Origin of the sequence: Catenulispora sp. MAP12-49, from assembly GCF_041262705.1 — a bacterium.
GTDB lineage: Bacteria > Actinomycetota > Actinomycetes > Streptomycetales > Catenulisporaceae > Catenulispora.
Genome location: NZ_JBGCCP010000046.1, coordinates 1 through 57671, shown reverse-complemented (window position 1 = coordinate 57671; position 57671 = coordinate 1). Strand labels below are relative to the sequence as shown.

Annotated in this window: 48 protein-coding genes and 1 riboswitch (1 of these 49 running past the window's edge); of the genes, 28 read left to right on the top strand and 20 right to left on the bottom strand. The window is 71.4% G+C overall.

Annotation, left to right across the window (positions count from 1 at the left end):
* A protein-coding gene (locus tag ABIA35_RS44150) for a sensor histidine kinase (protein ID WP_370361976.1) crosses the window boundary here: on the bottom strand, positions 1–272 show its start. Its footprint begins 952 nt before the window's first position; the window shows 272 of its 1224 coding nt (coding positions 1–272); it begins with the start codon at positions 270–272; its stop codon lies off the left edge, out of view.
* A 152-nt stretch (positions 273–424) separates the two neighbouring features.
* Here ABIA35_RS44150 and ABIA35_RS44145 point away from each other — a divergent pair, with 152 nt between their 5' ends.
* Entirely contained in the window at positions 425–1489 is a 1065-nt protein-coding gene (locus ABIA35_RS44145; protein WP_370361975.1) for an FtsX-like permease family protein, read from the top strand.
* A complete protein-coding gene (locus ABIA35_RS44140) occupies positions 1486–2268 on the top strand; it encodes an ABC transporter ATP-binding protein (protein WP_370361974.1) in 783 nt (260 codons plus the stop codon). The genes ABIA35_RS44145 and ABIA35_RS44140 overlap by 4 nt, the downstream gene beginning before the upstream one ends.
* Here ABIA35_RS44140 and ABIA35_RS44135 read toward each other — a convergent pair.
* Positions 2198–2749, bottom strand: a complete 552-nt coding sequence (locus ABIA35_RS44135) for a DUF3043 domain-containing protein (RefSeq protein WP_370340759.1) — start codon at positions 2747–2749, stop codon at positions 2198–2200. The genes ABIA35_RS44140 and ABIA35_RS44135 overlap by 71 nt on opposite strands.
* 218 nt (positions 2750–2967) lie before the next feature.
* Here ABIA35_RS44135 and ABIA35_RS44130 point away from each other — a divergent pair, with 218 nt between their 5' ends.
* From ABIA35_RS44130 to ABIA35_RS44110, 5 genes are all read left to right on the top strand, one after another.
* Positions 2968–3774 carry a PspA/IM30 family protein gene (locus ABIA35_RS44130; protein ID WP_370340761.1) on the top strand — a complete coding sequence of 269 codons (807 nt, stop codon included), beginning with the start codon at positions 2968–2970 and terminating at the stop codon, positions 3772–3774.
* A complete protein-coding gene (locus ABIA35_RS44125) occupies positions 3771–4049 on the top strand; it encodes a hypothetical protein (RefSeq protein WP_370340763.1) in 279 nt (92 codons plus the stop codon). The genes ABIA35_RS44130 and ABIA35_RS44125 overlap by 4 nt, the downstream gene beginning before the upstream one ends.
* Positions 4050–4256: 207 nt before the next feature.
* Positions 4257–5189 (top strand): zinc metalloprotease HtpX, encoded by a 933-nt coding sequence (htpX, locus tag ABIA35_RS44120; protein WP_370340764.1) that lies wholly within the window; start codon positions 4257–4259, stop codon positions 5187–5189.
* Between the two features lie 239 nt (positions 5190–5428).
* Positions 5429–5998 carry a hypothetical protein gene (locus tag ABIA35_RS44115; RefSeq protein ID WP_370340766.1) on the top strand — a complete coding sequence of 190 codons (570 nt, stop codon included), beginning with the start codon at positions 5429–5431 and terminating at the stop codon, positions 5996–5998.
* Positions 5999–6162: 164 nt separating this feature from the next.
* Complete coding sequence (locus tag ABIA35_RS44110; protein ID WP_370361973.1) at positions 6163–7992, top strand: endonuclease/exonuclease/phosphatase family protein; 1830 nt, start codon at positions 6163–6165, stop codon at positions 7990–7992.
* Positions 7993–8102: 110 nt separating this feature from the next.
* Here ABIA35_RS44110 and ABIA35_RS44105 read toward each other — a convergent pair whose 3' ends face one another.
* From ABIA35_RS44105 to ABIA35_RS44085, 5 genes are all read right to left on the bottom strand, one after another.
* On the bottom strand, positions 8103–8726 hold the full coding sequence (locus ABIA35_RS44105; RefSeq protein ID WP_370361972.1) for a DUF1707 domain-containing protein: 624 nt from the start codon (positions 8724–8726) through the stop codon (positions 8103–8105).
* 159 nt (positions 8727–8885) lie between these two features.
* Complete coding sequence (gene mihF, locus ABIA35_RS44100; RefSeq protein WP_370340771.1) at positions 8886–9200, bottom strand: integration host factor, actinobacterial type; 315 nt, start codon at positions 9198–9200, stop codon at positions 8886–8888.
* Between the two features lie 615 nt (positions 9201–9815).
* A complete protein-coding gene (locus ABIA35_RS44095) occupies positions 9816–10772 on the bottom strand; it encodes an AEC family transporter (RefSeq protein ID WP_370361971.1) in 957 nt (318 codons plus the stop codon).
* Positions 10773–10844: 72 nt separating this feature from the next.
* A complete protein-coding gene (locus tag ABIA35_RS44090; protein WP_370361970.1) occupies positions 10845–12380 on the bottom strand; it encodes a DUF1116 domain-containing protein in 1536 nt (511 codons plus the stop codon).
* A gap of 107 nt (positions 12381–12487) precedes the next feature.
* The gene (locus ABIA35_RS44085) at positions 12488–14110 is read right to left on the bottom strand and encodes an FdrA family protein (protein WP_370361969.1); all 1623 of its coding nucleotides are present in this window, start codon (positions 14108–14110) and stop codon (positions 12488–12490) included.
* 62 nt (positions 14111–14172) lie between these two features.
* Between ABIA35_RS44085 and ABIA35_RS44080 the strand changes: the two genes are divergently transcribed.
* The 13 genes from ABIA35_RS44080 to ABIA35_RS44020 all read left to right on the top strand — a co-directional run bounded on the left by ABIA35_RS44080 (position 14173) and on the right by ABIA35_RS44020 (position 31371).
* The gene (locus ABIA35_RS44080) at positions 14173–16347 is read left to right on the top strand and encodes a PucR family transcriptional regulator (protein WP_370361968.1); all 2175 of its coding nucleotides are present in this window, start codon (positions 14173–14175) and stop codon (positions 16345–16347) included.
* Between the two features lie 86 nt (positions 16348–16433).
* Positions 16434–17861, top strand: coding sequence for a uracil-xanthine permease family protein (locus ABIA35_RS44075; protein WP_370340780.1), 1428 nt, complete (start codon positions 16434–16436; stop codon positions 17859–17861).
* 148 nt (positions 17862–18009) lie between these two features.
* Positions 18010–18852 (top strand): xanthine dehydrogenase family protein subunit M, encoded by an 843-nt coding sequence (locus tag ABIA35_RS44070; RefSeq protein ID WP_370361967.1) that lies wholly within the window; start codon positions 18010–18012, stop codon positions 18850–18852.
* Complete coding sequence (locus ABIA35_RS44065) at positions 18849–19349, top strand: (2Fe-2S)-binding protein (RefSeq protein ID WP_370340784.1); 501 nt, start codon at positions 18849–18851, stop codon at positions 19347–19349. The genes ABIA35_RS44070 and ABIA35_RS44065 overlap by 4 nt, the downstream gene beginning before the upstream one ends.
* Positions 19342–21738, top strand: a complete 2397-nt coding sequence (gene cutA, locus ABIA35_RS44060; RefSeq protein WP_370361966.1) for an aerobic carbon-monoxide dehydrogenase large subunit — start codon at positions 19342–19344, stop codon at positions 21736–21738. The genes ABIA35_RS44065 and cutA overlap by 8 nt, the downstream gene beginning before the upstream one ends.
* Positions 21735–22439, top strand: a complete 705-nt coding sequence (locus tag ABIA35_RS44055) for a carbon monoxide dehydrogenase subunit G (RefSeq protein WP_370361965.1) — start codon at positions 21735–21737, stop codon at positions 22437–22439. The genes cutA and ABIA35_RS44055 overlap by 4 nt, the downstream gene beginning before the upstream one ends.
* Positions 22440–22539: 100 nt before the next feature.
* A complete protein-coding gene (locus ABIA35_RS44050; RefSeq protein ID WP_370340790.1) occupies positions 22540–23436 on the top strand; it encodes a carbon-nitrogen hydrolase family protein in 897 nt (298 codons plus the stop codon).
* Entirely contained in the window at positions 23433–25553 is a 2121-nt protein-coding gene (locus ABIA35_RS44045; protein ID WP_370361964.1) for a hydantoinase/oxoprolinase family protein, read from the top strand. Before ABIA35_RS44050 ends, ABIA35_RS44045 begins: the two co-directional genes overlap by 4 nt.
* The gene (locus tag ABIA35_RS44040) at positions 25547–27511 is read left to right on the top strand and encodes a hydantoinase B/oxoprolinase family protein (RefSeq protein WP_370361963.1); all 1965 of its coding nucleotides are present in this window, start codon (positions 25547–25549) and stop codon (positions 27509–27511) included. Before ABIA35_RS44045 ends, ABIA35_RS44040 begins: the two co-directional genes overlap by 7 nt.
* 1 nt (position 27512) lies before the next feature.
* A complete protein-coding gene (locus ABIA35_RS44035; protein ID WP_370361962.1) occupies positions 27513–28478 on the top strand; it encodes a carbamate kinase in 966 nt (321 codons plus the stop codon).
* A 3-nt stretch (positions 28479–28481) separates the two neighbouring features.
* On the top strand, positions 28482–29588 hold the full coding sequence (locus ABIA35_RS44030; RefSeq protein ID WP_370361961.1) for a ring-opening amidohydrolase: 1107 nt from the start codon (positions 28482–28484) through the stop codon (positions 29586–29588).
* 2 nt (positions 29589–29590) lie between these two features.
* A complete protein-coding gene (locus ABIA35_RS44025) occupies positions 29591–30709 on the top strand; it encodes an XdhC family protein (protein WP_370361960.1) in 1119 nt (372 codons plus the stop codon).
* 32 nt (positions 30710–30741) lie between these two features.
* A complete protein-coding gene (locus ABIA35_RS44020) occupies positions 30742–31371 on the top strand; it encodes an NTP transferase domain-containing protein (protein WP_370340802.1) in 630 nt (209 codons plus the stop codon).
* On the opposite strand, the gene ABIA35_RS44015 is transcribed toward ABIA35_RS44020, so the two are convergent.
* The 3 genes from ABIA35_RS44015 to ABIA35_RS44005 form a co-directional block, all read right to left on the bottom strand.
* A complete protein-coding gene (locus ABIA35_RS44015; RefSeq protein ID WP_370340804.1) occupies positions 31361–31942 on the bottom strand; it encodes a DUF1707 domain-containing protein in 582 nt (193 codons plus the stop codon). The two genes, ABIA35_RS44020 and ABIA35_RS44015, sit on opposite strands and share 11 nt — an antisense overlap.
* A gap of 59 nt (positions 31943–32001) precedes the next feature.
* Entirely contained in the window at positions 32002–33207 is a 1206-nt protein-coding gene (locus ABIA35_RS44010) for an alpha/beta hydrolase family protein (RefSeq protein ID WP_370340806.1), read from the bottom strand.
* 138 nt (positions 33208–33345) lie between these two features.
* Positions 33346–34272 (bottom strand): ADP-ribosylglycohydrolase family protein, encoded by a 927-nt coding sequence (locus ABIA35_RS44005; protein WP_370361959.1) that lies wholly within the window; start codon positions 34270–34272, stop codon positions 33346–33348.
* 35 nt (positions 34273–34307) lie between these two features.
* On the opposite strand from ABIA35_RS44005, the gene ABIA35_RS44000 reads away from it, so the two are divergent.
* Both ABIA35_RS44000 and ABIA35_RS43995 read left to right on the top strand, forming a co-directional pair.
* Entirely contained in the window at positions 34308–35489 is a 1182-nt protein-coding gene (locus ABIA35_RS44000) for a M48 family metallopeptidase (RefSeq protein WP_370340810.1), read from the top strand.
* A gap of 80 nt (positions 35490–35569) precedes the next feature.
* On the top strand, positions 35570–35986 hold the full coding sequence (locus tag ABIA35_RS43995) for an SHOCT domain-containing protein (RefSeq protein ID WP_370340812.1): 417 nt from the start codon (positions 35570–35572) through the stop codon (positions 35984–35986).
* Positions 35987–36047: 61 nt separating this feature from the next.
* On the opposite strand, the gene ABIA35_RS43990 is transcribed toward ABIA35_RS43995, so the two are convergent.
* The 3 genes from ABIA35_RS43990 to ABIA35_RS43980 all read right to left on the bottom strand — a co-directional run bounded on the left by ABIA35_RS43990 (position 36048) and on the right by ABIA35_RS43980 (position 40468).
* Positions 36048–36692 carry a uridine kinase gene (locus ABIA35_RS43990; RefSeq protein WP_370340814.1) on the bottom strand — a complete coding sequence of 215 codons (645 nt, stop codon included), beginning with the start codon at positions 36690–36692 and terminating at the stop codon, positions 36048–36050.
* Complete coding sequence (locus tag ABIA35_RS43985; protein WP_370340816.1) at positions 36692–39277, bottom strand: ABC transporter permease; 2586 nt, start codon at positions 39275–39277, stop codon at positions 36692–36694. Before ABIA35_RS43985 ends, ABIA35_RS43990 begins: the two co-directional genes overlap by 1 nt.
* 129 nt (positions 39278–39406) lie before the next feature.
* Complete coding sequence (locus tag ABIA35_RS43980) at positions 39407–40468, bottom strand: cation:proton antiporter (protein WP_370361958.1); 1062 nt, start codon at positions 40466–40468, stop codon at positions 39407–39409.
* On the opposite strand from ABIA35_RS43980, the gene ABIA35_RS43975 reads away from it, so the two are divergent.
* On the top strand, positions 40451–40921 hold the full coding sequence (locus tag ABIA35_RS43975; RefSeq protein ID WP_370340820.1) for a type II toxin-antitoxin system PemK/MazF family toxin: 471 nt from the start codon (positions 40451–40453) through the stop codon (positions 40919–40921). The genes ABIA35_RS43980 and ABIA35_RS43975 overlap by 18 nt on opposite strands.
* Positions 40922–41012: 91 nt before the next feature.
* Here the strand turns inward: ABIA35_RS43975 and ABIA35_RS43970 are convergent, their stop codons facing one another.
* Entirely contained in the window at positions 41013–41945 is a 933-nt protein-coding gene (locus tag ABIA35_RS43970; RefSeq protein WP_370340822.1) for a transglycosylase SLT domain-containing protein, read from the bottom strand.
* An 11-nt stretch (positions 41946–41956) separates the two neighbouring features.
* Positions 41957–42108: riboswitch (cyclic di-AMP (ydaO/yuaA leader) on the bottom strand.
* A 262-nt stretch (positions 42109–42370) separates the two neighbouring features.
* Here ABIA35_RS43970 and ABIA35_RS43965 point away from each other — a divergent pair.
* Positions 42371–45391: an AAA family ATPase gene (locus ABIA35_RS43965; protein ID WP_370340824.1), complete on the top strand. Its 3021-nt coding sequence runs from the start codon at positions 42371–42373 to the stop codon at positions 45389–45391.
* 162 nt (positions 45392–45553) lie between these two features.
* On the top strand, positions 45554–46267 hold the full coding sequence (locus tag ABIA35_RS43960) for a DsbA family oxidoreductase (protein WP_370340826.1): 714 nt from the start codon (positions 45554–45556) through the stop codon (positions 46265–46267).
* A gap of 9 nt (positions 46268–46276) precedes the next feature.
* Here ABIA35_RS43960 and ABIA35_RS43955 read toward each other — a convergent pair whose 3' ends face one another.
* The 4 genes from ABIA35_RS43955 to ABIA35_RS43940 form a co-directional block, all read right to left on the bottom strand.
* Entirely contained in the window at positions 46277–47479 is a 1203-nt protein-coding gene (locus ABIA35_RS43955; RefSeq protein ID WP_370361957.1) for a hypothetical protein, read from the bottom strand.
* Between the two features lie 110 nt (positions 47480–47589).
* On the bottom strand, positions 47590–48609 hold the full coding sequence (locus ABIA35_RS43950; protein ID WP_370361956.1) for a hypothetical protein: 1020 nt from the start codon (positions 48607–48609) through the stop codon (positions 47590–47592).
* 2 nt (positions 48610–48611) lie between these two features.
* Positions 48612–49154, bottom strand: coding sequence for a SigE family RNA polymerase sigma factor (locus ABIA35_RS43945; protein WP_370361987.1), 543 nt, complete (start codon positions 49152–49154; stop codon positions 48612–48614).
* Positions 49155–49411: 257 nt separating this feature from the next.
* Positions 49412–50848 carry a S8 family serine peptidase gene (locus ABIA35_RS43940; protein WP_370340834.1) on the bottom strand — a complete coding sequence of 479 codons (1437 nt, stop codon included), beginning with the start codon at positions 50846–50848 and terminating at the stop codon, positions 49412–49414.
* A gap of 395 nt (positions 50849–51243) precedes the next feature.
* Here ABIA35_RS43940 and ABIA35_RS43935 point away from each other — a divergent pair, with 395 nt between their 5' ends.
* Entirely contained in the window at positions 51244–53868 is a 2625-nt protein-coding gene (locus ABIA35_RS43935; RefSeq protein WP_370361986.1) for a M4 family metallopeptidase, read from the top strand.
* 88 nt (positions 53869–53956) lie between these two features.
* Here the strand turns inward: ABIA35_RS43935 and ABIA35_RS43930 are convergent, their stop codons facing one another.
* Both ABIA35_RS43930 and ABIA35_RS43925 read right to left on the bottom strand, forming a co-directional pair.
* Positions 53957–54565: a response regulator gene (locus ABIA35_RS43930; RefSeq protein WP_370340838.1), complete on the bottom strand. Its 609-nt coding sequence runs from the start codon at positions 54563–54565 to the stop codon at positions 53957–53959.
* Positions 54562–55704 carry a sensor histidine kinase gene (locus ABIA35_RS43925; protein ID WP_370340839.1) on the bottom strand — a complete coding sequence of 381 codons (1143 nt, stop codon included), beginning with the start codon at positions 55702–55704 and terminating at the stop codon, positions 54562–54564. Before ABIA35_RS43925 ends, ABIA35_RS43930 begins: the two co-directional genes overlap by 4 nt.
* Positions 55705–55835: 131 nt before the next feature.
* Between ABIA35_RS43925 and ABIA35_RS43920 the strand changes: the two genes are divergently transcribed.
* Both ABIA35_RS43920 and ABIA35_RS43915 read left to right on the top strand, forming a co-directional pair.
* Positions 55836–56765 (top strand): ABC transporter ATP-binding protein, encoded by a 930-nt coding sequence (locus tag ABIA35_RS43920; RefSeq protein WP_370340840.1) that lies wholly within the window; start codon positions 55836–55838, stop codon positions 56763–56765.
* Positions 56762–57466, top strand: a complete 705-nt coding sequence (locus tag ABIA35_RS43915; protein WP_370340841.1) for an ABC transporter permease — start codon at positions 56762–56764, stop codon at positions 57464–57466. Before ABIA35_RS43920 ends, ABIA35_RS43915 begins: the two co-directional genes overlap by 4 nt.
* Positions 57467–57671: the final 205 nt, after the last annotated feature.

Sequence of the window (57671 nt, the reverse complement as noted above, 5' to 3'; positions counted from 1 at the left end):
GCCGCCAGCCACCACAGCGAATTCGCACGCCGCGTGTCGGCGTGCCCCGCGACGCCGAGCGCGTACACCGCCGCCAACGCCGCACCGACCAGCCACGCCACCGGCCGTCCCGAGCCGGCCAGCCCGACCAGCAGCAGGGCGTAGAAGAGCCCGTGCAGCCCCAGCAGCAGAACGTGCAGCGCCGGCATCCGGGACGGGTGCGGCGCGCTGCCGAAAGCGCTGCCCAAAGCACTGCCGGAAGTGCTGTCGGATATGTCTGCTGAACTGCTCATTTGCCGCCAAGTCTACGGTCCGTCACGCCCGGTTCCGGCCGGTCCGGCATCAATCCTTCGGTTGATCCGCGGCCAACCTTCTCCGCGATGGCAGGAGCGCCCGCGCTCGCCAGGCTGGAAGGCATCCTGATCCACCGACGGAAGGCAGCACCGTGTTCGTCGCCGTGCGCGACATCCGCTTCGCCAAGGGCCGGTTCACTCTGATGGGCGCCGTCGTCGCCCTTCTCACCGGCCTGGTCCTGTTCCTGTACGGCCTCACCGGGGGCCTGGCCGCCGACTCCACCTCCGCGCTGAGCGGGCTCCCGGCGCGCGCCGTGGTCTTCGGCGGTCCGGCGGTGTCCTTCAGCGACAGCGCCATCACCCCCGCGCAACAGGCCGGATGGCAGACGGCGGCGGGTGCGCAGCCGTTCGGCGTGTCCGTGACGCGGCTCGCGACGGCCGCCGACGGCGGCGGGGGAGCGGCGACCTCGGTGAGTGTGGTCGGAGTCGCTCCGGCACAGCAGCCGCCCCCGCTGTCCGGTCACGCGCCCGGCCCCGACGAGGTCGCGGTCGGCGCCAAGCTGGCGGCCGAGCAGGGCCTGCACCCCGGATCGCCGGTCTCGGTCGGCCCGGTCCGGCTCACCGTGTCCGGCATCACCCCGGACCGGTCCTGGGGTCACGCCCCGAGCGTCTGGACCGACGAGCCCACCTGGCAGCACATCGCCGGCGCCACCCAGCCGGTCGCCATGACGGTCCCCGGCACCGGAGCCGACACCAAAGCGCTCGACGCGGCACAGCACACGAAGACCGTCGGCCTGGACGCGGCCAAGGCCGGCATCGACGGCTACTCCGCCGAACAGGGCAGCCTGACGATGATCCAGGGCTTCCTGTTCGCGATCAGCGCCCTGGTCGCGGGGGCCTTCTTCACGGTCTGGACGGTCCAGCGCAAAGCCGACATCGCCGTACTGAAGGCGATCGGCGCGAGCAGCGCCGCCCTGGTCCGCGACGCCCTCGGCCAAGCCCTGATCCTGTTGCTCGCCGGGGGCGCGGTCGGCGCCCTGGCCGGCTCCGTCGGCGGCGTGCTGCTGCGCAGTTCCGGAACCCCGTTCGCCCTGGACGCCGCCACCGTCGCCGTCCCGCTGGCCGCGATGGTCGGGCTCGGCCTGGCCGGGGCGGCGCTGGCGGTCCGCCGGATCGTGGCGGTGGACCCGCTCACCGCGCTGGGAGCAGCCCGATGACCCTCGCCCTGACCGACGTCACCCTGACCTACCCCGACGGCGACACCCGCCTCACGGCCCTGGACCGCGTCACGCTCACCGTGGCCCGCTCGGAGTTCGCCGCCGTCGTCGGGCCGTCCGGCTCCGGCAAGTCCACGCTGCTGGCCGTCGCCGCGACCCTGCTCACCCCGGACGGCGGAACGGTCGTCATCGCCGGCCGGGACGCCGCGGAGCTGTCCCGCGCCGAGCGGGCGCGCCTGCGCCTGGACCGGATCGGCATCGTGTTCCAGCAGGCGAACCTGATCCCCGCGCTCACCGCGTCAGAGCAGCTCGAAGCCGTCGGACGGCTGCGCGGCGACCGGCCCGGAGCGGCCCGCGAGCGGGCCCGGGACCTGCTGGCCGCCGTCGGGCTCGACGCGGCCAAGCAGCGGCGCCGCCCGCACCAGCTCTCCGGGGGTGAGCGCCAGCGGGTGAACATCGCCCGGGCGCTCTACGCCGAGCCGGCCGTCCTGCTGGTGGACGAGCCCACCTCGGCCCTGGACCACGAACGCGGCGCGCAGGTCCTGGACCTGCTGGTGGCCGTCACCCGCGAGCACGCCACGGCCACCGTGCTGGTCACGCACGACACCGCGCTGCTCGCCGGGGCCGACCGCGTGCTGCGGATGGACGACGGGAGATTGACGGAACAGTCGGAAGTGCCGGAAGAGTCGGAAGAGCCGGAGGGTCCGGCTAGAACTTCTCGCCGCGCTTCAAGCGGGGCTTGGGCATCCGCCACTTGCGGAACTGCATCGACCGCATGAGCGAGTACCACCCGATGCGACCCAGGTCGGCGTCGGGGAAGCGCTTGCGCGCCTCCTTCTTCACCCCGCGCACCAGCAGCACCGAGTCGAACACGATGGCCACCAGCATCACCAGCCACAGCACCACCGACAGCAGCGCCACCGAGGGCACCGAGGCCACGACGAACAGCAGGACGGCGAAGATGATGAAGAACTCCGCGATCCGGAACCGTGAGTCGACGTAGTCGCGGGCGAACCCCTTGACCGCGCCGCCGTGCTGGCGTTCGGTGGCCGCGGCGAAGTCGGCCTGGCGGGCCTCCCGCTTGGCCACCTTGGGATTGGCGTTGACGCCGGACAGCCGCTGCTTGCGCGCCAGCTCGGCCTCACGCCGGGTCGGCGTCGGGCGGTTCTTCTTGGCCTGGGCCTCGTCCAGCAGGGAGATGTTCTCCTGCTCGGAGGCGGCCTGCTCGGCCTCGTCGGTGGATTTCTTCTTCCGGAACACGTGAAGACTCTAAGGCCACGCCCCCGCGACGACGAAGCCACGTCATCGCCATGACGTTCAGCACCGCGAAGCCATGACCTTCAGTAGGTGCCGTGAAGGGGTGGCGCGCCGTATGGTAAGTCCTGACCAGGACAGCATCGTTGGACGACATTCAGGGCGATTCGCATCGGCGGGTCCCGTCGGACACATGAGGACTTGAAGGGGGCGCGGCAGAGCCCATGAGTGGCGTCATGAAGCGCATGAAGTTGATCTTCCAGGCCAAGGCCAACAAGGCGCTGGACAAGTACGAGGACCCGCGCGAGACGCTCGACCTTTCGTACCAGAAGCAGCTGGAACTGCTGCAGAAGGTGCGCCGGGGCGTCGCCGACGTGGCCACCTCCCGCAAGCGCCTGGAGCTGCAGATGAAGCAGCTGCAGGACCAGTCGGACAAGCACGAGACCCAGGCCCGCCGGGCGCTGGAGGTCGGCCGTGAGGACCTGGCCCGCGAGGCCCTGTCCCGCCGCGGCGGCATCCAGCAGCAGATCACGGACCTGCAGACGCAGTACGCGCAGCTGCAGACCGAGGAGGAGAAGCTCACCCGGGCCTCCCAGTCGCTGCAGGCCAAGGTCGACGCCTTCCGCACCAAGAAGGAGACGATCAAGGCCACCTACACCGCGGCCGAGGCGACGACCCGGATCGGCGAGGCCTTCTCCGGCATCTCCGAGGAGATGTCCGACGTCGGCATGGCGATCCAGCGCGCCGAGGACAAGACCCTGCAGCTGCAGGCCCGCGGTTCGGCCATCGACGAGCTGCTGGCCTCCGGCGCGCTCAACGACCCGACCGGCATGGCCAAGGACGACATCACCACCGAGCTGGAGCGCCTGTCCTCCGGTTCGGACGTCGACAACCAGCTCGAGGCCATGAAGCGCGAGCTGTCCGGCGGTCCGTCGGCCAAGCAGATCGAGGCCGGCAAGAACGTCGGGAACGCGTCCAACGACGCCGTCTCGGACGCCGAGGAGGTCCGCAAGGAGGGAGAGGCGCGATGATCGTCCGCATTCTCACCGAGGGCCAGCTCGAGGTCCCGGACAGCGCCATCGACGAGCTCAACGAGCTGGACACCAAGGTCCTGGACACCTGCCAGGCCAAGGACGAGGCGGCGTTCCGCGAGGCGCTGGACACCCTGCTGGCCCGGGTGCGCGAGATCGGCACCCCGATCCCGCTGGACCGGCTCGTGGAGAGCGACTTCGTGCTCCCGATGGCCGACTCCACGCTGGACGAGGTCGAGGCGATGATGTCCGAAGAGGGCCTCATCCCCGGCTGAGCCACCCGGACGGACGCACCACCCCCGCTGGTCCCGACCGCCGCCGCCCCGGACGCCATCCCGGCTCCGGTGTGGCGGCGGTCTCTTTCGGCTCTCCGGCGGCCGGCGAGGGGAACCTCTCAAGTGCCTTTCGCGTTGCATCGGATAACGGACCGGTCGACCGGTCGGTCCACAGGTTGATTGACGCCCGACAGGGAGAGACCTCCAGTGGCAAGGACCCGTTTCGCGCCGGACCGGCAGCTGACATCGCGGATGGTCATCGTGATGTTCCTGCTGGGCCTGGTCTACGTCGCCGCGATCGGCGTGGCGGTGGCCCTCGCCCCGAAGGGCCTGCTCGCGATCATCATCATCGCCATCGGCGCGTTCTTCTTCGCGCAGTGGTTCCTGTCCGACAAGATCGCGCTGTTCTCGATGAACGCCAAGATCGTCCAGCCGAACGACTCCGCCGAGGCGCACCGGCTGCACGCCGTGCTGGACCGGCTGTGCGCGCTGGCCGACATGCCCAAGCCGCGGGTCGGCCTGGTGGACACCGACGTGCCCAACGCCTTCGCGGCCGGGCGCAGCCAGAAGAACACCGTGGTCTGCGCGACCACCGGCCTGATGCGCAAGCTGCCCGACGACCGCGAGCTGGAGGCCGTGCTGGCGCACGAGCTCTCGCACGTGGCGCACAAGGACGTCGCGGTGATGACCATCGCCTCGTTCCTGGGCATCCTGTCCGGCCTGATCACCCGCATCGCCTTCGAGATGGGGCTGTGGGGCGGCTTCTCCGGCGGCCGCGACCGGGATGACGACGACAGTCCGGCGGCGGTGCTGTTCGCGGTGCTGATCGTCTCCGGGTTGACCTACGCGCTGTCCTTCCTGCTGATCCGCGGCCTGTCCCGGTACCGCGAGCTGGCCGCCGACCGTTCCGGCGCCCTGCTCACCGGCAACCCGTCGGCGATGAGCAACGCGCTGCAGCGGATCACCGGCGACATGGCCATGATCCCGACCCAGGATCTGCGCAAGCAGCAGGCGTTCAACGCCTTCTTCTTCACCCCGGCGATCAAGGGCGCGAGCGTGTCGAACCTGTTCGCCACCCACCCGACCCTGCAGGTCCGCCAGGAGAAGCTGGCGAAGCTGGCCGTCGAGATCGGCCGCTGACCCCCGGCGGTACCCGCGGACGCAGAGCCCTTCGTCGCCGCGCACCCTCGGCAGACCCCGCGCCTGTCGGACCTGAAGCTTCCCAGCATGCGAGCTGAATGCGTCCGACAGGCGTCGCGCATGCCCGCATCGGGAAGAAACCCCATTAGTCACGGGGATCTGCACAAGACGATCACGATAAGCGAACGGACCGCGGGACCTCCCGCGGGGACCGCCGCGGACAAGGCAAGCTGGTAGCCATGGGATTCCTGGACACGCTGCTCGGTCGGACCAAGCCGGTCAAGCCGGACCTCGACCAGCTCTTCGGCCTGCCCTCGGCAGCCCTGACCCTGCAGGCGGCTACCAGCTTCCGTCCCACGGGTCTGGGCTCGGTGTGCTTCAAGCGCGCCGAGGGCCGGGCCTTCGACGACGTCGAGTCGGACATCACCACGCTCCTGGCGGCCGGCAACGGCCCCAAGGTCGAGGCCCGCGACGACTCCTACGGCTACACCTGGCTGGTCTCGCACCACGAGCCCGACGACACCGCGGGTCTGGTGACCGACCTGCACGCGGTGAACAGCTCGCTGCAGGACACCGGCTTCGGCCCGCAGCTGCTGTGCTCCCTGGTCTCCTTCACCGACGACCGGGACCGCCGCCTGGCCCTGGTGTACCTCTACAAGCGCGGCACCTTCTACCCCTTCGCGCCCCAGGCCGGCGAGCAGCGCGACGGCGCGCTGGAACTGCAGATCAAGGCCCTGCTGGGAAACGACCTGCGTCTGGAGCAGGACCTGAGCCGCTGGTTCCCGGTGTGGGGAGCTCCCGGGCTGTAGAAGTAAACAGGTTGGCTGTCTCAGGAAGTTGTGACACGGTTGTTGCTCTAGTCACCGGACCGTGACCGAACGACCCCGCTGTTGGTAGTAGCCTTTGCCCGTGCACGCGGCGGACAGCGGGCACGCGACGGTCGGGTCTGGTCACGGCGAGCGGACGAGAAGACTTGCGTTTCGATCAACTTCAGGCCGGTTCGGCCGGATCCGGCGTCGGCGCCGGTTCGACCGACGGCGACGGGCCGAAGGGCCAGGGGGCGGCTGTGGGGGCTTCGGAGGACGGCGGCGGGCAGGGCCCGGCCGACGGCGCTCCGATATCCGACGCCCCGATATCCGGGGAGACCGCGCCGGCGGTCGCGGAGCCCGCCAACCCGGCTCAGCAGAGCTCTGCGGTCGCCGCGGTGGCTGTCGCGGCGCCGGTGTTCGCGATCAGCGACATCATCCGTTCGGCCGCGGATCAGGCCAGCGCCACGTGGAAGCCGGCAGGGGTGCCGACCCAGCGGCGGGAGAGCCCGGCGACGCCGTTCCGGACGGTCGCCGCGCCTGCCGGTCCCAGCGGTCCTACCGCGCCTACGAAGCCGGATTCCGCCGGGGACACTGCGCCCACTTTGCCCACTGCGTCCACTGCGCCCGCGCCGCTTGCCGTTCCGGAGCAGCCGGCTCCCGCAGGCGCTGGATCCGTCGCACCCGCCGTGTCGGAGCCTGCTGACACGATCGCTTCCGCGTCGGTGCACCGTCCCATGCTCGCCCTGCCTGCTCCGGCCCGTCCGGTCGATGCGGCGATCCCGCCTGCGTCGCCCTCGCCTGCGCCTGCTGACGATGCGCCCACCAGCCTCACCCCGGTCGTCCCCGCCGCCGGGTCCTCGTTCCCTGCGACGACGAGCGTCCAGGCCGAGACCGAGCGGGCCGTCGCCGAGGCCACTGACACGGCCACCAAGAGGGCCGACACCCGCAACGGCGCTCTTATCGACGCCGATGCCGACGCCGAGGACGCGCACTGGCCCGGCGCCCGCCGCCAGATAGCCCTCCTGACCATCATCGTCTGCCTCCTGATCCTCGCGGTGCTCGTCGGCCACCGCTGGCTGCCCGACGTGATGGGCTTCGGCTCGCTCGTCGACACCTTCCTGCCCTGGACCGCCGCGCCGCTGCTGCTGGCGCTGCCCGCGGCCCTGCTGAGCCTGAAGAAGTGGGCCATCGGCATCGCGCTGCTGACCTGCGCCGTCTGGGCCGGCAGCTTCGGCTCGACGCTGCTGCGCTCCGGCGGCACCGCGCCGGGGGACATCAGGGTCCTCAGCCAGAACGTCTCGGCCGTCGACGACGGCACCCCCGACCTGTCGGGCGTGGCCGAACTGGCCGAGCAGCGCGGCGCCGACATCGTCGTGCTGCAGGGCCTGTCGAAGAACGTCCAGCTGGCCGACCAGGCGGTCCCCGCGCGCTACGGCTACCACATCGCGATGTACGAGTTCGTGGTCTGGTCGCGCTTCCCGATCGGCGCCCCGCAGCCGGTGGACCTCGGCGGCCGTCCGGCCGACCAGGGCCAGAGCGGCTTCGCGGCGGTCAACAGCACCTCCGGCGAGTTCGGCGGACTGCTGCGCTTCACCGTCGACCTGGGCCAGAACCGGCAGGCCACGGTCTACGCCGTGCACCTGCCGCAGCCCTCGCTGTCGCACGACGGCTTCGGCACCGCCCGCGGCGACGCGCTGGAGCAGCTGGTGGACGACGTGCAGGCCGAGACCTCGCCGAACCTGATCGTGGTCGGCGACCTGGACGTGGCCCAGACCGACCGGGCCATCCGCCCGCTGCTGGCCTCCGCGACCGGCCTGGTGTCGGCGCAGGCCAAGGCCGGGTCCGGGTTCGGGTTCACGTGGCCGGCGACGTTCCCGGTGGTGCGGCTGGACGACGTGCTGACCCGCGGGCTCAAGCCGGTGGCCAGCGTCGTGCTCCCGGCGGTGGGGTCCAAGCAGGCGCACCGGCCGATCGAGGCGGACCTGAAGTTCTGAGCGGGCCGGACCTGTGGTTCTGAGCGGGTCCGACCTGAAGTTCTGAGCGCGGCGGATGTTAGGGATTGTCCCTTAATCCTTGAGCCACTGAGGTTTCCCAGCCCGGCTGATCAGCGTACTGAGCGCCGTCGCCGGGCCCGCCGCTCGATGAGCTTGCCGTATTTCAGGGTGCCGACGATCTCGATCCGCAGGGGCCGGACATCCGAGGGATCGGCGCCGTAACGCCGCCGGCGGTCGCTGCGGTCCCCGCGGTCCCCGCGCAGCCGGACCTTGGCGAAGGCCAGGGTCAGGTTGTCGATGTCGAGCTCTATGCCGGGCCCGGCGATGATGATCAGCTTGCCGAGGCGCATGTCGGCGTCGATCCGCAGGGTCCGGTGGTTGATGACGGCATCGGTGAAGTCCAGGATGACGTCGCACATCTTCGGCCGCAGCTCGATGCGGCCCGGGACCACCCAGGGCCCGGTGCGGGCGTACTGCCCGCCCTTCTGCTCGATGACGAGCACGTCCTTGGCCGGCGCCGCCCCGATGCCCGGGCTGCTGGCCGCGGCCGGGTCCACAGGCAGGTCGGAGGTGAGCTCCGCCAGCTCCCCGAGGGTGCGCGCGGTCAGCGCGGACTCCAGCCGGGCGTCGAGCTCCTCGGCGGACAGCCGGCCGTCACCGGCGGCGATCCGCAGCCACTCGACGACCTGGTCCCGGTCCGCGTGCGAGGCTCGCAGGTCGGGCTGCTCCGTCATGCTCCCCACGCTAGCCCACAAGCGCCGTCGGGCGCCTCATAGCGGGCGTGCGGGGTTGATCCGGGCGGTGCGCCGTTCCGGCATTGCCGGCCGCCCCGAGGGACGGCCGGCTGCGCCGTGCGGAGATCGCCCGGATGCGGATCCGGAACGGAGTCCGGGTCAGGCGGTGGCGGCGAGCAGCGCCTGGCGCTGCCGGTCGCCCAGCCCGCCGATGCGGCGGTTCTCGTCGATCTCCGCGTCCGCCATCAGCTTGGCCGCCTTGGCCGGGCCGTAGCCGGGCAGCGACTTGATGAGGGCGGTCACCTTCGTCTTCTTGACCATCTCCTCGCCCTTGGCCGCGCGGTCGAGCACCGCCTTCAGGGACAGCTTCCCGGCCTTGACGTCGGCCAGCATCTCCGAACGGGCACGGCGCACTTCCCCGGCCTTGGCCAGAGCGGCCGCGCGCTGCTCGGGGGTCAGTGTCGGAAGAGCCATGGAACTTCTCCTTGCCTAGTACGGTCACGGCCCGCGACGGCGCCGGAGCCGTGGCCCATAATGGCGGATCCCGGCGACAGATCACAGCTCAGGGGTGGGGGAAGCGTCCCATGTCGGCCGAGGTGAGGCCGTTCGAGGCCGGCGGAGGGGGCCCCGAATCGGGCGAAAGCGTCTCATTGGTGACCAACGTGCGGGTGATCCGCGGCACAGGTGTCATTGACCCGAACGAGGCATGAGACCGACACCCGGCGGGTAGCCGGAGTCACGCTGGGCCATTGCGGACCCGCGCGACACGCACTCCGCAAGCACTGCTCGCCAAGCGCGCGAAAGCCTCCGAGCCCTGCGAAAGGTGCAGATCAAGCATTCCGGTCGCCCGCCCGGCGCCCCGCCGGCGCGTCGCGAACCGGCCGCCCGAGCCGGCGCGGCGGGTCGCTGCGCGGCTCCAGAGGGCTCGCTGAGGGGCCTGAGACGCGCCCCGGGTGTGGGAGGCCGCGGATGGGTCCGAAAGGGCCTGCGGGGCGGCCCGCACGGAGAGGGTCCCGGGGGAGGTCATGTGGCGTAAATACGACGATTGGCCGCTCTGGTCGCATTCACCCGAACCGGTGACCCGCGGCCCTACTTCAGAAGCGCGGCGACCGTCCACAGGCCCGCCATGGAGGCGACGGTGGAGAAAATCACGGCATTGCGGGCGAAGACGGTGTCGAGGGCGTATTCGCTCGCATAGATGAACACGTTCTGCGCTGTGGGCAGAGCGGCGCAGAGGGTGACGGCGAGGACGTCGTGCGCGGGGAGGTCGAGGACGTAGTAGGCCAGGAGGTAGGCCAGGACCGGCTGCAGGGCGGTCTTCAGGGCGATGGATATGGTGGTTTCGGCGAGAAGGGACTTCTTGGTCCGTTCTTCGCCGAGAACCGGAGCCGCGGCCTTGTCGACGCGCAGGGACATACCGAGCGTTATCAGCGCGATCGGCACCGCCGCCCCGCCGAGCAGGCTGAGCGCGCTGCTGACGTCCGCCGGCACGTGGAAGTGCGTCCCCGAGACCAGCGCCCCGAGCGCCGAGGCGATGATGATCGGATTGTGTACCGGCAGCAACGCTATGCTCCGCAACCGTTGCCGCATCCCCGGCGAAGCCTCGCCGCGCAACCCCATGAGCGTCAGCACGATCGGCGTGACGAGCACGGTGTTGAACAGGATCACGGTCGACAGGAAGACCGCGTTTCCCAGCACCTGAATCGCCACCGGGATGCCCAGATTCGCGGAGTTGACGTACCCGGACGCCATCCCGACCACGGCACCGTTCGAGACGTCGCGCTTGAAGACGCGCGTACCCAAGGCCAGCCCGAGCCCACAGCACGCGAGCGAACTGACACCGAACGCCACGATCGAGGTGTTGGCCAGCGCGTGCAGATCGGATCTGGCCAGCATCCCGAACAGCGAGGCCGGCATCGCCACCCGGAACACGAACCGCCCCAGCACCGCCTCCACATCCGCCGCCCCGGCGCCGACGAGGTTGAACCGGGCGGTGAGGTAGCCGAGGGCGGTGAGCAACCAGATGGGTATGAAGGCGCTGAGCACGGCGCCACCGTACCGAGTCGGGGGATTGCGGTTGCGGGCGGTGTGGTAGGGATCGCAGTGCGGGTTCGGGGGCTACGCTTCTTCGTCCGCCCGGGCGAGTTCCGCCAGCGCGCCGAGTGCTTGCGTGAAGCACTCCATCGGCGGCGTCACCAACCCGGCGCCGACCTGCCCGGTCCCGGCCACCCGGCCGGCCATCCCGGTGTTGATCTGCGGCAGCACCCCGGTCCGCACGACCCGGCTGACATCGATCCCGGTCGGCGTGCCGCGGAAGTCGAGCGCCGGCACGGTGAACGCGGGGTTCTCGGCCAGCGTGATCTCGTACATCAGCCGCGTGGTCGCCACCGCGCTCGCCGCCGTCCCGCCGACCAGCCGCGCGATCGCCGGCGCGGCCGCCATGGCGAAGCCGCCGACTCCGGCCGTCTCCGTGATGGCCGAGTCGCCGATGTCGGGATTGGCGTCCTCGGGGCCGTAGCCGGCGAGGAAGAGCCCTTCGGGGGTGTTCGCCGGCGCGGTGAACCAGCGGTCCCCGGTCCCCGAGGTCTGAATCCCGAAATCGGTCCCGTTGCGCGCCATCACGGTCACCACCGTGCTCCCGGCGATCCCCGAGGCCGCCTGCCCCGCGAGCTTGCAGGCGGGCATCACGAGGTTGAGGAAGAAGTGGTCGTTCCCGGAGACGAAGCGCACCACATCGGCCAGTTCCCGGCCGTCCTCCCCGCCCTCGATCAAGGACGGCAGCAACTCCCGCAGCAGCATGAGCGTGCCGGCCCGGTTCCGGTTGTGCCCCTCGTCGCCCATGTGCAGCATCTGCGCGACGACGGCCTTCACGTCCACCGGCCCCCGCCGCCGCACGGCCCGCTGCAGCATCGGCCCCAGCACCCCGGCCATCCACCGCAGCCGCTCGACGACCTCCGGCCCGAACGCGCCGTATCGCAGGACCTTGCCGAGACCCTCGTTCAGGCTGCACCACGAGGTCCCGCCGCCGACCGGATCCCGGACTTCGAACAGCCACATACTGGGCGAGACGACGCCGGCCATCGGCCCGACGCCGCCGTGGTGGTGGCAGGGGGCCAGCTCGGGGGCGGTGGTGGTGCTGGAGTGCTTGGCGGAGGTCTTGGCGGCGGTCTTGGCGGTGTTGCTGTCGCGGCCGTCGGCGCGGCTGATGTCGATGCCGATGTCGCCGTCGCCGTCGCCGGCCGCGCCGAACCAGGCTTCAGCTTCTTCCGGCGTCTCGACCAGCCCTTCGAACAGCGCCGCCCCGATCAACGCGCCCCGCATCGGCCCCGACGCCCGCCCCCACCCGATCGGAGGCCCGGCGTGCAGGAACTGCCCCGCCGCCAACCCGAGCACCTCCCGAGCCGGCCGCACGTCCACCAACTCGCACCCGGCCGCCAGCATCCGCCGCACCGCCAGCGCGTTCGCCTCGGCCCGCCGCCGGTCCACCGCGACATCGGCGAGATCACCCTCGGCCCCGACCGGCGGCGGCCGCCAGTCGACCCGCGTCACCGGCACCCCCTGCGCCGCGAGATCGTCGGCGAAGCCCGCGACGCCCGCCGCGACGACGTGCGTGGGCGCGAGGCGGGCGATCGAGGGGTCGGTGGCTTCAGACATCGCGAGACCGGATTCTTCGAGCAGTGACATCGACGTCCTGACAGTCGTAGTGATCGGCGTAGATGATCGGCGGCCCAGGTGATCGGCCCAGGGATCGGCCCCAGGGATCAGGGCCGCTCAGCAGCGCCGTCCGGCAGCCCGCTCAGGGCCAGCCGCGCAGCCGCCCCCGCAGCCTCGGCGTTCGACAGGAAAACCCAAGCGCCCGCCCCGGCCAGAGCCTCGGCCTGGCGAGCCAACCCCTGCGGATCCCCGGCCGTCCCGCACACCGAGACCGCCACGGCCAGCTCCGGCCGCCGCTCCCGCGCGGCAGCGATCGCCGCCGCGATCTCGGCGGCCGGATCCGCGTGCGCGCCCCGGCCCAACACGACATCGAGCAGCAACACGCCGACCCCGGCGTCGTCGGCGGCATCGGCCACGGCGCGCAGGCGCAGGGTGTTGTCGATCATCGGGTGCGGGCGGCCGCGGGTGTAGGTGTCGTCGCCGAAGTCGGTGAGGTCGAAGGTGAAGGGGGCGGTTTGCGGTTCTGTGCTTTCCTGCGGTTCTCTGCTTTCCCCCGCCCCCCACCCACCCGATTTTCCGTTGTCGATCTTTCGCCCGCCGGCACGCGTCAACGCCACCTCAGCCTCGGCACGCGTCAGCACCACCTCTGCCTCGGCGCGCAACGTTCCGCCGCTGAACAGCCCGCGGACCGTCGGGGCCCGGCCTTCCGCGGCATCTTCGGCTCCCGCCCACTGCGGCCAGGCCGGCGGCACCTCCCTGCCGAGGGCGGTCAGGATCCGTTCCGCCGACTCGGTCAGGGTGGGGTGCTCGGTGCCCACGAAGGCGAAGTGGACTGGTTTGCCGAGGGTTGCCGCGTGTTCTTGGATGCGGGTCGCGATGGCGGGGTGCGGTGGTTTGGAGACCACTGCGATGAGTTCTGTTTCCGGGTCTTCGGCGAGTGCTGTGAGCGCCGCCAGGGTGGAGCGGCCCGCCACCTGCTCGGTCAGGTCGCGGCCGCCCACGCCGAGGCAGTGGTGGATTCCGGTGTTCGCGGCGTCGAGGAGCGCCATGAGTTCTTGGGCGCCGGTGCCGGAGGCTGCTACGAGGCTGATCGGGCCCGGGCGCGTGATGTTCGCGAAGGCCAGGCCGGTTCCGTGGAGGACGACGGTGCCGCAGTCGGGGCCCATGACCAGCAGGCCGCGTCGTCGTGCTTCTTCTTTGAGGCGCACTTCGTGGTGGATCGGGATGTTATCGCTGAAAATGATCGGTGATGCGCCGTTTTCCAAGGATTCCATGGCTTCGGCGACGGAGGCAAGGCCCGGGGTGGAAATCAGGGTGATGGGTGCACTCGTTCGGCCTAGTGCGGCGGCTGTGGTGCGCGGGGCGGGGTGGTTCGGGCCGGAGTGTCCGGGGGCTGTGATGGAGCCTCCGGGCTGTCCGTCCGGCGAAACCAGCGGGGCCGCCGGGGTGAGCGCGTCCGCCAGGGCGTGCAGCGCCGCCGTCTGGCAGGCCTCGTCGTCGCTGGTGAGGGCCACGATCAGGTCGCCGGGGCCGGCCTCGGGCCGCGCCGCGTAGCCCAGTTCGGCCAGCAGCGCGGCGTTCAGTTCCGTCGCCATCGCCACCAGCACGCGCTCGACGCCCGCCACCCCGCCGACCGCGCGGCCGGCGAGCATCAGGGTCACCGAGTCGTGGTACTCACCGCGCCGAACCTCGACGTGTTCGACCGGTCCGCCTCCCACTGGCACCGACACCGGCATCGATCCTTTCCGCGAGGGCCTGTCGCGACGCTAGACCTCGGGGCTACTGTCCGGGCATGGGCAATCCTGACAAGGACGGCGCCAGAGCTTCGCAGATATCCACATCGCCAAGCCAGGCGGCCGAGGCGAACGGGGGACGGCGGGTGGCGGAGCCGATGACGGGGCCGATGACGGAGCCGGAGGTGGAGGCGGACGTGGAACCGATTGCGGCGTCGACGGCGGGACGGACCGTGGAACCGATCGCGGGACCGACTCCAGGACCGACCACGGGACCGATCGCGGGACCGACCTCGGGACCGACCCCGGGAACCAGGCCCGCCGACCGCGGAACACCGGTCGGCGCCACCCCCATCGGCCTCACCGTCACCCAGGCCCTGGCCCTGCCCGCGCTGGCCGGCGCCCGCATCGTCGCCGGCCACGCCGGCCACGGCCGCGTCGTCGAGCGGGTCAACGTGATGGAGGTCCCGGACATCCTCCCGTGGGTCAAGCCCAAGGAGCTCCTGCTCACCACCGGCTACCCGCTGCGCCACTCGCCCTCGCCGCTCACCGAGCTGATCGGCGACCTCGACCGCGCCGGCCTGTCCGCGATCGCCATCAAGCCCCACCGCTACCTCGGCGGCCTCCCGCCGGAGCTGCTCGCCGCCGCCGACGCGCTGGGCTTCCCGGTGATCGAGCTGCCCGAAGGCGTGGCCTTCGACGACATCCTCACCGACGTCCTGTCCGACGTCCTGGACCGCCAGTCCGCGGTCCTGGCCCGGGCCGACCACGTCCACCGCTCGCTGGCGCAGATCGCGCTGGAAGGCGGCGGCCTGGCCGAGCTCACCGCCGAGCTCGCGCACATCCTCGGCGGCCCGGTGCTGGTCACCACGCCCGACGGCCGCATCCTGGCCGAGTGCGGCGCCGAGGCCGTCCGCGACCTGCCCTGCTTCGACGCCGCGGCCGGTCCCGACACCTGCCACCGGCTGCGCACCGAGGCCGAGCAGCCCGGCCTGACCGCGCACCACGGGACCCAGCACGCGCTGGTCCCGATCCTGGCCGGCCGCGTCGACCACGGCCGCCTCGTCGCCTTCGCCGGGCGCCGGGCCTTCGACGCCGCCGACCTCGCCGCGCTCGAACGGGCCGCCACCGTCGCCGCCCTGGCCGTGGTCAAGCAGCTCGCGGTGGCGGCCGTGGAGGACAAGTACCGCGCCGACTTCCTCAGGGACCTGCTGACCGGACGGCTGGAGGACCCGCAGTCGGCCGCCGCCCACGCCGCGACGCTGGGCTGGGACATCGGTCCGGGACGGGCATCGGGCGGCGGCGCTCAGGCAGGCGGGGCTCGGGCGAACACCACCTACGCCGGCTCCGCTCGGACAGGTGGCGCTTGGGCAGGATCCGGCCAGGCAAGCGGCGCCCACGCCAGCTCCGGCCAGGCAGGCGGCTTCTACGCCGGGTCCGCGCACTCGGGTCCTGGCCAGGCAACCGGCGCCCACACCGGCTCGGCCCACGCGGGCTCGGGCCCCGCCCGCGCACCCGGCGTCCCCAACCCCGACCCCCGCCACCTGGTGGTCCTCGTCGCCGAACTCGACCCCGGCCAGTCGGTCCTCCCCGCTTCCCAGCACGCCCTGCGCCCCGCCCGCGAGCGCTTCGCCGCCGCCTGGCAGACCGTCGTCGCCTCGCGCGACCGCACCAACGCGGTGGCCGGCTTCAACCAGGAGGTGGTCGTCGTCCTGAAGACCGGCGACGATCCCGACCACCTGGTCAGGAGCCTGATCGCGGAGGTCTCCGGCACCGGCGGGGGCGGGCGCCGCACCTTCTCCACCGGCGTCTCCCGCCGGGTCGCGGCGGTCGCCGACCTGCCCGCCGCCTACGAGGAGGCGCGCCGAGCGGTCCGCATGGGACGCCGCCTCAACGGTCCCGGCTCGGTCGCGCACTTCGACGCCCTCGGCGTCTACCGCCTGCTCTCCCTGGTCCCCGACCCCGACGAGCTGCGCGACTTCGCCAGCCAGACGCTCAAGGGCCTGGCCGCCGACGGCGATCCCGACGCCGAGGACCTGCGCGCCACCCTGGAGGTGCTGCTCGACACCAACCTGAACGTCGCCGAGGCCGCGCGCCGCCTGCACTTCCACTACAACACCCTGCGGTACCGCATCGGCAAGATCGAACGCCTCGTCGGGCCCTTCATGGAGCGGCCCGATCTCCGGCTGGATCTGTCGGTCGCGCTCCGCATTCTTCATATGCGAGGTCTGTGACCAGGGCCGGGCAATGGCGCGACCTGCAAAGTTGGTAACCCACCAGTACTTGTGACCCCCGTCACACCGTGGCTACAGTCCGCCCCATGAGATTGGGCTGGCGGGTCGCATACGAAGGCAAGACTCCACCACCGGGCTCGGTCGTCCGCCCCGACGAGCGCCTGTCCTGGCCGCGCACCGTGGGCCTGGGCGCGCAGCATGTCGTCGCGATGTTCGGCGCCACTTTCGTCTTCCCCCTGGTCATGGGCCTGAATCCGCAGCTGGCGATCATGATGAGCGGGATCGCCACGATCTGCTTCCTGCTGATCGTCAAGAACAAGATCCCCAGCTACCTGGGCACCTCGGCGAGCTTCGTCGGTGCCGTGGCCGCGATCCGCGCGCAGGGCGGCGACGACCAGCAGGTCACCGGGGCCATCCTGGTCGCCGGCGCGGTCCTGCTGGCCGTCGGCGTCCTGGTCCACTTCCTCGGCGCGCAGGTCATCCACGCCGTGCTGCCCCCGGTGGTGACCGGGGCCGTGGTGCTGCTGATCGGCTTCAACCTGGCGCCGGTGGTGGCGGACGTCTACTGGCCGCAGGACCAGTGGATCGCGCTGATCACCATGGTGTTCGCGATCGGGATAATGGTCGGCGCCCGCGGGTTCCTCGGCCGGATAGCGATCTTCGTCGCGCTGGTGTTCGGCTACCTGCTGTCCTGGATCGTCGACCGGATCTTCGGCAGGATCACGTCCTACGACTCCGGCGCCGGCCACGACACCACGCACTGGCGCGTGAACTTCGACGGCGTGAAGTCCGCCCGGTGGATCGGCTTCCCGGACAAGACCAGCGGCACCGGCGCGCACCAGGTCGCCGGCTGGCACTTCCCGGAGTTCAAGTGGGCGTTCATCCTGCTGGTGCTCCCGGCGGTGATCGCGCTGGTCGCCGAGAACACCGGGCACGTCAAGGCGGTCGCCGAGATGACCGGCGACGACCTGGACCCCTACATGGGCCGCGCCATCGCCGCCGACGGCTTCGGCACCGTCGTGGCCAGCACCTTCGGCGGCTCCCCGACCACCACCTACGCCGAGAACATCGGTGTCATGGCCGCCACCCGCGTCTACTCCACGGCGGCCTACTACGTCGCCGCGCTCGTGGCCATCCTGTTCGGCCTCTCGCCGAAGTTCGGCGCCCTGATCGCGGCCACCCCCGGCGGCGTCCTGGGCGGCATCACCGTCGTGCTGTACGGCATGATCGGCCTGCTCGGCGTGAAGATCTGGACCGAGAACCGGGTGGACTTCGGCAACCCGCTGAACCTGGTCCCGATCGCGGCCGGCGTCATCATCGGCATCGGCAACACCAGCCTGAAGTTCACCGACGACTTCTCCCTGTCCGGGATCGCGCTCGGCACGATCGTGACCATCGTCTTCTACCACGCGGCCCGGCTCATCGCCCCGGCGTACCTGAAGGCGCCGCCGGCCGTCGCGGACGGCCCAACGGACGTATCGGGTCCTGCGGGCGGGGTACAAGCCCAGGAATGACAGCGCAGGAGTGACAGCGATAGGCAGGCAGGACGCCGGCGGCATGCCCGGGGTGAGAATTCCTTGGGCAAGTTCAGCCAGCGATCGCGGCGGCGTTCGGCAGAAGTCGACGTCGCCGCGACCCTTTCGGCGAGAAGAGGATGCCTCCATGAAGCCCCCGCCGGTGGTGTATCACGGCCCGGACACGGTCGACGAGGCCGTGCGGTTGCTGGCCGAGCACGGTGCGCACGCCAAGGTGCTGGCCGGCGGCCAGAGCCTGGTTCCGATGCTGAACATGCGGCTGACGGCGCCGGCCCGGCTGATCGACGTGAACCGGCTGGACGAACTCGCCTACGTGCGCACGGACCTGGAGGGCGTCCGGGTCGGCGCGCTGGCCCGGCACGCGGACGTCGAGCGCGCCACGCACGCCTTCGAAGCCGTCCCGCTCTTACGCCAGGCGGTCCGGACGGTCGCGCACCCGACGATCCGCAACCGGGGCACGACCGTCGGCAGTCTCGTGCACGCCGATCCGTGTGCTGAGATGCCCGCCGTCCTGGCCCTGCTCGACGGCGAACTGCTGCTGCGCTCGGAGCGCGGCGGGGAACGGGTCGTCAAGGCGGCCGACTTCTTCGTCGGGCCCATGGAATCGGCCTGTGAGCAGGACGAACTGGCCGTCGAGGCCTACTTCCCCAAACCGAGGGGCCGCACCGGCACCGACTGGCGGGAGATGTCCCGCCGCCATGGCGACTACGCGATGTGCGGCGTCGGGACCTCGGTCCGGGTCGACGAATCCGGCGCCGTGGCCTCCGCGAAGGCCGTGTTCATCGCGATGGGCCCGGTCCCGGTGGTGGTGGACGTGACCGGCGCCGACTGGACCGCCGCCGCCGAACACGCCGCCGACCAGCTCGAACCCGAGGACGACATCCACGCGAGCGCCGAGTTTCGCAGGCACCTGGCACGCGTCCTCACCGCGCGATCGCTGAAGGCCGCGTACGAGGCGGTGGCGCCGTGAGCGAACAGCTGCATCAGGTCACTGTCACGGTCAACGGCGTCGCCCGCCGCGCCGAGGCTCCGGCCCGCCGACTGCTGGCGGACTTCCTGCGCATGGACCTCGGACTGACCGGCACGCACCTCGGCTGCGAACACGGCGTCTGCGGCGCCTGCACCGTGCTGCTCGACGGCGTCCCGGTCCGCTCCTGCCTCATCTTCGCGGTCTCGGTCGACGGCCACGCGATCACCACCGTCGAAGGGTGCTGCGACGACGGCGGCGAACTCGGCCCCGTGCAACAGGCCTTCCAGGAATGCCACGGCCTGCAGTGCGGCTTCTGCACCCCCGGCTTCATCACCACGATCTCCGCCTACCTGGAGGAGAACCCCAAGCCGACCGAAGAGGAGGCGCGCGAGGCGATCGGCGGGAACCTGTGCCGCTGCACCGGTTACCAGAACATCGTCGCCGCAGTGCTCCGCGCTGCCGAAATCAAGCGTGAGCGGGAGGCGCCGCATGAGTGACAAGCTCGTCGGCCAACCGTTGGTCCGTAAAGAGGATCCGCGTCTGCTGCGAGGCGACGGCCGCTATGTCGACGACCTCGGCCGAGGCGCCCTGGCCGCGGCTTTCGTCCGCAGTCCCGTCGCGCACGCGCGCATCGCAGACATCGACGTCACCGACGCGCTGGACGTCGAAGGCCTCGTCGCCGTCTACACCCACGAGGACCTGCCCGGCCGCGTCGCCGAACCGCTCCCGCTGCTGATCCCGCACCCCGACCTCAGCCATCCCCGCACCCCGTACTGCCTGGCCAAGGACGAGGTGAACCACGTCGGCGAGGCCGTGGTCATGGTGGTCGCGACCGACCGCTACCTCGCCGAGGACGCGGCCGAGCGGATCGTGGTCACGTACGAGGACCTGCCGCCGGTGGTGGGCATCGACCAGGCCAGGGCGGCGCAGCGACTCGTGCACGACGAGGTCCCGGGCAACATCGCGGCGCGCAGCGTGCAGACCAACGGCAAGGGCGACGCGCACGAAGCCATCGCCGCAGCCCCGCACCGGCTGGCGCTCGACCTGCAGATCGAGCGCAGCGCCTCGATGCCGATGGAGGGCAAGGGCGTCCTGGCGCACTGGGACGCCGATGACAGAACCCTGCGAGTCCACACCTCGACCCAGACCTCGACCAGCGTCCGCCTGGCCGTGGCGGCCAAACTGGAGCTGCCGCCGGACCGCGTCGAGGTGATCACCCCCGACGTCGGCGGCGGGTTCGGGGTGAAGATCGTGCACCCCTGGCCCGAGGAGATCCTGGTGCCCTGGGCGGCGATGACGCTCGGCCGGGACGTGAAGTGGGTCGAGGACCGGCGCGAGCACTTCATCTCCAGTGCCCACGAGCGCGGGCAGCAGCAGCACGTCGAGGTCGGGTTCGACGGCTCCGGGCGGCTGCACGGGCTCAGCGTCGAGATCTGGCACGACAACGGCGCCTACGTGCCCTACGGCATCATCGTGCCGATCGTGACGTCCACGCAGTTGCTGGGGCCCTACAAGGTCGGCGCGTACCGGGTCGAGTTCACGTCGCTGTACACGAACACAGTCATCGTCACGCCCTACCGGGGCGCGGGACGGCCGCAGGGCGTGTTCGCGATGGAGCGGACCATGGACGCCATCGCCGAATACCTGGGCCTGGACCGGCTCGCGGTGCGCGAGGCCAACCTGATCCAGCCCGAGGAGATGCCCTACGACCAGGGTCTGGTGTTCCAGGACGGACGCCCGCTGATCTACGACTCGGGCGACTACCCGACGATGCTGCGGATGATCCGCGACCTCGTCGGCTGGGACGGCTTCGAGGCCGAGCGCGCCGCGGCCGCCGCCGAGGGGCGCCGGATCGGGATCGGGATCGGGGCGTACGTCGAGGGCACCGGCATGGGGCCGTACGAAGGCGCCCACGTGAAGGTCGAGACGACTGGGGAGATCGTTGTCTCCACCGGGCTCACCACCCAGGGCCAGGGCCACTACACCTCGCTCGCGCAGATCGCCGCCGACGTGCTGGGGGTCGGCGTCGGCGACGTCACCGTCATCACCGGCGACACCCGGCGGTTCAAGTACGCGGTCGGGACGTTCGCCTCGCGCGCGATCGTGACCAGCGGCAACGCCGTGGCGATCGCCGCCGGCAAGGTCGCCGACAAGGCGAAGCGGATCGCGGCGGCGGCGCTGGGCGGCGGTACCGCCCCCGAGGACCTGGAACTGGTCGAGGGCACGGTGCGGCGCCGCGACGACCCCGCCGTCTCGATCGACCTGCGCACCGTCGCGGTGCTGTCGAACCCGCTGCGGTACGCCTTCGACGAGGCGGCCAAAGCGGCCACGCAGTTCGCCGCGGCCGTCGGCACCGGCGACGAGCCGGGACTGGAGGCCATCGGCTACTACATGCCGGAGCGCTCGACGTTCGCGGCCGGGGCGCACGGCGTCGTGGTCGAGACCGATCCGGAGACCGCCGATATCAAGATCCTGCGGTACTGCGTCGTGCACGACTGCGGCGTGGTGGTGAACCCGCGCATCGTCGAGGGCCAGGTGCACGGCGGCGTCGCGCAGGGCGTCGGGGGAGCGCTGTACGAGCGGATCGTCTACGACGACGCGGGGCAACTGGTGAACGCCTCCTACATGGACTTCCTGATCCCGTTCGCCACGGAGGTGCCGCACATCCAGACGGCCCACATGGTCACGGCGTCGGGAGTGAACCCCCTGGGGTTGAAGGGCGCCGGCGAGGCCGGGGTCATCCCCACCTCGGCGGCGGTCGCCTCGGCGGTCGAGGACGCCGAGCGGCTGGCCGTCCGGCGCATGCCGATCTCGCCGAGCGAGCTGTACGAGCTGCGGAAGCTGCACGAGACGCGGAAGTCGCGGAAGGAACAGGTGAGCGCGTGAAGGTCTCCGGGAGCGCGGTCCTCAACGCCGACGTGGGGCGGGTCTACGAAGCGCTGACGGATCCACGGACCCTGGCCGCGGCGATCCCCGGCTGCGAGCGGCTGGAGCTGGTCGCCCCCGACGTGTACGACATGGTCGTCACGGTCGGCGTCGGCTCGATCAAGGGCACCTACAAAGGCCGCGTCGAACTGGCCGACCGGGCCGCGCCGCGCTCGTTCACCCTGCGCGCCTCCGGCGCCGGCGCGCCCGGGACGGTCTCGGCGGAGTGCCGCATGCTGCTGGTCGACGAAGCAGCCGCCCGCACCCGCGTCGAGTACGACGCCGACGCGGTGATCGGCGGCGTGGTCGGCGGCGTCGGGCAGCGGATGCTCGGCGGGGTGGCCCGCAAGCTCGCGGGGCAGTTCTTCCACGGGATGGACGGGCTGCTGACGCGCGAAGGCGCCGGAGCGGCTGAAGCAATTGAAGCGGTCGGGGCGGCCGGGGCGGCCGGGGCGGCCGGCCGGCAGACCGAAGCGGTTCCGGCCGCCGCGGTGGTGCGCCCGGCCGCCGGACCGGTGACGGCCTACCCGATCGCGGCGCCGCCCGGACCGCTGAGCTCATCGAATGCCGGAGCGACCCTCGCCGGAGCGGCCGCGGCGCTGAGCGGCGTGGTGCTCGGGTACCTGATGGGCCGCCTGAGCGGCCGACGGGGGCCTCGATGAGCGCCGGCGGCAAGACTGGAGCGCTTCATGTCGAAGGCGCGGGCCGGAGGCGGTCGTTGGAAAACCTTGTGTCGCACACCCTGAACCACCGAGGTATCACATGCGCCCTCTGACCGCAGCCGCCCTCCAACTCGCGCCGCATCCCGGCCCCCTGACCGCCAACAGCGTCGCGGAGAACCTCAACCGCGCCGTCGAGCTCATCGAGCGCTGCGTCAGTGCGACCGGCGCCGAGCTGCTCGTCCTGCCCGAGGCCGTCACGACCGGCTTCACTCCCGGCATTCCGGCCGAGGAACTCTGGGACCTGATGAGCCCCATCCCCGGTCCCACCACCGAGCCGGTGCAGCAGGCGGCTCGGCGGCTCGGCGTCCATGTCGTGCACTGCACCTACGAGCGGGGCGAGGAGCGCGGCGTCGTCTACAACTCCGCGGTGCTCATCGATTCGGCCGGCGAGATCCTGGGCGTCTACCGCAAGACGCACCTGTTCCCCGGCGAGACGCAGTGGGTCGCGCCCGGCGATTCCGTCACCGTCGTCGACACCGAGCTCGGACGCATCGGGCTGTCCGTGTGCTTCGACGGCGACTTCCCCGAGCTGTACCGCATCCAGGCGGTGCGCGGTGCCGAGATCATCTGCCGGCCTTCCGCGCTGCTGCGCTCGGCCGATATCTGGGAGCTGACAACCCGCGCCCGCGCCTACGACAACCACGTCTACGTCATCGGCGCCAACGCCACCGGCACCGATCCGGCCGGCGTGCACTACTTCGGCAACTCGCTGATCGTCACGCCGATCGCCGAGGTGGTGGCGCGCGCCGCCTCGCACGAGGGCTGGGCCGCCGCGCGGCTGGACCCGGCCGACGCCATGCGGACCCTGACACCCGGCTCGGACCGCGCGCAGACCTTCGACCACCTCGCCGAGCGCAACCTGCACCTGCTGGACAAGCACCAGAAGGACCTGATCCGCGAGGCGCGCACGCCCTTCCGGCTCGGGGGCGGCGCGTGATCCGGATCGGCATCGACACCGGCGGGACGTTCACCGACGTCGTGGCGATCGAGGAGGACGGCGGCCGCTCGGTGGCCGGCAAGGTGCCCTCCACGCCCGACGACCCATCGCGGGGGTTCATCGCCGCCGTCCGCAAAGCCCTGACACTGCTCGACGCGGCCCCGCGGGACATCGCCGTGGTCAGCCACGGCACCACTGTGGCCACCAACCAGCTGTTGCAGGGCAAGGTCGACAGCCTCGGCTTCGTCACCACCGCGGGGTTCGAGCACCTGCTGGAGATCGCGCGCCAGTCCGTCCCCGACGGCTACGGCAACAGCTACTTCTGGGTCAAGCCGCCGCGCATCGTCCCGGCCGACCTGGTCCGCGGCGTCGGGGGACGGCTGGACGCCGACGGCCAAGAAGTGCGCGCCTTCAGCACCGCCGACGCCAAGGAGGCCGCACGCTTCCTGAAGGCGGCAGGCGTGCGCTCCATCGGCGTCTCCTTCCTGCACTCCTACGCCAACGCGGAACACGAACAAGCGATGCGCGACGTCCTCGAAGCGGAGTTCCCCGAGGCGGCCGTGTCGATATCCTCCGACGTCCTGCCCGAGTACCGCGAGTACGAGCGCTCGATGACCACGCTCGTCGACGCCGCGGTGAAGCCGACCGTCGCCGGCTATGTCGGCCGGATCCGCGAACGCCTGGATACGTTGACGGATGCGCTGACGGACAACGCCCGCAGCGTGCCCTTCTACGTCATGAAGTCGAACGGCGGCGTGCTGTCGGCCGAGGAGGTGGTCCGCCAGCCGGTCACGACCGTCCTGTCCGGCCCGGCCGCCGGGGCCCTCGGTGCCGCGCTCATCTCCGCGCACGCCGGCTTCGACCGCATCCTCACCCTGGACGGCGGCGGCACCTCGACCGACGTGGCCGTGGTCCTGCACGGCGAGCCGGCCGTCACCACCGAGGGCGGGGTCGGCGGCTACCCGTCGAAGATCCCGATGATCGACGTGGTCACGGTCGGCGCCGGCGGCGGCTCGGTCGCCTGGCTGACCCCGGAGAGCACGCTCAAGGTGGGCCCGCGCTCGGCCGGCGCCGACCCGGGCCCGGTCTGCTACGGCCGGGGCGGCACCGAGGTCACGGTCACCGACGCGCACCTGGTCCTGGGCCGCATCCCCGACGGGCTGCTGGGCGGCGAGGTGCCGCTGGACCGCGACGCCGCGCGCGCGGGCCTGGCCGGCCTGGGCGGCAAGCTGGCCTTGAGCCCGGAGGCGGTGGCGGCCGGGATCCTGGAGATCTCGGCGTGGAGCCAGGCCAACGCGCTGCGGCAGGTGACGGTCAAGCGCGGGCTGGACGTCCGGGACTTCCAGCTGACCGCGTTCGGCGGCTCCGGCGCATTGTTGGCTTGTCGGCTTGTCGACATCCTCGGCGTGCGGGGCGTCCTGGTGCCGCCGGACCCCGGCAACGTCTCGGCGTTCGGGCTGCTCACCGTGGACGTGCGCAACGACTACGTCCAGACCTACGTCCGCCGCCACGACCGCATCGACGTGGACCGGGTCCGGGCCCTGTTCGACGAGCTGAACGCCGCCGCGGCGAAAGCGCTGCACGCCGAAGGGTTCGCCGCCCCGGAGCAGGTGTTCAAACGCAGCGCCGACCTCCGCTACTTCGGGCAGGCGTACGAAGTGCGGGTTCCGGTCCCCGACGAGGACTTCGGGCCGCGGGCCGCCGAAGCCGTCGTCGACGCCTTCCACACCGCGCACGAGGTCATGTACGGATACTCGTTCCGCGGCGACGAACGCCAGACCGTGGAGTGGGTGAACCTGCGCGTCACCGGCATCGGCCCGATCCGCCGCCCCAGGATCGCCGAGGTGCCCATTCGCAGCCAGGGCGGCCCCGAACCCGTGAGCGTGCGCCAGGTGTGGTTCGACGACGAACCCGTCGAGACCGCGATCCACCACCGCAGGGCCCTGATGCAGGGCGACCGGATCCTCGGCCCGGCGATCGTCGAGGAGTACGGCTCGACCGTCCCGGTGCACCCCGGTTTCACCTGCACCGTGGACCGCTGGGGGAATCTGCTGCTGGCGGGGAATTCGTCGATGGCGGGGGATTCGTCAATGGGGCAGGAGGACCGCACGTGCTGAACCCGGTGCTGCTGGAGATCGTCGAGGGCACCCTGGCCTCCGTCGAGCGCGAGGTCGAGACCGCCATCGCCCGCACCTCGCGCTCCCCGATGATCCGCGACGCCCACGACTTCCGCGTCGGCATCCACGACGCCCGCCTGCGCAAGCTCACCGGCCGGTCCTACTCGGCGCTGGTGCATCCGGTGGTCCGCGACTACCCGATGGACACGATGCGGCCCGGCGACGTCTTCTTCCACAACGACGTCTACCTCTCCGAAGGCGGCATCGGCCACCTGCCGGACCTGTGCGTCACCGTCCCGGTCTTCCACGACGGCGCGGTGGCCGCGTTCGTCCAGGCCTTCGGGCACCACGACGACATCGGCGGCGCCTGCCCGGGCTCGATGCCCTCCGGCGCGCGCAGCGTCTTCGAGGAGGGCCTGATGGTGCCGCCGATCCGGCTGTGGGACGCCGGGGTGCCGAACGAGGCCGCGCTGAAGATCATGACCCGGAACTCCCGGATGCCGGACTCGCTGGCCGCCGACCTGGACGCGGAGTGCTCGGCCTGCCTGATGGGCGCGCGGCGGCTCGGCGAGGTGTTCGCGCGCTACGGCCGGCGGGCCGTCGAGGAGTGCTTCGACGCCATCATCGACCTGACCACCGAGACCTTCCGCCGCGAGGTCCTGGCCAAGATCCCCGACGGCTCCTACACCTGGGAGGACTACGCCGAGCACGACGGCGTCGACCCGCCGAAGCTGCACCGCCAGCGGATCACCGTGACGAAGCTGCCCGAGGACGGCGGCAAGCTGGTCATCGACTTCGACGGCACCGGACCGCAGGCCAAGGGGCCGATCAACCACTGCGGCGACTACGCGGACGGCAACTTCCTGAAGAAGTGGCTGGCCCCGGTGCTGCGCAACCTCGCCGACAGCCCGGAGCGGATGGCCGAGCTCGACGTGAACGAGGGCGTGGTCCCGCTGATCGAGATGCGCTTCCCGCCGCCGGGGACGCTGCTCACGCCGGTGTTCCCCGCGCCGACGAACGCGCGCACGTTCGTGATCCTGCGGCTGCTCGGCGTGCTCTCCGGCGCGCTGGCCAAGGCCGTGGACGGCCGCATGCCCGCCGACCAGGAGACCATCCGCTACACCGGCGTCTACGGCACCGACGCCGAGGGGCTGCCGTATCTGATGCGCGAAGTGCTCGGCGGCGGCTCCGGCGGGCGCTACTACGCCGACGGCGAGGACACCATCCACGTGGTGCCGGACTCGCGGAACATCCCGGTGGAGTTCGCCGAGGCGCGCTGGCCGTTCCGGGTGGAGAAGCTGGGACTGGCGGTGGACTCCGGCGGCCCGGGGCGCTTCCGCGGCGGACTGGGCTACGAGAAGCAGATCAGGATGCTGCGGGACGCGGAGTTCATGAGCATCGCCGACCGCTCGATCCTGGCGTGCTGGGGCGTGAAGGGCGGCCGGGCCGGGCGGCCGTTCGAGGTGGTGATCGACCCCGGCGGGCCCGCCGAGCGCGTGGTCGACGCGCTGGCGGACGCGGAGCCGGTGTCGGCCGGGGAGGTCATCCGGATCCGGACCACCGGCGGCGGCGGGTGGGGCGACCCGCTGGAGCGGCCGGTCGAGGAGGTCGTCAGGGACCTGCGATGGGGGAAGATCTCGGCCGAGGGCGCGCTGCGGGACTACGGGGTGGTGATGGCGTCGGTGAGCGAACAGGCACGGCCGGACGCTCTCGAGGTCGCCTTCGGTTTGGACCGCGCGAGCAGCCCTCCGGTCGGGGCCGGCTTCCAGCCGGGTACCGGCTTCGAGGCGAACGTGGGCTTCGGGGCGAACGCCGGCTTCGATGTCGATGCCGAGGCCACCGAGGAGCTGCGGGAGACGATGCGCGCGACCCGAGGGTCGGTGGCCTTCTTCGACCGGGGCCCGGGCTTCGCGGCGCTGGCGAAGGGCGCCACCTCGGCCTACTGCGATTGGCTGTGACATGCGGACCCTGATCGCGCTCGGCGGCAACGCCATGACCGCGCCGGACGGCCGGGCGCGTCCGGAGGACCAGATCGCGGCGGTCGGCGTGGCGATGGAGGCGGTCGCCGATCTGGTCGCCGCCGGCGTCGAGGTGGTGCTGACCCACGGCAACGGCCCGCAGGTCGGCAATCTGCTGGTGAAGAACGAGCTGGCCGCGCACGTGGTCCCGCCGGTGCCGCTGGACTGGTGCGGCGCGCAGACCCAGGGGACGCTCGGCTTCGTGATCGTCAGCGCGCTGGAGCGGGCGCTGGCGGCGCGGGGCCTGGCCACACCGGTCGCGGCGGTCGTGACGCGCACGCTGGTCGACGCCGACGACCGCGGCTTCACCCGCCCGACCAAGCCGATCGGCCGCTACCTGCCCGCCGAGCAGGCCGCCGCGATGGCCGCGCACGGCCAGACCTGGGAGGACCGCGGCGAGCGCGGCTGGCGCCGGGTGGTGGCCTCGCCCGAGCCGCTCGAGATCCTCGACGCGCCCGCCGCGAAAGCCCTGATCGACGCCGGGTACGTGGTGGTGGCGTGCGGAGGCGGCGGGATCCCGATGGTGCGCGGCCTGTCGGGCGAGGGCGTCCCAGGCGTCCCAGGCGTCCAAGGCGTCCAAGGCGTCGAGGCGGTCATCGACAAGGACCTCTCAGCCGTCCTGCTGGCCCGCTCCGTGGCCGCCGACCAGCTCGTCATCGCCACGGACGTCGACCACATGTTCCTCCACTTCGGCGCGCCCGATGCCAGGGCCCTGAAGCGGATCGGTGTGGCCGAGCTTCGTGCGCATCTGGCGGCCGGGGAGTTCGGCGGCGGGAGCATGGCGCCGAAGGCGGAGGCGGCGTGCCGGTTCGTGGAGGGCGGCGGGCGGCGGGCTGTCGTCACCGCGCTGGGGTGCATTCGTGAGGCCGTTTTTGGGAAGGCCGGAACCGTAGTGGAAAAGGAGTGAAAAGTGCCTGAGGCGATCGAGGTCCGGAAGGTGCCGTTGCGACACGTCAGCGACGCGTCGGGGTTGGCCGAGCTGATCACCGCCGGGGTGGTGGAGGCCGACCGGGTGGTGGCGGTCGTCGGCAAGACCGAGGGCAACGGCGGCGTCAACGACTACACGCGCATCATCGCCGACCGCGCGTTCCGCGAGACGCTGATGCGCCTCGGGACGCGCAGCGAGGAGGAGGTCGGGCAGGTGCCGATCGTGTGGTCCGGCGGCACCGACGGGGTGCTGTCGCCGCACGCGACCATCTTCGCGACCACCGATGCCGAGCCCTGCGACGAGCCGCGGCTGACCGTCGGCTTCGCGATGAGCGCGCCGCTGCTGCCCGAGGAGATCGGCCGCTCGGCGATGATCACGAAGGTCGCCGAGGCGGTCCACGAGGCGATGAAGCGCGCCGGCATCGAGGATCCGGCGGACGTGCACTATGTGCAGACCAAGACCCCGCTGCTGACGATCCAGACCATCCGCGAGGCCAAGGAGCGCGGCCAGTCGGTGTGGACCGAGCACACCCACGAGTCGATGGACCTGTCCAACGGCTGCACCGCCCTGGGGATCGCGGTCGCGCTCGGCGAGGTCGAGATGCCCTCGGACGAGGCGGTGCTGCATGACAGGGCCCTGTATTCCTCCGTCGCGTCCTGCTCCTCGGGCGTCGAGCTGGACCGCGCGCAGGTCGTCGTGGTCGGCAACGCCTCCGGGGTCGGCGGCCGCTATCGCATCGGGCACGCGGTGATGAACGACGCCCTGGACGCCGACGGCATCTGGGACGCGATCCGCGCGGCCGGCCTGGAGCTGCCGGAGCGGCCGCGCTCCGAGGACCTGGACGGCCGGCTGGTGAACGTCTTCCTCAAGTGCGAGGCCGGCACCGACGGGATGGTGCGCGGCCGGCGCAACGCCATGCTCGACGACTCCGACGTGCACTGGCACCGGCAGATCAAGGCCTGTGTCGGCGGCGTCGCGGCGTCGGTGACCGGCGACCCGGCGGTCTTCGTCTCGGTCTCGGCCGCGCATCAGGGCCCTGACGGCGGCGGACCGGTGGCGGCGATCGTGGATGTGGGCCCGGGAGTCTGACGGTGCGCGACCTGCTGCCCGCTGTGCTCGCCTGGCATGCCGCCGGGGAGCCGTTCGTGCTGGCCACGGTGGTCGCCGCCGAGGGCGGCGGCCCGCGCGAGACCGGCGCGGCGATGGCGGTGCGGATGGTCGGCGGGGTGCCGGAGGAGGTGATCGGCAGCGTGTCGGGGGGCTGTGTCGAGGCCGCGGTGATCGAGACCGCGGTCGACGTCCTGGACGAGGGCCGGCCCCGGCTGGTCACCTACGGACTGTCCGACGCCGACGCGGTCGGCCTGATCTGCGGCGGCACCCTGGCGGTGTTCATCGAGCCGGGGGCCGCCGCGGCCGCGCGTCTGGACCGGGTCCGCGCCGCGGTCGAGCACGGCTCCGGAGCGGCGGTGGTGACGGTGGTCGCCGGCCCGCCGGAGCTGGTCGGGCTGCACCACGGCGACGTGCTGCGCGCGAACGGCTACGCGGACCTGGCCGACGTCGTGGCGCGCGACGCCGACGCCCTGGTCGACACCGGGGAGCCGGCGGTGCGCCGGTACGGGCTGGACGGCTGCCCGCGCCCGGCGGCGGAGGCCGCGGCGTGGGACGCGCCCGACGGCGTGACAGTGTTCTTCAACGTGGTGGCGGCGCAGCCCCGCCTGATCATCCTCGGCGCCCTGGACTACGCCGCGTCGCTGGCCACCGTCGGCCGCTTCCTCGGCTACCGGGTGACGGTCTGCGACGCCCGGCCGGTGTTCGCCACGGCCGAGCGCTTCCCCGACGCGCACGAGGTGGTGGTCGCCTGGCCGCACCAGTACTTGGAGGCGACCTCGATCGACGGGCGGACCGCCGTCTGCGTCCTGACACACGACCCGAAATTCGATGTCCCCGCCCTGGAAGTGGCGTTGCGCTCCGAGGCGGTCTACGTTGGCGCGATGGGTTCGCGGCGCACGTGTGAGGACAGGGAACAGCGGCTGCGGCAGGCAGGCGTCACAGACCACGAAATCGCCCGGCTCTCGGCGCCGATCGGGCTGGATCTGGGTGCCTCGACACCCGCCGAGACGGCGGTGTCGATCGCCGCGGAACTGATCGCGGCGCGGCGGCGGGGAAGCGGCGAACCCCTGCGGGCGACGAGCGGGAGGATTCATCGATGAACACAAATTCATCGATGAGCACGGATTCACCGATGAACACAGCTCTCTCGATGATCCCCCACCCGCACTCCCGCCGGCACCTGCCCGGCCGGTACGGACCGTCCGCCGTCGTCGGTGTGGTCCTCGCCGCCGGCGCCGCCACCCGCTTCGGCGGCGGCAAAGCCGTCGCGCGCTACCAGGGCGAGCGCCTCGTGGACCGGGCCGTGGCCACGCTCACCGCCGGCGGCTGCGATCGCGTGCTGGTGGTCGTCGGCGCGCAGGACATCGGTGCCGTACACCATGCGATCCTCGTCCTCAACGCGGACTGGGACACCGGCATGGGCAGTTCGCTGCGCGCCGGGCTGTCCGCGGCGCGCGACGCCGGGGCCGTCGTGGTGACCCTCGTCGACCAGCCGCTCATCGGCGCCGAGGCGGTGGAGCGCGTCATCGAGGCCTGGCGCGATGGGGCCGCTATCGCCGTCGCGACGTACGAGGGCCGCCGCGCGCATCCCGTCCTGTTCGGACGTGAAGCTGTCAGCGCCGTGCTTCCCACGCTGACCGGCGACGCCGGAGCGCGGGCGTTCCTTGCCGAACGGGACGACGTCGTCGCGGTGGACTGCACCGATACCGGCCGTCCCGACGACGTCGACACCGTCGAGGCCCTGCGGCGCCTCAGCCCCTAGGCGGCAGCTGGTGCCGCTGCCTCTCCCAGCGTGCCCGCCGCGACTGGAGCACCGGCACCGAGATGCCGGTCAGCGCCGCGCCCGCGGGCCCCGCGACCCACAGCGGCCACGGGTACGGGAACGACACGGTGGTGATGCCGACCAGCACCCACACCACGATGTTGATGGCGACCGCGGCCGACAGGATCGTCCACAGCACCTTCAGCCCGCCCGGCAGGTCGACGTACGCGCCGCGGATGCCCGGGTGCGGGGTCGGAGGCGCGGCGGGCGTGGGCACGACGTACACCGGATGCGGGGCGGGGGCCGGCGGGGGAGTGGTCGGCGGGGCCGGCGCGAACGCCGGCGCCCCCGCCGAGGCGACCGGGGCCGGCCGGGCCACGGCGCCGTGGGGCAGGTCGTCGTGCAGCAGCTCCAGATCGCCGATGGTGACGGCCTCGTAGGCCTTCTCCATGCGCTCGACGTACTCGTCCATCTTCAGCCGGCCGTCGTCCAGCGCCTGCTTCAGCGTCTCGACCACGGCCTGGCGCTCGGAGTCCGAGACGCGCATGCGGAGCCGCCTGTCGTCAACCATCGCAAATCCCCCAACCGAGCCGGCCCCCATGAGGCCCCGCAACCCTTCCGCGAAAGAGACTAGTACTGGAAGAGCACGTCGGGGTTGCCCGGCGTGGGGCCGTCGAGCAGCGGCTGGTGGATCCCCTTGAGGGACTGGTCGAAGAAGGCGGTCACGTACTCCCGGGTGATCACGGTGCCGCGCAGCGGGTCGATGCCGGGCGGCTCGGGGATCCCGGCCTCCTGCGCGAGCAGCGGGATGTCGGTGAACGTGGCGTGGCTGGAGCCTGCGACGTCCAGCCAGCGCTTGTAGCCGCCGAGGTTCGCGTAGGTCTGCGTCCAGGTCGGGTCCTGGAGCCCGTGGCTCATCATCAGGTACGGGCGCTTGATCTGGCCGGCGGCCGGGACCGGGAAGAACGTGCCGTCCAGGTTCACCCCGGCGAGCACCCGCGGATCGGCGATCATCGTGTCCACGGTGGCCGCCCCGCCGATCGAGTGCCCGGCCATGCCGATGCTGTGCTTGTCGATCAGGCCGCTCAGGCGCCACGCGCAGCCGCCGCCGCGCGTCAGCTGGTCGATGACGAAGGAGACGTCCTTCGCGCGGCTGGCGGTGATGTCGTCCGGGCTGGGCGCGGTCGGGCTGCTGCCGTCGCAGATCGCGCACGGCGGCGTCTGGCCGTTCCCCAAGGTCTCGCCGCTGTCCTCGTACGTGTGGCCGACGAGCGCCACCACGTACCCGTGACTGGCCAGCTCGGTCGCCAGCGAGGTGAGCGTGGTGCGCGGGTTCTCGAACCCGGGGGAGAGCACCACGAGCGGGTACTTGCCGTGCACTGCTCGCGCGGCGGTGTAGGCGTGCGTGGTGACGTCGGACAGCTCCTGCGCGGTGATGCCGGTGTTCGGCGGCACCCGGTACTGGATGAAGCCGGCCGCCTCGGCGAGCGTCATGTAAGGGGCTTGCGTACCGGTCCCGGCGACCGCCGGATAGAACATGGAGACGGTGAGCTGCCGGGGCCCGGCCGAGGGCACCCACGGATCGGTCCGGCCGAAGTCGGTGAGGTGGATGACGTCCTCGCCGGCGGCGAAGCGTCCGGTCGGGGCGGGCAGCGAGCCCTGGAACACGGGAGCGGCGGCCGGCTTGCCGGTGGTGGCCGCCACTGAGGTGACGACGCCGGCCCGCGCGGCGGCGGACGGCGGCGTGGCGGTGGCGGCCACCGCGGCCCCGGTCGTGGCGATGGTCGCGGCCAGGGCCAGGACCGCGGTGACGCTGATACGACGATGAAGTGCCATGTCCTCGACGCTACGGCGGCGGTGGCGGCAGCCGAATCAACCTGCGGAAGGCAATATTCGTGCCCTGTCATCCACAAGGCGGACGCCCGCTCATCCGCGCGGCGGACACCTTGAGGTGGGGCCACGGCTGACCGGTCGCTACCCGACCCACTCCGGCAACGCCTCCGCCAGCTCCAGCCACCGCGCCGACACCCCGCGCAGCCCGGTGCGCGCCGCGACGATCCCGCCGGTGATGGCACAGGTGGTGTCGACGTCGCCGAAGCCCTCGGCGGTGGTCCACAGCGCGTCGGTGAGGTCGTCGAGGTGGTGCGCCGCGGTCCAGGCGGCGAAGGGCACCGTGTCGCTCGCGCGGATCCGCTTCCCGCTGCCGAGGAGGGCGGCGGCTTCCGGCACCGGGGTGTCCGGCGGGAGGTCGGCGGCCTGCAGCAGCCCGTCGCGGATCACGCCGGGCGGGGTCAGGTCCGCGGTCGCACTCAGGAAAGCGTGCGGCGCCGGGACCACATCAGCATCCGCCGATCCCGCGGCCAGAGCCGCTGCCGCCGCGACCGCCACCCCGCCCGCGATCCCCTCTTCGTGCGCATGCGTGACCTCGGCGGACAGTACCGCCTGTGCGACGGCCTGCTCCGGATCGCGCCGGAACCAGGCGCCAAGCGGCGCCACGCGCATCGCCGCCCCGTTCCCCAAACTGCCCTCCCCGCCGAACAGGGTCCTCGCGTACGTAGCCCAGTTCCCCGGATCCTCGCGCAGCTTCGGGAGCAACTGATGCATGCCGCTCCCGAACTTCCGGTAGGGATCCGCCGTGTATTCGTCCGCGAAGGAGACCGCCAGGTCCTGCTGGTCGATCGTCCCCTGCTGTGTCAGCACCCGGAGCAACGCCAGCGCCATGGCGGTGTCGTCCGTCCAGTGCCACGGCTGGTCCTCGGGCGTCGTACGGTGCCGGACCATCTCGATCGCCTCTTGCCGCCGGCGGAAGAACCAGCGTTCCCCGAAGCAGTCGCCGAGCGCCAGGCCGCGCAGGCTGGCGAAGGCGGCCGAGGCATCCCCTGTGTCGTAAGCGTCGGACATGCGCTCAAGGTACTTGCGCGGAGGAGACTGGACACGTGGATATCGCCGCCAAGGATTCCGTCGCCCGGGACTTCACCCCCGAGCAGATCGAGCGCGCCCGCGCCTACAAGCGCGACGTCCGCCCCCTGCGCCTGACGTCGATGCTCGTCGGCCTGGCCGTCCCGCTGGTCCTCGGCCTGACGCCGGCCGGCGCCGGGCTGGTCGAGGCCGCCGGCGACATCGGCGGCGGCGGGTGGGTGGCCACGGCGTTGCTCGGCAGCGTCGCGCTGTCGCTGCTCGGGCTGGTGATCCGGATACCGCTGAGCATGTGGGGCGAGACCGTCAGCCGCCGCTGGGGGCTGTCCAAGCGCGGCTGGGGGTTGTTCGCCGCCGACACGGCCAAGGGGTTCGTCATCGGCGCGGTCCTCACCGCGGCTGCGGTCATCGCGTTCTACGCGCTCCTGCGCAATGGCGGCGGTGCCTGGTGGGTCTGGGCGGCGCTGGCCGCCGCGGTGCTCGCGGTGCTCGGCTCCTTCATCATGCCGGTGCTGATCGAGCCGTTGTTCAACAAGTTCAAGCCGCTGCCCGAGGGCCCGCTGCGCGATCGGCTGATGGCGCTCGTCGAGCAGTCCGGCGTGCCGGTCAGGGACATCCTGGTCAGCGACAGCTCCAAGCGGACCACGGCCGCCAACGCCTACGTCTCCGGCTTCGGCAAGACCCGCCGCCTGGTCGTCTGGGACACCACCACCGACAGCCTGGACACCGACGAGGTCGCCGCGATCGCCGCCCACGAACTCGGCCACGCCGCCCGGCGCGACGTACTGGTCGGCACCGTCTTCGCGGCGGTCGGGGCGGCGCTGGGCGTCGCGGTCCTGGCCGCGGCGCTGCACTGGTCGCCGCTGCTGGACGCCGCCGGGGTCGCGCACGCCGCCGACCCGCGCTCGCAGGCCCTGGTCCGGGCCGTGCTGGTGGTGATCGGGCTGGTCGGCGAGCCGTGGGGACTGGCCTTCAGCCGCCACATCGAGGCCCGCGCCGACGGCTACGCCCTGGACCTGTTCCGTGCTCCCGACACCATCGTGCGCATGGAACGCGCCCTGGCCGTCCAGAACATCGCCGACCTGGAACCCCGCCGCTGGGAGGTCATCCTGCGCTACACCCACCCGCCGATCCCCGACCGCATCGCCCACGCACGCCGCTGGGCTGCGGAAACAGGGGTGCCTATTCCTAAGTCCCTCTAAGCGGGGTCTAAGGATCGGGGCGAGAATTGAAAGTGGGACACGGAGTGACATCTACAGAAGGGTGAAGGAGGTGGAGGCCCATGGATCCCCGTTACTACGTTGGCGGGCGCCATTTCCACGAGGGCCTCGGATGGGGAGGGTGGCTGCTCTGGGTGCTGTTCATGATCGCACTCTGGGCGCTGGTCATCATGGCGGTCGTGTGGTTGGTGCGCAGCTTCACGCACCGCGGATCGATGACGGCACAGCGCCCGGCCCAGGCGTACGGCGGGACGGGGACGGTCTCCGCCGAGCAGATCCTGGCAGAGCGGTTCGCCCATGGCCAGATCGACGAGAACGAGTACCGGGCCCGGCTCGGGGTGTTGCGAGGGGACCGGCCGATGGCGGCGCAAGCCGCGCCACCGGCTTCGCCGGCTTCACCGGCACCACCCCCGACGCCCCCGACGCCTCCGGCACCACCGCCGGCAGCGCCGCAGCAGCCTCCGCCTCCGCCGGAGTGAGAGCCGGCGGAGGCGAAGGATCCGGTGGGAACAAGACGTCCGACAGGTCGTGACAGCCAGGTCAGACGAACAGCAGTGCCGGATGCCGAGGGTCGTCCATCCGTGCCGTCAGGGACGCGGCACGCGATGGATCGGCCTCGGCGTCGTACCGCGCGTACGCCGGTAGCGTCCACGCCAGATCCTCGGGCGTGCGCCGCTCCAGCGCCCCGCGGGAAAGCCACAGATGCACCTCGACATCGAAGGGCAGCCCGATCCCCATCAGGAACGTGCCCTCGACGATCAGCACGCCGTCCGGCGGCACCTCGACGTACTGCGCGCGACTGGCGCGATCGCGCTCGGCGTTCCACAGGGTGGGGAGAACGCGCCCGGAACCGCCCGGCTCGAGCGGGCCGAACACCTCGCGCCTCAAACCGTTGAGGTCCAGCCACTCGGCGTAGAAGACGTCCGGATCCTCCCGGCCGTGCTCCAGCCGCAGCGAGCGCGGCCGCAGGAAGTCGCCGGCCGAGATCCGCAGCGTCGGGCGGCCGTCGCCGGCCAGCACCCGCTCGACGGCCGCCGCCACCTCCGCCGTGCCCGACCCCGGCGCGCCGTCGATCGCCAGCCGGGTCCAGGGATCCTTGAGGCGGCGCCGCTCCGGCTCGTGCGCGGCCACCAGGTTCGCGATGCGTGTGGCCAGCCGCGCCGGCGAGATGGGCTCCGCCCGCATCACGAATCCGCGATCGCCGCGACGATCGACACCGAGGCCGCCCGCCGCCCCGGCAGCACCGAGGCCGCCAGCCCCGCCACCGCCGCCAGCAGCACATACCCGGCCAGCGTGATCATCGGCACCGACAGCACCGCGCCGCCCTCGACCCGCCCGATCAGCGCCTCCAGCGCCGCGGCGATCCCGACCCCCAGCGCGACCCCCATCAGCGCCCCGACCGCCGACATCAGCACCGCCTCCACCGACAGCATCCGCCGCAACTGACCGCGCGAGAGCCCCAGCGCCCGCAGCAGCGCCGACTCGCGCGTGCGCTCCACGACCGACAGCGACAGCGTGTTGGCGATGCCCAGCACCGCGATCACCACGGCCAGCCCCAGCATCGCCGTGAACAGCTTCAGGGTCGCGTCGGCGCTGCCGGTCAGCGAGTCCTTCTTCTCCGCCAGGCTCCCGGTGTGCAGGAACGGGTACTGCGACACCACCGAGTCCACCGCCGCCCGCGACTGGACCGTCGGGACTCCCGGCGCGGCCAGGACCCGCACCTGCGTGTCGCCCAGCGGCTTGAACGTGGCCAGGAACTGCGCCCGCGGCAGCAGCACGTCGTACCAGTCGATGCCGTGGCCGGTGAAGACCTGGTAGATCACCGCGACCTTGCCGGTCAGCGGACCGGACTGCGGGGTCTGCACCGTGATCGTGTCGCCGACCTTCACGTGCTGGGCATCGGCCATCTCGTTCGACAGCGCGACCGTGCCCGGCCCGAAGTCCGCCAGCGAGCCGGATTTCACGACCGGCTTGAACAAGGTGCCGTAGGCCGAGGACTCCACCGCCCCGACGTCCACCGAGGTCCCGTTCAGCGAAGCCTTCGTCCCGTCCACCGCCGCCACGTGCCCCAGCTCCGGCTTGGCCCGCAGCTGGTCGGCGACCTGGAACGGCACCGTCTGGCCCGAGCCCGGCGGGTCCACGGAGTAGTCGTAGGGGTTGTGCGAGTCGATCCACTGCGACTGGGTCGCCGTCACCGAGTGCTGCGTGACCGTGAACAGCGACATCAGCGTCACGCCGATGGTCAGCGCCGCGGTGGTGGCCGCGACCCGGCCGGGGTTGCGGCGGGCGTTGGAGCCGGCCAGCTTGGTCGGGGTGCCGAAGTACCGGCCCGGCAGCCAGCCCAGGGCCCAGATCATCGGCCCGACGATCAGGGGGCCGGCGACGATCAGCCCGGCGAACACCAGGGCGCCGCCGCCGCCGATCAGCTTCACCCCGCCCAGCAGGTCGTGCTGCGCGGTGCCCAGGGCGGCCAGCATGATCCCGACCACGCCCAGGCCCACGGCGACCAGCGCCCGGGTCCGGCCGATCCGGCCCTGCGTGGTCTTCACCTCCTGCTGCGTGCGCAGCGCCTCCACCGGCGGCACGTTCGTCGCGGCGCGCGCCGGCAGCGCCGCCGAGAAGATCGTGACCGCGAACCCGACCGCCAGGCCCAGCGCGATCACCCCGCCGGACACCACGATCCCGCCGGGCGGCAGGGTGGTCGAACTCGTCGCGGCGACCACCGCGTGCAGCCCCTGGGCCACCCCGATCCCGGCCAGCACGCCCAGGGCCGAGCCGACCAGCCCGACCAGCGCCGCCTCGGCCACCGTCGCGCCGAACACCTGCCCCTTGCCGGCGCCGATGCAGCGCAGCAGCGCCACCTGCCGGATCCGCTGGGCCACCAGGATCGTGAACGTGTTGTAGATGACGAACGCCGCGACCAGCAGCGCCACCGCGCCGAAGACCTCCAGGATCTGCGGCACGTTCCCGGCGATCGAGGCGCGGTGCTCCAGCACGGCCTTGGTGTACTGGGCGCCGGTCAGGACCGTGAACCGCGGCTGCCCGCCGACCGCCGCGCCGGCCTGGTCGGCCAGGTGCTGCTGCGAGGCGCCGCCGGCGGCGTGCAGGTCGATCTCGTCGTAGCTGGTCTTGCCGGTGACCTGCAGGACCGTCTGCGGCAGCAGCCCGACCAGGGTCCAGCCGTTGGCCCGGTTGTCGACGCCGTACTCCGCGATGCCGACCAGCCGGAAGGAGCGGACCGTCGAGTCGTGGTCCACGACCCGGATCGTCTGCCCGACCTGGAGCTTGTGCTCGGCGGCGGTGTCCTTGTCGACGACCGCGTCGTCGGGGCCCTTGGGCCCGGTGCCGGCGACGATGTCGCCCGGATACAGCGCGGGGTCGGCGGGGAAGGCGACGGCGTTGCCGGTCAGGCCGTCGGTGCGCATCGCCTGGCCGTTGGCGTCCAGCAGCGGGGCCGGGCCCTTCACCTGGCCGCTGACCACCGCTTCGGAGCCGACCTTGGCCTGGATCTGGTCCACGACCGACTGCGTGAGCAGGGAGGGAGGCGTCGGCGGCGCGGTGGTGTTGGCGTAGACGGCCGAGCCGGTCTGCTGCACCGCGACGTCCACGTTCCGCGCGGCGCGCGCGTACCCGTAGTCGAACGCCTGGTTGATGGACCCCGAGAGCAGGAAAGTCCCGGTCACGAAGGCGATGCCCAGCACGATCGACAGGCAGGTCAGGGCCAGGCGCACCGCGTCGGCGCGCAGCCCGGCCAGCACTACCTTCGGCATGCGCACATCCTCAGTGGGTCCACCGGATCATCGTAACTATCCTGGCGTGCCCGGGGCGGGGTGCGCATCGTCCGGTCGGAGGGGGTCGCGGCGCCCGGTGTCCGACCACGGTCGTAGCCGCCGGTCGCGTCACCAGCTCTCGGCCGCTTCCTGCGCGCCCCGCGAGGTTCGGGTGTCTCCGCTCACCTTCAGCGCGAGGAAGGGGTAGAGCAGCACCGACAGCATCCCCGCGCCGACCATCGCGGCGGCGGTCGAGGTCTTGAGCGTCCCGCGCTCCACGCCGATCGCGGTGACGGCCACGACCAGCGGCAGGCCGGTGGCCGCGTACAGGGCCAGGGCGCGGCGGCTCCGGGCGGCCATCCCCGGCGGCGCGGTCAGGAAGCTCGGCACGCCCCGGGTGAGCAGGAACATCCCCAGGAACAGCGGGACCAGCCCGAGCGTGGCCCAGTTCGAGGTCAGGGCCTTGAGGTCGTAGCCGATCCCGGTCTCGATGAAGAAGACCGGGATCAGGAAGCCGAACCCGATCGCCTCCAGTTTCGCCGTGATCCGCTCGGTGCGCTCCGGGGTGCCGCTGTGGAACAGGATCCGCATGATGACGCCGGCCGCGAACGCGCCGAGCAGCATGTCCACTCCCAGGGCCAGGGTCGCCCCGATCATCGCCATCAGGAGCCCGATCACCAGCCGGACCGCGAACTGCCCGGAGGTCTCCATCGTGACGTCGGCCAGTCGGTTCAGCGCGGCGTGCTCCCCGCGCACCGCCACCAGGATCCCGGCGCCGGCGATCAGCACGAACGCGGTCAGGTAGACCATCGCCTGGCCGGGCTTGCGGCCGTCCAGGAACAGCGTCATGGCGATGATCGGCGCGAACTCCCCGACCGCGCCGACCGCCATCACCGCGACGCCCAGCGGCGTGCCGACCTCGCCGGTGTCGCGCAGCACCGGCAGGATCGTGCCCAGCGCGGTGGTGCTCAGCGCGATGCCGATGATCACGCCGCTCTTCGCCGAGGGCGCCGCCAGCACGCCGAAGCCGACGCCGAGCACCACCGAGACGGCCCAGCCGGCCAGCGGCCGGTTCAGCGGCCCGCCGCTCGGATTGTCCGGGCCCGGGGCGCGTCGAGCCGGGAGAGCCGGTGGTTGGCGGCCGTGCTCACTCTTTTGGCATAGTTCGGCGCCATGGCAGAGCATGAGCATGACCAGTGGGGGAACTCGCCCGGCCGGTTCCCGCCCTTCGACACGATCGAGATCGACCCGCACAAGATCGGCGCGGTCCACACCGAGTGGGATCCGGAGGAGGACCACCACCCGGACCCCGGTGAGATCGTCTGGACCTGGGTCCCCTACGAGGAGCACGACGGCCGCGGCAAGGACCGGCCGGTCCTGCTGGTGGCGCGCGGCAAGGCGACCGGCAACTTCCTGGCGATCAAGCTGACCAGCAAGTGGCACGAGGACGCCGAGAACTGGGTCAGCATCGGCACCGGCGGGTGGGACCGCGACGCCCGCGAGTCCTGGGCCGTGATCGACCGCGTGGTGCGGGTGCACCCGGAGGGCATCCGCCGCGAGGGGCACGCGCTGGACCGCGGCGACTTCGACAACGTCATAGGCCACCTGCACAAGCGCTACGGCTGGACCGGCGAGGGCTACTAGACCTTCCGGGCACAGGCCGAAGCCCCCGAACGGAATCCGTTCGGGGGCTTTCGGTTGTCAACACAGGCGGAACCGGGGAACCGGTCCGGGTTTAGTACCCGAACCAGCAGGAGCCGCCGCAGCGCGCCGCGACGACGGAGTCCAGCGAGCCGTAGACGGCCGCCGCGTAGCGGACGCCGGCGATGATGTTGGCCACCGGGTTGTAGATGTCGCCGTAGCCCGGCAGCGCGTAGGCGTTGAAGGTCGGCTGGATGGTCTGCATCAGGCCGATCGACGGGTGGCCGGCGGCGGCGTTGGAGTCCCAGCCGTTGGTGGCGCTCGGGTTGCCCGCCGACTCGTGCATCACGGTCTGGTAGATCGCGTTGTACGAGACGTAGTAGCCGTGCGCGTTCAGGATCGAGATGGCCTGCTTGATCCAGCCGTCCAGGTTGTTCGCGTACGTGCCGGTCGAAGCCGAGGACGTGGTCACGCTCTGGGTCTTCGTGGTCTGCGTCGACTGGGTCGACTTCACCGGCGCGGACTCCACGACCGGCTGGTTCGAGGTCGAGGCCGGGGCCGCGGTGCCGTTCGCGCCCGGCAGGTTCAGGACCCAGCCGGTGACGATCAGGTTCGGGTCCGACAGCTTGCGGCCGTCGGCCTGGGCCTTGCTCGTGTTGAGCTTGAAGATCTCCGGGTACTTGCTGCCGTCGCCGAGCTTGGCCTGGGCGATGCCGGACAGGGTGTCGCCGGAGCGGACGGTGTAGCTCTCCGAGGCCGGGGCGTCGGTCTTGGGCGCGGCGGCGGCCTTCGGGGCGGCGGCGGCGACCGGGGCGGCGGCCGGCGCGGGAGCCGCGGCGGCGACGGCGGCGGCCACGGCGGAGGCCGGAGCGGGCGCCAGGGCCGGGGCGGCCACGGGGGCGGCGTGCGGGGCCGCGGCGAACGCCGGGGCGGCCGAGGCCAGGGTCGGGACGGCAACCGCGCCGAGGGCGGCGGCGGTCAGGGTCAGGCCGCGGGAACGTCGGCCGAGCACCAGGGGAGTGCGCATCTACGTTGTGTTCTTCCTCTTTGACCGCCTACCGGGTTAGCTGACGGGTTCGGGCGAAAGAGGCTGCCCTACCACTTCGGAAGCGGATTCACCCCATTGGGACGTGGGTCCCCGGTTCCCGTCCGGCGCTTTGCACGCTTTTGGGATTCGGCGTAGGCGCCCGGTGTCCCGATTTCCGGGTCTAGGACCGGCGCGCCTGGTTTGGGACCGTAGCGGGCCGACCCGGGGAAATGCACGCTGAGACGGTCTCGAAAAGGTAACAGTGCGCTAGGTAGCTGCGCCTTCTATATCCAGTGATTGATTTAGGGCCCGAAAATAAGGAGGAATCGGACATAAGGCATTTCGCCGTATGTCCGAGACGCTCTGTGCACGAGCCGGTACTTCGGACTCGCCAATAGGCCGCAGACGGGAGGACACTTCCTTGCGTGAAGGACGCACCAGCGATACTCGGCCGGCAGCAGACGCTCGAGAAATGCATGGCGGCCTTGGCCGCCGGCGGCGGGGTCCTGGTGAGCGGCCCGGCCGGGATCGGCAAATCGGCGCTGTTGGACGCGATCGGCTCGGCGTGTGCGGCCGCCGGGCAGCTGGTGCTGCGCTCCGCGTCCGCGGCGGCCGAGTCCTGGCTCCCGTATCTGGGCCTGTACGACCTGTTCTCCGACGCCGTCGCTTCCCGGCCAGAAGTGGTGCCTTATCACCTGCGCCCGGCCTTCGACGGTGTCCTGATGCGCTCGGTCCCCGACGGGGCGGCCACCGACCAGCTGGCGATCCGCGTCGCGGTGGTCGAGGCGCTGCGCGCGCTGTCCGCGGAGCGTCCGGTGCTGCTGATCCTGGACGACGTCAACTGCCTGGACTCGGCCACCGCCGAGGTGCTGGCCTTCGCCGTGCGCCGCCGCCAGGGCAGCCGCGTGCGCGTGCTGGCGGCCGAACGGCTCTCCGAGGGGCAGGAGCCCACCTGGTGGGGACTGCTGCCGGAGGACGCGGTCGAGATCGCCCTGGGCAACCTGCCCGGCCCGGTGGTCTCCGAACTGCTGCGGACCCGCCTGGGCCTGCGCCCCACCGACAAGCTGTCGCAGCGGATCCGGGACGCCAGCGGCGGCAACCCTTTTTACGCACTGGAGTTGGGCCGTGCCGCACTGCGATCGGGGACGGTGGTCCAGCCCGGCGACCCGCTCCTGGTGCCCGAGCGGCTGCGCGGCCTGCTCGCCGACCGGCTGCACGCGCTGCCCAAGGCCGCCCGCGACGCGCTGCTGCTGATCTCGACCGCCGCCCGCCCGCCGCGCGAACTGCTGGCCGGCCACGAATGGGGACTCTCGCAGGCCCTGGCCTCCGGCATCATCGTCTCCGGGCGGGACCTGGAGCCGCGCTTCGCGCACCCGCTGCTGCGCGAGATCGTGTATGCGGACGCTGATATAGGGGCCCGCCAGGAGTGCCACGCGAAGCTGGCCCAGGCCCACGATGACCCGCTGGAACGCGCGCGGCACCACGCGTTGGCGACCTCGGACGCCACCGAGGGACTGGCTTCCGAGCTCGAGGAGGCCGCCCGCATCGCGGTGTTCCGCGGCGCCCCGGGCACCGCCGCCGAGCTGTTCCGGATGGCCGCCGACCGCACGCCGGCGGACGGCGTGACGGTGGCGAACGGTACCGACAGCTTGTCGGTGAACGGGACCGCCCGCGCGACCCATGCCACCGCCCACGCCTCTACGGATGCCTTTGCCGACGCCTCCGGTGACGTCCCGCAGCCGGACGCCGGCGCGAGCGCGGGCCTGGCGAATGCCGGCGTGCCGGCGGCGGACCCGACCGCGAAACCGGCCGCGGACCCGACGGCGGATTTGTCGGCGCACGAGACGACGCACGATGCCGCGCACCCGGCGACACACGAGACGACGCACGATGCCGCGCACCCGGCGGTCGACAGCGACGTGGCCTCCCGCCGCCGCCTCGAAGCCGCCCGCGCCGCCTTCGACGCCGGCCTGCCGCGCCAGGCACGCGAGGCCGCCGAGGCCGTCGCGGCCGGACCGGACCCGGCCTGCCGCGTCGGCGCGCGCCTGCTGCTGGTCGAGCTCGACGACGACATTTCCGCGCAGGCCGTCCTGCTCGAAGCCGCCGAGGCCGACGCCGCCGGGCGCCCGGACCTGCAGGCGCGCGTCAGCTTGCAGCGTGCCGACCACGCCTTCCGCTCCGGTTCGGTCGAGGCGGCGCTGGCCGCCCTGGGCCGGGCCGAGGAGTACGCCCTGACCACCGGCGACCGGAACCTGCGCGCGGAGTCCATCGCGATGCGCGTCCCGACCGAGATCCAGACCGACCCCGAGCGCGCCATCGAGTCGCTGGAGGAGGCCGAGGCACTGGGTCTGGGCGGGGACCTGACACTGCCCTCCATAGCCGTCCGCAAGTCCCTGATCATCTGGTTCCTGCGCCGCGGCGACGTCGCCGACGCCCTGGCCACCGCGGCCCGGCTGCGCGCCGACGTCGAGCGCGCCGGCCGCCTGCGCGACCTCGGCGACGTGCTGCACCTGGTGGCCTCGGTCAACGAGCGGGCCGGCCTGTGCCGCCAGGCGCACGAGGCGGCGCTGCTGGGCAGCCGGCTGCGCGCCGAGACCGGCTCCTCCAGCGTTCAGGCGCTGATCCTGTCCGCCGCGGCGGAGTTGTCCAACGGCAGTGCGGAGGCTGCCGTGGACTTCGCCCAGCGCGCGATAGAAGCCGGCACCGCCTCGGGCGACTCGGAGTTCACCGGCTACGCGCACGCCTTCCTGGGCCGTGCCGAGCTGCTGCTGGACCGCTCCTCCCAGGCCGCGCACCACCTGGCCCGCGGCAGGACCCTGATGCGCAACGTCGGCATGGTCGACCCCGCGACCTTCCTGGTCGACGCCGACCTGGCCGAGACCCTGGCCCGCTGCGGCTCGTTCTCGGCGGCCGACCGCATCCTCGACGAAGCCCAGGAGGCCGCCCGCCGCCTGGAACGCGACGTCGTCAAGCTCGGCCTGACCCGCGCCCGCCTGCTGCGCCACGGCCTGGCCGCCGACGCCCGCGAAGCCGCCGACCGCCTGCGCGCAGCGATCCCCGCCGAGCACGCCTACCCGCTGGAGATAGCCCGCGCCGAGGTGACCCTCGGCGAGCTGGAGCGGCGCGCCCGCCGCCGCGCGGCGGCCCGCACCGCGTGGGAATCGGCGGCGACGGCCTACGCGGCGGCCGGCTGCGGCCCCTGGCTGCGCTTCGTCCAGGGCCGCCTGGCCCGCCTGGACACCCCGGCCGAGCCGCTGAGCGCGACCGAGCGGCAGATCGTGGAACTCGTGCGCTCCGGCGCTACGAACCGCCAGATAGCAGCAGCCCTGCAGGTATCGGTGAAGGCCGTCGAGGGCAACCTGACGCGCCTGTTCCGGCGCTTCGGCGTGAGCAGCCGCGCGGAGCTGGCCGGCGCCGAACCGGTGTCGCGGGTGGAGCACGTGTGACGGGTCACGTTGCCCTGCGGAATTCCCCACGGTAGTTCACCGTTGAACTAGATGTGCGGGCCCAACCCCCTCCGGGCCCGCACATCTGGCTTCGATCGACCTTTTCGAGCCCCATCGACAGACCCCCACCGATGGGCCCCACCGATAGAGGAGTGAACCGCCGTGCGCGTCGAGATCTGGAGTGACGTCGCCTGCCCCTGGTGCTACATCGGCAAGGCGCGTTTCGAGCAGGGCCTGCAGGCCTTCGCCCACAAGGACGACGTCGAGGTGGTCTTCCGCTCCTTCGAACTGGACCCGACCCTCCCCAAGGGCGCGGTCTCCGACGTGATCCCGATGCTGGCGAGCAAGTACGGAATGAGCCTGGAACAGGCGAAGGCCGCCGAGGAGCGCGTCGCCTCCAACGCCCACGCCACCGGCCTGGAGTACATCTTCGGCGCCCACGACGTCGGCAACACCTTCGACATGCACCGCCTGATCCACTTCGCCAACGCCCGCGGCAAGCAGAAGGAACTCGTCGGCGCCCTGTTCCACCACCACTTCGCCGACGAGCGCTCCCTGTTCGACGACGACCGCCTCGTCGAGCTCGCCGAGCAGGTCGGCCTGAACCCGGACGAAGCCCGCGCGGTCCTCGCCGACGAAACGGCCTACGCCGCCGAAGTCCGCGCCGACGAACAGGAGGCGCAGATGCTGGGCGCGAACGGCGTCCCGTTCTTCGTCCTGGACCGCAAATTCGGCGTCTCCGGCGGCCAGCCCGCCGAGGTCTTCACCCAGGCACTGCAGGAGGCCTGGGCCGCACAGACGCCGGCACTGAAGGTCGTCGGCCAGGCCGCTCCGGACGGCGCGGTGTGCGGGCCGGACGGGTGCGAGATCCCGTAAAGACCCGGGCTAAAACGGCGGTATCCGGAACATCGTGCCGTTATGCACGGCATGCAGGAAGTCGGCGACGCCGTTCCAGTCGATGATGCGCGGGTTCGTCTCCAGGTAGGCGAACGGGGTGCGCGATGCCACGAGCAGCAGCCCGATGAGGACGACCCACTGCAGCGTCGTCATCTGGAATGGCGAGCCGTTCCTTTCGTGCCATCCCCACCAGAGCCACATCACGAGGCAGAAGTTCGTGGCGAGGATGTAGCCCCAGCGCATCGCGTCCCAGCCGGCGAAGGCCAGCAGTGTCGGGCCGCCGGCTGCCGCGGTGGCGAGGGCGGCGTGGGCCCAGTGCAGATCGGGTGACTTCTTGCCGATCAGGTGCAGGACCCAGAAACCGCCGACGGCGAGCACGATCATCGGCAGGTTGATGACCATGATCCCGTGGATCGAGTACAGGTGCCAGGCCTGCTTGGGGGTACGAGTGAACACCTCGTACACGTCGGGCCTCGGCTTCCAGTCGGTGTGCGCCAAGCGGCGCCGGGATCGGTCGATCGCGTCCGCCGCCGCCGGGCGGTCGAGCAGCATGACGGCTCCGGTGACGCAGGCCGGCACGAGCATCGCGATGGCGCGCTTCACCCGTGGTTCCTCGGTGAGGACCACGAAGGCGTAGACCGGCATGACGGTGAGTGCGGCGATCTCATGGACGAGCGGCGTCAACGCCATCACCGCGGCGGCGGCCCAGACCCGTTGCCGGGACCGCAGCCATAGCGCCGCCAGCAGGCCCAGGTACAGGAACTGGTCGAGGTAGCCGGCCTCGTTGAACCAGAACCCGCCGGTCGGGAACAGTAGCCAGACCACAATCAGCACGCTGCGACCCGAAAGCGGGGCCCGGACGAACACCACCCCGAGCACCGTCAGCAATATCGCCAATGCCAGGAACGTCACCCCGGTGTAGAACCAGTAGGAGTACCCGAACAGCGCCGCGAAGGGTTGTAGGACAGTGCCGATCAGGAATCGGCGGTAGAAACCGTCCTGCAGGGACACCGCCTGAAAAGTCGTTGCCCACAGGAGCGGCAGTCGGAATCCGGTGTAGACCGCCGTCGCGACAGCTGCCAAGTAGATGGCCAGGTTGTTCCAACGAAACCCGCGTAGGGACTCGCCCGGCGTCTTCACGGCCTCCGTATCGGCGATTCGCCGGCCTGATTCGCATTCTGCGATCGACACTGTGGATCTCCTGTATTTCTTGCGGTGTTTCTTGCGCGCCCGAATCCGGGCAGCACGACATGAAGAAGTGGCCTGATCTGCTGCTGAGTCCCCGGGAACGCCGGGCTGGGTCAGGTCAACGTGCCGGCAACCGCGGCCAAAGTCGTCTTGTCGTTCGACGTGTTGCTCATGGACGGATCGCCCATGGCCACAACGATGGCCATGACGTTCCCCCTGACCGTGCAGTAGAAATGACGATCCGAGGCGCCGCCGTTCAAGCCGCTCAATCTGCCGGGGGCGCCATTGTTGTCACGCAGCTTGTGATAGATGGCCATACTTCCGGTTCTCTGCGCGGTGATGGTGGTCGTGCTGGCCATCGGGAGATTGGTGCTGGGATCGATAGCACCGTTGTACAGCGGACCCTCGGCGAGGAGTCCTTGGGTGAGGGACTGGAAAGCGGCCTGTGCGTCGGCGGCGTTCGCGTAGGTGAAGAAGTCTTGGTAGGCGAACCCGACGGCAAGGCCCCAAGACCCGTACATGACGACGGTCGCCTTCTGGGCGGCGTGGGCATTTCCCGCCGACTTGTACGACGGGCAGTTGTCCGAGGCGTCAACGCTGAAGACCAGGCTTCCCGTGCAATCAAGAGGCGCGGCGGCGGACCAGTTCGCGAGGCTGTAGAAGGGCACCTGATCTGGACTGAGCGAGGTCGTCGTGATGACGGCCGGCGGGGCGGAGGCGCTCGTCCCGGACGAGGTCGGCGGCGCACTTGATGCGCTTGACGTACTTGTGGATGTCCCTGAAGTGATCGATGTCCCCGATGTCCCCGATGTGCTCGTGGGGGGAGTGTTCGTGGCCGGTTCGTCCGTGGAGCTCGGGACGGTGGCCGGTGTCGAGGTCGGAGCGGTGGTGGGCGGCGTGCTGGTGGTCGCCGCCGGAGGTTGCGGTGTGGCGCCGCGATTCGACGAGGACAAGGCGAACGCGGCGGTCGAGACGGCGGCGACGAGCATGAACGACGTGGCGGACAGTGCGACCCGCTTGCGCCGGGTGCGCCTGCCTCCCCGGATCCGGGCCGCTGTGGCGCCCGGGCCCTGTGCGGCTCCGGCCGCGAGGTCGATGGCCTCCGAGAGGGTGGCGTCGAAATCCTTGGCCACGGCTAGATCTCCCTTCGGCTGGGCTGGGTCTGAGCGGACGACCGCGGCGGCCGGGGTTCGTCCAGGCTGTCCGCGAACTCGGTCAGGTGGGGTGCCAAAGCCCTGCGACCGCGCGCCAGCCGCGCCTTGACGGCGCTGGGAAGCGCGCCGGTCTCGGACGCGATCTCCTCGATCGACAGCCCCGCGTAGTGATAGAGCACGATCGCCCGCCGCTGGTCGGCGGAGATCCTGCGCAGCGCGGCCACGACGGCCAGATGGTCCGGATTCATCCCGGACACCTCGGCCGCCCTGTGATCGCGCCGATGAGCCTTCAGCCGGTTGACGGCCTTGCGCCAGGAGGACACCGCCAGCCGAGCGGCAACGGTGCGCACCCACGCCTCGGGATCGCCGTGCTCGACGGACAGCTTGGCCCACCGCTGCCACGCCCGCGCGTAAGCCTCCTGAACGCTGTCCTCCGCCTCGTGCAGGCTGCCCGTCATCGCATAGATCTGACCGACGATCCGCCGGTACGTCGCGGCGTAGAAGGCGTCGAAATCCCGATCCAGCTCGCCCCCCCATACAGCCCCCTCCCCGTCACGTCGCCACGCCCTCGTTCGCGGCGTCGGTGGGATTACGCGCGGCGGCCGGGGGCGGTTACATCACGGTTCGGTCTCGGTCCCGGCTGCGGAGGATCTTATGAGACTGGACAGCTGCCGCGGGCGGCAAAAAGCTCGCCGGCCGCACCTTGGAGTGCGGCCGGCGAGCTTGTCAGTACGTTGTCAGTACGCGTCAGTGCGTGTCAGTACCCAGTGAAACCCAGACCTCAGTGGCCCCGGTTCCCCTGGTTGTCATCGCCCTGAGCGGATGCGGCCAGCGCCAGCGCCGGGACGAAGTACGCCCCGTCGATGGTGCCCCAGCCGGTCGCCATGTCGTAGCCGGGGCCGGCGCTGGGGCCGGTCACGCCGTTGTCGCTGATGTTGCCGACGGTCACGTCCTGGATGCCCGTGAACTTGCCGAACTTCGCGTTCGTCGACAGGCGGCCCAGTTGGTACAGCGCCGGGTTGATGGTGCCGAGGCGGTGGCCGGCGGCCTGGTCGGCCAGGGCCACCACGCCGGACATGATCGGGCAGGACTCGCTGGTGCCGGCGATCAGGTGCCAGCCCGGGCGGGTGAAGCTGAAGTACACCCATGCCGCGCCCGACAGGGTCGCGCTGAAGGAGATGTCCGGGGTGCCGCGCTGGGCGCCGACCACGTTCTTCACGCCGTCCTGGTAGTCCGGGCGCTTGAACACGTGGGACTGCCCGCCGCCGCCGACGACGCCGCCGGGGTCCAGCAGGTTGTTGTCGTTGCCGGTGACGTCCGGGGCGGTGCGCTTGCCGCTGTCGTCGATCGCCGGGTAGGTGCCGCCGATCGAGGTGACCAGCGGGTCCGCGGAGGGCCAGGAGTTCGCCGGGTAGGGGAAGAACCCGTTGCCGTCGAGGGTCTGGCTGGTCACGCCGTTGTCGCCGGCCGAGGCCAGGACCGTCACGTGGTGCGCCGCGGCGTCCTTGAACGCGTACCGCAGGTCCGTCAGCGAGGAGTAGTCGTGGTTCGCGAACCCGGGGAAGGTGTCCTCGGTGGCGCCGAAGCTCTGCGAGATCACGTCGGGGACGCCGGCGTCGATGAGCGACTTCTCAGCGTTCATCATCTCCGGCAGGCCGGTCACGCCCTCGGTTTCGGCGACGGCGGTCTCGGCCAGCACGATCTTCGCACCCGGCGCCATCGCGTGCGCGTACTCGACGTCCAGCGTCGTCTCCTCGGCCCACCCGACCATGGTCGAGTCGGTCGGGTCGAACGCCGGGATGGTCCCGAACTGCCGGATGTCCACCTTGGTGTCCGGCAGACCCCACTGCTTGTCGAAGGTGTCCAGGTCGGCCTGGATGGTGGGCGACCCGTAGGAGTCGACGATCAGGATCGTCTTCCCCCGGCCGGTGATCCCGGCCTGGTACAACGGGTTCAGGTCGTACGCGCTGCGGTACTGCAGCGGGCTGTAGCAGTTGATGCCCAGCTGCGCCAGACACGCTGATGTCGCCAGCGGTGTCGGCAGGTCTGCCACTTCCCGGCTTCCCCAGGTCATGGGGTGCACCTGGACGCTCTTGCCAGAGCCCTGGATGCCCGCGGACGTCACGGTGGACGCGGCGGTCGAAGCAGCCAGGGTGAACGCGCTCGCTATGGCGAGCGTGAGCGCTCCGGCGCGGGTGGCACGTTTGCGGGTGCTCATGTGACTCCTAGTCTTTGAAAGACACCCCGATGGAACAGTGCACTGTGCACAACACTCAAAAGCCGGGACGTGCGCAATGGCGCTGGCCTGCGGTTGATCGAATCGTTATGCGGGTTCGGGGTTTCGCCCTAGGAGGCGCGATCCGATCCGTCCGGGGCGGGTCCACCCTTGCTGAGCCCTCGCGATCGTTGACGTTCGGCGTATGGGCGGTTACTTTCCGAACCAACGTCAGGGTTCTTAGAACACTCTTAGCAAACTCTGCACAAAACCTTGGCGTCTTGCGCTGGGCCCATGCCACCAAGCATCGGCGCACGCGCTCTCCCCCGCCCCCCTTCGCACAACCCCGCGAAAGGAAGCCCGTGAGACCGCATCGTCCCCACTCCAAGCGCGGCCGTATGCCGCGACTGCTCGCCGCCGGCCTGGCCGTCGGCACCGCCGTCGCGGCCGGCGTCACCGCGCTGTCCGCCGGACCGGTCACAGCGGCCGCCGCCGGCGGACCGGCTGTCACCCCGAACGCGCAAACCCTGGCTGCTCAGAGTGCTGACGCACTCGTCGCCGCCCGGCCCGCGTACCTGCACGCCAGCGCGAACGACCAGTTCGTGCGCCAGCAGGTCATCTCCTCCAACGGCGCCCAGTATGTGCCGTATCTGCGCACGTACTCGGGCCTGCCCGTGGTCGGCGGCGACTTCGTCATCGCCACCAACGGCGCCGGCCAGGTCGTGTTCCAGTCGGTCGCCCAGGACCACGCCATCGGCGCCCTGTCCACCACCCCGACGCTCAGCAGCGCCAAGGCCGCCTCGGTGGCCTCCGGGCAGCTGAAGTCGGTGACCAAGGTCGAGGGCACGCAGCTCGTCGTGTACGCGCTGGGCTCCGCTCCGGCCACGCTGGCCTGGGAGACCACGGTCGACGGCACCGGCGACGACGGCTACAGCCGGCTGAGCGTGGACGTCGACGCCAAGACCGGCGCGGTCCTGCACACGCAGGAGCACGTCGAGCACGGCAGCGGCACCAGCGCGTGGAACGGCCCCAACCCGGTCCACATCGACACCTCGGGCTCGGGCAGTTCGTACTCGATGAACACCCCGAACATCACCAACATGCCCTGTCAGGACGCGGCGAACGACACCACGTTCACCAAGTCCACCGACGTCTGGGGCAGCACCGACAAGACCAGCCGTGAGACCGGCTGCGTGGACGCCCTGTTCGGCGCGCAGTCCGAGTTCAAGATGCTCGCCCAGTGGGACGGGCGCAACGGCATGGACGGCAACGGCGGCGCCTGGCCGATCCGCGTGGGCGACCAGGAGGAGAACGCCTACTACGACGGCTCCCAGGTCCAGATCGGCTACAACTCCCAGGGCCAGTGGATCGGCGCCATCGACGTCATCGCGCACGAGATGGGCCACGGCGTCGACGACCACACCCCGGGCGGTATATCCGGCAACGGGACCCAGGAGTTCGTCGCCGACACCTTCGGCGCCTCCACCGAGTGGTTCACCAACGAGCCGGCGCCGTACGACGTGCCGGACTTCACCGTCGGCGAGCAGATCAACCTCGAGGGCACCGGGCCGATCCGCAACATGTACAACCCCTCGCTGATCAACGGCGACCCGAACTGCTACTCCAGCTCCATCCCGGGCGACGAGGTGCACGCCGCGGCCGGCCCCGGCAACCACTGGTTCTACCTGGTGGCCGAGGGGACCAACCCGACCAACGGCCAGCCGACCAGCCCGACCTGCAACAACTCCACGGTCACCGGCGTCGGCATCCAGAACGCCGAGAAGATCATGTACAACGCGATGCTGCTGAAGACCTCGGGAGCCTCGTACCTGAAGTACCGCGTCTGGACCCTGCAGGCGGCCAAGACCCTGGACCCGACCTGCGCCGAGTTCAACACGGTCAAGGCGGCCTGGACCGCGGTCAGCGTCCCGGTCCAGTCCGGCGAGCCGACCTGCACCGCCAGCACCAACGACTTCTCGATGGCGGTGTCCCCGACCTCGGGCTCGGTCAACCCCGGCAGCTCCCTGTCCGCGACCGTGTCCACCACCCTGACCAGCGGATCGGCCCAGTCGGTGGCGCTGTCGGCCTCCGGCCTGCCCTCCGGCGCCACCGCCTCGTTCAACCCGGCGTCGGTCACCACCGGCTCGACCTCGACGCTGACCCTGAGCACGGCGGCCGGCACACCGGCCGGCAGTTATCCGGTGACCATCACCGGGACCGGCGCCTCGGCGACGCATACCGCGACATTCACCTTGACGGTGAACGGTTCCGGCAGCGAGACCGTGTCGGTCACCAACCCGGGCAGCCAGACCTCGACGGCCGGCACCGCGATCAGCACCCTGCAGATCTCGGCGACCGACTCGGCGGGCAAGGCGCTGACCTACTCGGCCACCGGTCTTCCGGCCGGCCTGTCGATCAGCAGCTCCGGCGCCATCACCGGAACCCCGACCGCCGCCGGCACCTCCAGTGTCACGGTGACGGCGTCCTCGGGCACCGCCTCGGGCAGCACCACCTTCAGCTGGACGGTGAACCCGGCCAGCGGTGGCTGCACCGCCTCGCAGCTGTTGGGCAACGCCGGCTTCGAGACCGGTAGCGCCGCGCCGTGGACCGCCTCCTCCGGGGTCATCGACAACAGCTCGTCCGAAGCGGCTCACTCGGGCAGCTGGAAGGCGTGGCTGGACGGCTACGGCACCACCCACACCGACACGCTCGCACAGCAGGTGACGATCCCGGCTTCGTGCACGACGGCGAACTTCTCCTTCTACGTCCACATCGACACGGCGGAGACGACGGGCAGCACGGCGTACGACAAGCTGTCGGTGCAGGTGCTGAACTCCTCGGGGGCCGTGCTCGGCACCCTGGCGACCTACAGCAACCTGAACGCCGCCAGCGGCTACGTGTCCCACTCCTTCAGCCTGGCCAGCTACATCGGCCAGACCATCAGTCTGAAGTTCACCGGCACCGAGGACTCGTCGCTGCAGACGTCCTTCGTGGTCGATGACACCGCGCTGAACGTCAACTGACACCGGTCCTGCATCCGCAGTGACGTTCTGACCGGCGATGCCCCTTCCGAGACGGGAGGGGCATCGCCGTACCCGATGGTGCGGCCGGCTAAAGCCAGCCCCGCTCCGTCGCGATCCGCGCGGCGACATGCCGTGACGGAGCCCCGGTCTTCTGCATCGCAGAGGACAGATAATTCCGCACGGTCCCCGAAGCCAGATGCACCCGATCGCTGATCTCCCGCACGCTCAAGCCCTCCGTCGTCAGCCGGAGGACGTCGAGCTCCCGTTCCGTGAGCGGGCAGTCGTCCATCATCGCGGCGGCGGAGATGTCGGCGTCGATCCAGCGCTTGCCGCCGTGCACGTGGACGATCGCGCGTTCCAGTTCTCCCGGGTCGACGGACTTCGGCAGGAAGCCGCGGACGCCGGCGGCCAGGGCCGTGCGCAGGACCCCGGCGCGGGCGTGCCGGGTGAGCAGCACGACGGCTTGGTCGGGGCGGGCGGCGATGATGCGCCGCGCCGCCTCCAGGCCGTCCAGGCGCGGCATCTCCAGGTCCAGCAGGACCACGTCCGGGTCGACGTCGACGTCGGCGGCCAGGGCCACCGCCTCGGCGCCGTCGCGGGCCTGGGCCACGACCCGGAGCTGCTCGGACATGTCAAGCAGGCTGGCGAGCGCGCTGCGCAGCAGGGTCTCGTCGTCGGCGATCAGGACGCGGATCACGATGCCCCCCGCGCCGAGGTCGCGAAGGTCGTGCCGGTCTGCGAGGTCTCCAGCGTGCCGCCGAGGGCCGCGAAGCGTTCCCCGAGCCGGGCCAGTCCGCTCAGCTCCTGCGTCGCGTCCGTCGCGCCGTCGTTGACGATGCGCACCGAGTCCGGTCCGAGCTCGACCAGGACGTGCTCGGCCTGCGCGTGCCGCAGCAGGTTGGTGGTGGCCTCGCGCACCACCAGCGCGAACAGCTCGTCGAGCCGGTGCCCGATCGGCGCGCGGCCCCGGACGTCCAGCTCGATCCCGGCCGCGCGGACCAGCGACTCGGAGTTCGCCAGCTCGCCGGCCAGGGTGACGCCGCGCTCGCCGTAGGCCAGGCTCCGGGTCTCGGCGATGGTCTCCGCGATGAGCTGTTCGGCCTCGCGCACGTGCGTCCGGGCCAGGGCCGGGTCCTTGTCGAGCAGCTTGTCGGCCAGTTGCAGCTTCAGCCGGCTGACGTGCAGCGCCTGCCCCTGGATGTCGTGCAGGTCGGCGGCGAACCGGTACCGCTCGCGCATGACGGCCAGGTCCGCCGTGGCCCGGCGGGCCTGGTCGATCTCGAGGTAGAGGCCGAAGCCGAAACGGTTGCCCCGGAACAGGGCCAGGGCGGCGGAGGTCATCGCGGTCACGCCAATGACGGCTGCCGCGTCGCCGAACACGGCCACCGGCAGGACGGCCAGCCCGACGGCCAGCAGGCTCCACCACCACCGCAGGAACGGGGGAGTGTTCGCCACCAGGGCCGCGGACAGGGAGAACGCGACCGCGGCCTGCGGGCTGTGGTGAGTGATCGCGATCGCCCACGACAAACCGTAGGACGCCAGCAGCGCCGCGCCGGCGAGGGCGGGTCGCGCACCGTGTTCCCAGTGCACGCACTGCCAGCAGACCAGAGCCCCGACCGCCAGGGAGAGCACCAGCAAGACCGTCGAGGACTTGCCCTGCGCCACGCCGACCAGGAGCACATAGGCGGCCACCACGAAGACCATGATCCAGGTCGTGAAGCGGCGCATCCGGGCCAGCGCCGGCTCGCCGGCATCGGCGTGCGACCAGGACTGGTGGATCTGTGTCTTCTGGATGTCCGTCTTGGGGATCTCCATCTCTTGGATCTCCGGCGTCATGGCGTCAGCCTAAGCGTGGCCGGTTCCGCGCGGCTCCACCAAGCGTCACCTCTGTGCCTGACATATGTCACGCGGAGTCATGAGAGCCCGGCACTACAGCGATCCCGCCCCCGGTCGGGATCGTGGAAGGCATGAGGGAAGCGACAGAGGACACGGTCATCGAGGCATGGGACGTGGGCTACACCTACAAGGCGAAGCGCGGCTCCGCCGACGGCGGGCACGTGGCCGTCCGGGGCCTCGGCCTCACGGTCCAGCGCGGCGAGACGTACGCGCTGCTGGGCACCAACGGCGCGGGCAAGACGACCACGCTGGAGGTCCTGGAGGGGCACCGGTCGCCGACGTCCGGCCGGGTCCGGGTGCTGGGCGGCGACCCGTCCGACCGCCGCCACGTCCGGCCGCGCATGGGCATCATGCTCCAGGAGTCGGGCCTGGCCGCCGAGCTCACCGTGCGCGACAGCCTCGTGCTGGCCGGCGCGATCTCGGGACGGCGCGACGACGCCGACGCGGTCCTGGAGCGGGTCGGCATGGCCGGGAAACGCTCCACCAGGGTCGCGCAGCTGTCCGGCGGGGAGAAGCGGCGCGTCGACTTCGCGATGGCGGTGTGGGGCTCGCCGGAGCTGGTCTTCCTCGACGAGCCGACGACCGGGCTCGACCCGGAATCCCGCGCCGCCCTGTGGGCGATGGTCGGCGAGCTCAAGGCGGCCGGCACCACCTTCCTGCTGACCACGCACTACCTGGAGGAGGCCGAGAAGGCCGCCGACCACATCGGCCTGATGCACGGCGGCACCCTGCGCCGCCAGGGGACGGTCGCCGAGCTGACCGCCGGGGGCACCACGACGGTGCGCTTCGTGCCGCCCGGGGCCGTGGCCGACATCCCGGTCCCGGTGGCCGGCACGGAGAACGGCCTGGCGGTGATCCGGACCCGCGCCGTCCAGCGCGACGTGACCACCCTGATGCTGTGGGCCGCCGAGAACGGCCACGAACTGATGCGCTTCAGCGTCCGCGAATCAGGACTCGACGATATCTTCCACGCCATCGGCACCGAGGGGACCACACCGTGAACGCCATCGCCGCAGCCGAGTTCAAGATGCTCGCCCGCAACCGCGTCGTGGCCGGCGGCGCGCTGCTGTTCCCCCTGGTCTTCGGCGGCTTCCTCTACTTCACCCGCGACACCCACAAGGCCGGCGGCGCCGTGGCGGGCGTGCAGCTGGTCGTGATGGTCGCGATGGGCACCTACGTCACCGCGACGACGACCCTGGCCTCCCGCCGCCAGACGCTCTACCTAAAGCGGATGCGCGGCGCGGCGGTCTCCGACCGGGCCATCATCGCAGGGCTCGTATCACCGCTGATCGCCGTGAACGCCGTGCAGCTGGCCATCGTGCTCGGCGCCCTGGCCTCCGCCGACGCCCCCGCGAACCCGGTCCTGCTGATCGTCGCGGTCCTGATCGCCGAAGCCATGTTCACCGGCCTGGCCCTGGCCACCGCGGGCTTCTCCACATCCCCGGAACACGCGCAGTACACGACCATGCCCGTCTTCCTGACCGCCACGGTGGCCGCTGTCTGGTTCGAGGCGACCGGCACCGACAGCCTGATCGCCGTCAAGCGCGCCCTGCCCGGCGGCGCCCTGGCGGAGCTGGTCGCGACGGCGTGGAACGGCGGATCGCTGGCGAAGGTGCCGCTGCTGCTGGCGCCGAATCTGGCGTGGGCGGCCGTCGGGGTGCTCGCGGCGCGGGCCTTCTTCCGGTGGGAGCCGCGGAGGTAGGCGCGGGTAGGCGCGGAGGCAGGTCAGGCGGGAAGTACGCACTTGCAAGTGCGTACTTCCCGCCAGAGAGTGGCTCTCCCATAGTGAGTCGCATGACCCGCGCAGCAGAACGATCCTGTTGCCCATTTATTTGGTTAAGCAATGAGGGCGAGTTCGAGGCGGGAGAGGTGGCTGGTGCGGGTGCGGTCCAGTGGCTTGTCGTTCC

Coding starts and splice junctions, on each gene's coding strand:
- ABIA35_RS44140 (WP_370361974.1), top strand. CDS start 1,486: ATGACCCTCGCCCTGACCGACGTCACCCTGACCTACCCCGACGGCGAC.
- ABIA35_RS44130 (WP_370340761.1), top strand. CDS start 2,968: ATGAGTGGCGTCATGAAGCGCATGAAGTTGATCTTCCAGGCCAAGGCC.
- ABIA35_RS44125 (WP_370340763.1), top strand. CDS start 3,771: ATGATCGTCCGCATTCTCACCGAGGGCCAGCTCGAGGTCCCGGACAGC.
- ABIA35_RS44115 (WP_370340766.1), top strand. CDS start 5,429: ATGGGATTCCTGGACACGCTGCTCGGTCGGACCAAGCCGGTCAAGCCG.
- ABIA35_RS44105 (WP_370361972.1), bottom strand. CDS start 8,726: ATGACGGAGCAGCCCGACCTGCGAGCCTCGCACGCGGACCGGGACCAG.
- mihF (WP_370340771.1), bottom strand. CDS start 9,200: ATGGCTCTTCCGACACTGACCCCCGAGCAGCGCGCGGCCGCTCTGGCC.
- ABIA35_RS44090 (WP_370361970.1), bottom strand. CDS start 12,380: ATGTCTGAAGCCACCGACCCCTCGATCGCCCGCCTCGCGCCCACGCAC.
- ABIA35_RS44080 (WP_370361968.1), top strand. CDS start 14,173: ATGGGCAATCCTGACAAGGACGGCGCCAGAGCTTCGCAGATATCCACA.
- ABIA35_RS44075 (WP_370340780.1), top strand. CDS start 16,434: ATGAGATTGGGCTGGCGGGTCGCATACGAAGGCAAGACTCCACCACCG.
- ABIA35_RS44070 (WP_370361967.1), top strand. CDS start 18,010: ATGAAGCCCCCGCCGGTGGTGTATCACGGCCCGGACACGGTCGACGAG.
- cutA (WP_370361966.1), top strand. CDS start 19,342: ATGAGTGACAAGCTCGTCGGCCAACCGTTGGTCCGTAAAGAGGATCCG.
- ABIA35_RS44050 (WP_370340790.1), top strand. CDS start 22,540: ATGCGCCCTCTGACCGCAGCCGCCCTCCAACTCGCGCCGCATCCCGGC.
- ABIA35_RS44035 (WP_370361962.1), top strand. CDS start 27,513: ATGCGGACCCTGATCGCGCTCGGCGGCAACGCCATGACCGCGCCGGAC.
- ABIA35_RS44020 (WP_370340802.1), top strand. CDS start 30,742: ATGAACACAGCTCTCTCGATGATCCCCCACCCGCACTCCCGCCGGCAC.
- ABIA35_RS44015 (WP_370340804.1), bottom strand. CDS start 31,942: ATGGTTGACGACAGGCGGCTCCGCATGCGCGTCTCGGACTCCGAGCGC.
- ABIA35_RS44010 (WP_370340806.1), bottom strand. CDS start 33,207: ATGGCACTTCATCGTCGTATCAGCGTCACCGCGGTCCTGGCCCTGGCC.
- ABIA35_RS44005 (WP_370361959.1), bottom strand. CDS start 34,272: ATGTCCGACGCTTACGACACAGGGGATGCCTCGGCCGCCTTCGCCAGC.
- ABIA35_RS43995 (WP_370340812.1), top strand. CDS start 35,570: ATGGATCCCCGTTACTACGTTGGCGGGCGCCATTTCCACGAGGGCCTC.
- ABIA35_RS43990 (WP_370340814.1), bottom strand. CDS start 36,692: ATGCGGGCGGAGCCCATCTCGCCGGCGCGGCTGGCCACACGCATCGCG.
- ABIA35_RS43985 (WP_370340816.1), bottom strand. CDS start 39,277: ATGCCGAAGGTAGTGCTGGCCGGGCTGCGCGCCGACGCGGTGCGCCTG.
- ABIA35_RS43975 (WP_370340820.1), top strand. CDS start 40,451: ATGGCAGAGCATGAGCATGACCAGTGGGGGAACTCGCCCGGCCGGTTC.
- ABIA35_RS43980 (WP_370361958.1), bottom strand. CDS start 40,468: ATGCTCATGCTCTGCCATGGCGCCGAACTATGCCAAAAGAGTGAGCAC.
- ABIA35_RS43970 (WP_370340822.1), bottom strand. CDS start 41,945: ATGCGCACTCCCCTGGTGCTCGGCCGACGTTCCCGCGGCCTGACCCTG.
- ABIA35_RS43940 (WP_370340834.1), bottom strand. CDS start 50,848: ATGAGCACCCGCAAACGTGCCACCCGCGCCGGAGCGCTCACGCTCGCC.
- ABIA35_RS43935 (WP_370361986.1), top strand. CDS start 51,244: ATGCCGCGACTGCTCGCCGCCGGCCTGGCCGTCGGCACCGCCGTCGCG.
- ABIA35_RS43925 (WP_370340839.1), bottom strand. CDS start 55,704: ATGACGCCGGAGATCCAAGAGATGGAGATCCCCAAGACGGACATCCAG.
- ABIA35_RS43920 (WP_370340840.1), top strand. CDS start 55,836: ATGAGGGAAGCGACAGAGGACACGGTCATCGAGGCATGGGACGTGGGC.